This is a genomic window from Olleya sp. YS (assembly GCF_029760915.1).
In the GTDB taxonomy this organism is placed as follows: domain Bacteria; phylum Bacteroidota; class Bacteroidia; order Flavobacteriales; family Flavobacteriaceae; genus Olleya.
The window spans coordinates 585,343-643,013 of the sequence record NZ_CP121685.1; the positions used below are offsets into that span (position 1 = coordinate 585,343).

Annotated in this window: 57 protein-coding genes and 3 tRNA genes (2 of these 60 only partly in view); 30 read left to right on the plus strand and 30 right to left on the minus strand. The window is 32.6% G+C overall.

Annotated features, from left to right (window positions below):
- The 4 genes from Ollyesu_RS02795 to Ollyesu_RS02810 form a co-directional block, all read right to left on the minus strand.
- Positions 1-942: the 5' end (the start) of a M1 family metallopeptidase gene (locus Ollyesu_RS02795; RefSeq protein ID WP_279302282.1), read on the minus strand. The gene continues 1,368 nt to the left of window position 1, outside the view; only the first 942 of its 2,310 coding nucleotides appear in the window; it begins with the start codon at positions 940-942; the stop codon falls past the left edge of the window.
- Between the two features lie 63 nt (positions 943-1,005).
- On the minus strand, positions 1,006-1,506 hold the full coding sequence (locus Ollyesu_RS02800) for a DUF6702 family protein (protein ID WP_279302283.1): 501 nt from the start codon (positions 1,504-1,506) through the stop codon (positions 1,006-1,008).
- Positions 1,507-1,569: 63 nt separating this feature from the next.
- Positions 1,570-2,367 (minus strand): hypothetical protein, encoded by a 798-nt coding sequence (locus Ollyesu_RS02805; RefSeq protein WP_279302284.1) that lies wholly within the window; start codon positions 2,365-2,367, stop codon positions 1,570-1,572.
- Complete coding sequence (locus Ollyesu_RS02810; RefSeq protein WP_279302285.1) at positions 2,354-3,160, minus strand: carboxypeptidase-like regulatory domain-containing protein; 807 nt, start codon at positions 3,158-3,160, stop codon at positions 2,354-2,356. Before Ollyesu_RS02810 ends, Ollyesu_RS02805 begins: the two co-directional genes overlap by 14 nt.
- 109 nt (positions 3,161-3,269) lie before the next feature.
- Here Ollyesu_RS02810 and pepE point away from each other — a divergent pair, with 109 nt between their 5' ends.
- Positions 3,270-3,977, plus strand: a complete 708-nt coding sequence (gene pepE, locus Ollyesu_RS02815) for a dipeptidase PepE (protein WP_279302286.1) — start codon at positions 3,270-3,272, stop codon at positions 3,975-3,977.
- 31 nt (positions 3,978-4,008) lie between these two features.
- On the opposite strand, the gene Ollyesu_RS02820 is transcribed toward pepE, so the two are convergent.
- Positions 4,009-4,081, minus strand: a tRNA-Gly gene (locus Ollyesu_RS02820).
- A 48-nt stretch (positions 4,082-4,129) separates the two neighbouring features.
- Positions 4,130-4,555 carry a GNAT family N-acetyltransferase gene (locus Ollyesu_RS02825; RefSeq protein WP_279302287.1) on the minus strand — a complete coding sequence of 142 codons (426 nt, stop codon included), beginning with the start codon at positions 4,553-4,555 and terminating at the stop codon, positions 4,130-4,132.
- A 53-nt stretch (positions 4,556-4,608) separates the two neighbouring features.
- Here Ollyesu_RS02825 and Ollyesu_RS02830 point away from each other — a divergent pair, with 53 nt between their 5' ends.
- From Ollyesu_RS02830 to Ollyesu_RS02865, 8 genes are all read left to right on the plus strand, one after another.
- A complete protein-coding gene (locus Ollyesu_RS02830) occupies positions 4,609-5,550 on the plus strand; it encodes a GNAT family N-acetyltransferase (protein WP_279302288.1) in 942 nt (313 codons plus the stop codon).
- The gene (locus Ollyesu_RS02835) at positions 5,547-6,275 is read left to right on the plus strand and encodes a M15 family metallopeptidase (RefSeq protein WP_279302289.1); all 729 of its coding nucleotides are present in this window, start codon (positions 5,547-5,549) and stop codon (positions 6,273-6,275) included. The genes Ollyesu_RS02830 and Ollyesu_RS02835 overlap by 4 nt, the downstream gene beginning before the upstream one ends.
- Before the next feature lie 25 nt (positions 6,276-6,300).
- Entirely contained in the window at positions 6,301-7,062 is a 762-nt protein-coding gene (locus tag Ollyesu_RS02840) for a M48 family metalloprotease (protein WP_279302290.1), read from the plus strand.
- Positions 7,063-7,140: 78 nt separating this feature from the next.
- Positions 7,141-8,658 (plus strand): 2,3-bisphosphoglycerate-independent phosphoglycerate mutase, encoded by a 1,518-nt coding sequence (gene gpmI, locus Ollyesu_RS02845; protein WP_279302291.1) that lies wholly within the window; start codon positions 7,141-7,143, stop codon positions 8,656-8,658.
- A 34-nt stretch (positions 8,659-8,692) separates the two neighbouring features.
- Positions 8,693-9,094 (plus strand): hydrolase, encoded by a 402-nt coding sequence (locus tag Ollyesu_RS02850; RefSeq protein WP_279302292.1) that lies wholly within the window; start codon positions 8,693-8,695, stop codon positions 9,092-9,094.
- 3 nt (positions 9,095-9,097) lie between these two features.
- A complete protein-coding gene (gene map, locus Ollyesu_RS02855) occupies positions 9,098-9,916 on the plus strand; it encodes a type I methionyl aminopeptidase (RefSeq protein ID WP_279302293.1) in 819 nt (272 codons plus the stop codon).
- Between the two features lie 77 nt (positions 9,917-9,993).
- Positions 9,994-10,368, plus strand: a complete 375-nt coding sequence (locus Ollyesu_RS02860) for a GxxExxY protein (RefSeq protein ID WP_279302294.1) — start codon at positions 9,994-9,996, stop codon at positions 10,366-10,368.
- Between the two features lie 25 nt (positions 10,369-10,393).
- Positions 10,394-11,161: a class I SAM-dependent methyltransferase gene (locus Ollyesu_RS02865; protein ID WP_279302295.1), complete on the plus strand. Its 768-nt coding sequence runs from the start codon at positions 10,394-10,396 to the stop codon at positions 11,159-11,161.
- Position 11,162: 1 nt separating this feature from the next.
- Here the strand turns inward: Ollyesu_RS02865 and Ollyesu_RS02870 are convergent, their stop codons facing one another.
- The 3 genes from Ollyesu_RS02870 to Ollyesu_RS02880 form a co-directional block, all read right to left on the minus strand.
- Positions 11,163-12,143 carry an FAD:protein FMN transferase gene (locus Ollyesu_RS02870; protein WP_279302296.1) on the minus strand — a complete coding sequence of 327 codons (981 nt, stop codon included), beginning with the start codon at positions 12,141-12,143 and terminating at the stop codon, positions 11,163-11,165.
- Position 12,144: 1 nt separating this feature from the next.
- Positions 12,145-12,522: a Na(+)-translocating NADH-quinone reductase subunit F gene (locus Ollyesu_RS02875; protein ID WP_279302297.1), complete on the minus strand. Its 378-nt coding sequence runs from the start codon at positions 12,520-12,522 to the stop codon at positions 12,145-12,147.
- Between the two features lie 102 nt (positions 12,523-12,624).
- Positions 12,625-13,497, minus strand: coding sequence for a DUF4846 domain-containing protein (locus Ollyesu_RS02880; RefSeq protein WP_279302298.1), 873 nt, complete (start codon positions 13,495-13,497; stop codon positions 12,625-12,627).
- 110 nt (positions 13,498-13,607) lie between these two features.
- Between Ollyesu_RS02880 and Ollyesu_RS02885 the strand changes: the two genes are divergently transcribed.
- Entirely contained in the window at positions 13,608-14,069 is a 462-nt protein-coding gene (locus Ollyesu_RS02885) for a Na(+)-translocating NADH-quinone reductase subunit F (RefSeq protein ID WP_279302299.1), read from the plus strand.
- A 67-nt stretch (positions 14,070-14,136) separates the two neighbouring features.
- On the opposite strand, the gene nqrF is transcribed toward Ollyesu_RS02885, so the two are convergent.
- From nqrF to Ollyesu_RS02915, 6 genes are read right to left on the minus strand one after another with little or no spacing between them, the layout of a single operon-like run.
- Positions 14,137-15,444 carry an NADH:ubiquinone reductase (Na(+)-transporting) subunit F gene (gene nqrF / locus Ollyesu_RS02890; RefSeq protein WP_279302300.1) on the minus strand — a complete coding sequence of 436 codons (1,308 nt, stop codon included), beginning with the start codon at positions 15,442-15,444 and terminating at the stop codon, positions 14,137-14,139.
- A 1-nt stretch (position 15,445) separates the two neighbouring features.
- Positions 15,446-16,156, minus strand: a complete 711-nt coding sequence (nqrE, locus tag Ollyesu_RS02895; protein ID WP_279302301.1) for an NADH:ubiquinone reductase (Na(+)-transporting) subunit E — start codon at positions 16,154-16,156, stop codon at positions 15,446-15,448.
- Positions 16,157-16,163: 7 nt separating this feature from the next.
- Positions 16,164-16,808, minus strand: coding sequence for an NADH:ubiquinone reductase (Na(+)-transporting) subunit D (locus Ollyesu_RS02900; protein WP_279302302.1), 645 nt, complete (start codon positions 16,806-16,808; stop codon positions 16,164-16,166).
- Between the two features lie 2 nt (positions 16,809-16,810).
- Positions 16,811-17,611, minus strand: a complete 801-nt coding sequence (locus Ollyesu_RS02905; RefSeq protein ID WP_279302303.1) for a Na(+)-translocating NADH-quinone reductase subunit C — start codon at positions 17,609-17,611, stop codon at positions 16,811-16,813.
- Between the two features lie 2 nt (positions 17,612-17,613).
- Positions 17,614-18,831: an NADH:ubiquinone reductase (Na(+)-transporting) subunit B gene (locus tag Ollyesu_RS02910; protein WP_279302304.1), complete on the minus strand. Its 1,218-nt coding sequence runs from the start codon at positions 18,829-18,831 to the stop codon at positions 17,614-17,616.
- A complete protein-coding gene (locus Ollyesu_RS02915) occupies positions 18,831-20,186 on the minus strand; it encodes a Na(+)-translocating NADH-quinone reductase subunit A (RefSeq protein ID WP_279302305.1) in 1,356 nt (451 codons plus the stop codon). The genes Ollyesu_RS02910 and Ollyesu_RS02915 overlap by 1 nt, the downstream gene beginning before the upstream one ends.
- Positions 20,187-20,346: 160 nt before the next feature.
- Here Ollyesu_RS02915 and Ollyesu_RS02920 point away from each other — a divergent pair, with 160 nt between their 5' ends.
- The 4 genes from Ollyesu_RS02920 to Ollyesu_RS02935 all read left to right on the plus strand — a co-directional run bounded on the left by Ollyesu_RS02920 (position 20,347) and on the right by Ollyesu_RS02935 (position 25,525).
- Entirely contained in the window at positions 20,347-21,597 is a 1,251-nt protein-coding gene (locus tag Ollyesu_RS02920; protein ID WP_279302306.1) for a type IX secretion system plug protein domain-containing protein, read from the plus strand.
- Positions 21,598-21,683: 86 nt separating this feature from the next.
- Positions 21,684-22,070 (plus strand): Co2+/Mg2+ efflux protein ApaG, encoded by a 387-nt coding sequence (gene apaG / locus Ollyesu_RS02925; RefSeq protein WP_279302307.1) that lies wholly within the window; start codon positions 21,684-21,686, stop codon positions 22,068-22,070.
- Between the two features lie 149 nt (positions 22,071-22,219).
- On the plus strand, positions 22,220-23,848 hold the full coding sequence (gene pruA, locus Ollyesu_RS02930; RefSeq protein ID WP_279302308.1) for an L-glutamate gamma-semialdehyde dehydrogenase: 1,629 nt from the start codon (positions 22,220-22,222) through the stop codon (positions 23,846-23,848).
- 150 nt (positions 23,849-23,998) lie between these two features.
- The gene (locus Ollyesu_RS02935; protein WP_279302309.1) at positions 23,999-25,525 is read left to right on the plus strand and encodes a fibronectin type III domain-containing protein; all 1,527 of its coding nucleotides are present in this window, start codon (positions 23,999-24,001) and stop codon (positions 25,523-25,525) included.
- A gap of 61 nt (positions 25,526-25,586) precedes the next feature.
- On the opposite strand, the gene Ollyesu_RS02940 is transcribed toward Ollyesu_RS02935, so the two are convergent.
- Positions 25,587-26,642, minus strand: a complete 1,056-nt coding sequence (locus Ollyesu_RS02940; protein WP_279302310.1) for an Omp28-related outer membrane protein — start codon at positions 26,640-26,642, stop codon at positions 25,587-25,589.
- Between the two features lie 157 nt (positions 26,643-26,799).
- Here Ollyesu_RS02940 and Ollyesu_RS02945 point away from each other — a divergent pair, with 157 nt between their 5' ends.
- The 3 genes from Ollyesu_RS02945 to Ollyesu_RS02955 all read left to right on the plus strand — a co-directional run bounded on the left by Ollyesu_RS02945 (position 26,800) and on the right by Ollyesu_RS02955 (position 31,548).
- Complete coding sequence (locus Ollyesu_RS02945; protein WP_279302311.1) at positions 26,800-27,279, plus strand: TlpA disulfide reductase family protein; 480 nt, start codon at positions 26,800-26,802, stop codon at positions 27,277-27,279.
- 18 nt (positions 27,280-27,297) lie between these two features.
- Positions 27,298-29,094, plus strand: coding sequence for a DUF6029 family protein (locus Ollyesu_RS02950; protein WP_279302312.1), 1,797 nt, complete (start codon positions 27,298-27,300; stop codon positions 29,092-29,094).
- Positions 29,095-29,190: 96 nt separating this feature from the next.
- Positions 29,191-31,548 (plus strand): T9SS type A sorting domain-containing protein, encoded by a 2,358-nt coding sequence (locus tag Ollyesu_RS02955; protein ID WP_279302313.1) that lies wholly within the window; start codon positions 29,191-29,193, stop codon positions 31,546-31,548.
- A 2-nt stretch (positions 31,549-31,550) separates the two neighbouring features.
- Here Ollyesu_RS02955 and gldC read toward each other — a convergent pair whose 3' ends face one another.
- Together gldC and gldB are read right to left on the minus strand one after the other, a co-directional pair.
- Complete coding sequence (gldC, locus tag Ollyesu_RS02960; protein WP_279302314.1) at positions 31,551-31,883, minus strand: gliding motility protein GldC; 333 nt, start codon at positions 31,881-31,883, stop codon at positions 31,551-31,553.
- On the minus strand, positions 31,883-32,845 hold the full coding sequence (gldB, locus tag Ollyesu_RS02965; RefSeq protein WP_279302315.1) for a gliding motility lipoprotein GldB: 963 nt from the start codon (positions 32,843-32,845) through the stop codon (positions 31,883-31,885). The genes gldC and gldB overlap by 1 nt, the downstream gene beginning before the upstream one ends.
- 91 nt (positions 32,846-32,936) lie before the next feature.
- On the opposite strand from gldB, the gene nadE reads away from it, so the two are divergent.
- Positions 32,937-33,725 carry an NAD(+) synthase gene (gene nadE, locus Ollyesu_RS02970; RefSeq protein ID WP_279302316.1) on the plus strand — a complete coding sequence of 263 codons (789 nt, stop codon included), beginning with the start codon at positions 32,937-32,939 and terminating at the stop codon, positions 33,723-33,725.
- Positions 33,726-33,822: 97 nt separating this feature from the next.
- A complete protein-coding gene (locus tag Ollyesu_RS02975) occupies positions 33,823-34,446 on the plus strand; it encodes a response regulator transcription factor (RefSeq protein WP_279302317.1) in 624 nt (207 codons plus the stop codon).
- Here the strand turns inward: Ollyesu_RS02975 and dnaG are convergent.
- Positions 34,441-36,399 carry a DNA primase gene (gene dnaG, locus Ollyesu_RS02980; RefSeq protein WP_279302318.1) on the minus strand — a complete coding sequence of 653 codons (1,959 nt, stop codon included), beginning with the start codon at positions 36,397-36,399 and terminating at the stop codon, positions 34,441-34,443. The two genes, Ollyesu_RS02975 and dnaG, sit on opposite strands and share 6 nt — an antisense overlap.
- Positions 36,400-36,552: 153 nt before the next feature.
- Here dnaG and Ollyesu_RS02985 point away from each other — a divergent pair, with 153 nt between their 5' ends.
- From Ollyesu_RS02985 to lspA, 3 genes are all read left to right on the plus strand, one after another.
- A complete protein-coding gene (locus tag Ollyesu_RS02985) occupies positions 36,553-38,109 on the plus strand; it encodes an FAD-dependent protein (protein ID WP_279302319.1) in 1,557 nt (518 codons plus the stop codon).
- Positions 38,110-38,198: 89 nt separating this feature from the next.
- The gene (gene fabD / locus Ollyesu_RS02990; RefSeq protein WP_279302320.1) at positions 38,199-39,098 is read left to right on the plus strand and encodes an ACP S-malonyltransferase; all 900 of its coding nucleotides are present in this window, start codon (positions 38,199-38,201) and stop codon (positions 39,096-39,098) included.
- Entirely contained in the window at positions 39,091-39,573 is a 483-nt protein-coding gene (gene lspA / locus Ollyesu_RS02995; RefSeq protein ID WP_347567261.1) for a signal peptidase II, read from the plus strand. Before fabD ends, lspA begins: the two co-directional genes overlap by 8 nt.
- 40 nt (positions 39,574-39,613) lie before the next feature.
- On the opposite strand, the gene Ollyesu_RS03000 is transcribed toward lspA, so the two are convergent.
- The 3 genes from Ollyesu_RS03000 to Ollyesu_RS03010 all read right to left on the minus strand — a co-directional run bounded on the left by Ollyesu_RS03000 (position 39,614) and on the right by Ollyesu_RS03010 (position 43,159).
- The gene (locus Ollyesu_RS03000; RefSeq protein WP_279302321.1) at positions 39,614-40,894 is read right to left on the minus strand and encodes an amidohydrolase family protein; all 1,281 of its coding nucleotides are present in this window, start codon (positions 40,892-40,894) and stop codon (positions 39,614-39,616) included.
- Entirely contained in the window at positions 40,891-41,913 is a 1,023-nt protein-coding gene (gene galE, locus Ollyesu_RS03005) for a UDP-glucose 4-epimerase GalE (protein WP_279302322.1), read from the minus strand. The genes Ollyesu_RS03000 and galE overlap by 4 nt, the downstream gene beginning before the upstream one ends.
- An 88-nt stretch (positions 41,914-42,001) precedes the next feature.
- The gene (locus tag Ollyesu_RS03010) at positions 42,002-43,159 is read right to left on the minus strand and encodes a DegT/DnrJ/EryC1/StrS family aminotransferase (protein WP_279302323.1); all 1,158 of its coding nucleotides are present in this window, start codon (positions 43,157-43,159) and stop codon (positions 42,002-42,004) included.
- A gap of 121 nt (positions 43,160-43,280) precedes the next feature.
- Between Ollyesu_RS03010 and Ollyesu_RS03015 the strand changes: the two genes are divergently transcribed.
- The 3 genes from Ollyesu_RS03015 to Ollyesu_RS03025 all read left to right on the plus strand — a co-directional run bounded on the left by Ollyesu_RS03015 (position 43,281) and on the right by Ollyesu_RS03025 (position 45,866).
- Positions 43,281-44,519, plus strand: coding sequence for a glycosyltransferase N-terminal domain-containing protein (locus Ollyesu_RS03015; protein WP_279302324.1), 1,239 nt, complete (start codon positions 43,281-43,283; stop codon positions 44,517-44,519).
- A gap of 283 nt (positions 44,520-44,802) precedes the next feature.
- Positions 44,803-45,084: a hypothetical protein gene (locus Ollyesu_RS03020; RefSeq protein ID WP_279302325.1), complete on the plus strand. Its 282-nt coding sequence runs from the start codon at positions 44,803-44,805 to the stop codon at positions 45,082-45,084.
- 224 nt (positions 45,085-45,308) lie between these two features.
- Entirely contained in the window at positions 45,309-45,866 is a 558-nt protein-coding gene (locus tag Ollyesu_RS03025; protein ID WP_279302326.1) for a hypothetical protein, read from the plus strand.
- A gap of 130 nt (positions 45,867-45,996) precedes the next feature.
- Here Ollyesu_RS03025 and Ollyesu_RS03030 read toward each other — a convergent pair.
- From Ollyesu_RS03030 to mutS, 3 genes are all read right to left on the minus strand, one after another.
- A tRNA-Leu gene (locus Ollyesu_RS03030) sits at positions 45,997-46,080 on the minus strand.
- Positions 46,081-46,108: 28 nt separating this feature from the next.
- Positions 46,109-46,180, minus strand: a tRNA-Gly gene (locus tag Ollyesu_RS03035).
- Positions 46,181-46,276: 96 nt separating this feature from the next.
- A complete protein-coding gene (gene mutS, locus Ollyesu_RS03040) occupies positions 46,277-48,889 on the minus strand; it encodes a DNA mismatch repair protein MutS (RefSeq protein ID WP_279302327.1) in 2,613 nt (870 codons plus the stop codon).
- A gap of 180 nt (positions 48,890-49,069) precedes the next feature.
- Here mutS and Ollyesu_RS03045 point away from each other — a divergent pair, with 180 nt between their 5' ends.
- On the plus strand, positions 49,070-49,603 hold the full coding sequence (locus tag Ollyesu_RS03045) for an RNA methyltransferase (protein ID WP_279302328.1): 534 nt from the start codon (positions 49,070-49,072) through the stop codon (positions 49,601-49,603).
- Positions 49,604-49,648: 45 nt separating this feature from the next.
- Here the strand turns inward: Ollyesu_RS03045 and Ollyesu_RS03050 are convergent, their stop codons facing one another.
- Positions 49,649-50,128, minus strand: a complete 480-nt coding sequence (locus Ollyesu_RS03050) for a GyrI-like domain-containing protein (RefSeq protein WP_279302329.1) — start codon at positions 50,126-50,128, stop codon at positions 49,649-49,651.
- Positions 50,118-51,254, minus strand: a complete 1,137-nt coding sequence (folK, locus tag Ollyesu_RS03055; RefSeq protein ID WP_279303057.1) for a 2-amino-4-hydroxy-6-hydroxymethyldihydropteridine diphosphokinase — start codon at positions 51,252-51,254, stop codon at positions 50,118-50,120. The genes Ollyesu_RS03050 and folK overlap by 11 nt, the downstream gene beginning before the upstream one ends.
- A 72-nt stretch (positions 51,255-51,326) precedes the next feature.
- Between folK and Ollyesu_RS03060 the strand changes: the two genes are divergently transcribed.
- From Ollyesu_RS03060 to rpsU, 4 genes are all read left to right on the plus strand, one after another.
- Positions 51,327-52,031, plus strand: a complete 705-nt coding sequence (locus tag Ollyesu_RS03060; protein ID WP_279302330.1) for a queuosine precursor transporter — start codon at positions 51,327-51,329, stop codon at positions 52,029-52,031.
- A 113-nt stretch (positions 52,032-52,144) separates the two neighbouring features.
- Positions 52,145-54,817: an AsmA-like C-terminal region-containing protein gene (locus tag Ollyesu_RS03065; protein WP_279302331.1), complete on the plus strand. Its 2,673-nt coding sequence runs from the start codon at positions 52,145-52,147 to the stop codon at positions 54,815-54,817.
- Positions 54,818-54,972: 155 nt separating this feature from the next.
- On the plus strand, positions 54,973-55,836 hold the full coding sequence (locus tag Ollyesu_RS03070) for an RNA polymerase sigma factor RpoD/SigA (protein WP_111660146.1): 864 nt from the start codon (positions 54,973-54,975) through the stop codon (positions 55,834-55,836).
- A gap of 101 nt (positions 55,837-55,937) precedes the next feature.
- A complete protein-coding gene (gene rpsU / locus Ollyesu_RS03075; RefSeq protein WP_111660147.1) occupies positions 55,938-56,132 on the plus strand; it encodes a 30S ribosomal protein S21 in 195 nt (64 codons plus the stop codon).
- A 73-nt stretch (positions 56,133-56,205) separates the two neighbouring features.
- Here the strand turns inward: rpsU and murI are convergent, their stop codons facing one another.
- The 3 genes from murI to Ollyesu_RS03090 form a co-directional block, all read right to left on the minus strand.
- Positions 56,206-56,985, minus strand: a complete 780-nt coding sequence (murI, locus tag Ollyesu_RS03080) for a glutamate racemase (protein ID WP_279302332.1) — start codon at positions 56,983-56,985, stop codon at positions 56,206-56,208.
- 67 nt (positions 56,986-57,052) lie between these two features.
- Positions 57,053-57,562 (minus strand): OmpH family outer membrane protein, encoded by a 510-nt coding sequence (locus Ollyesu_RS03085; protein ID WP_279302333.1) that lies wholly within the window; start codon positions 57,560-57,562, stop codon positions 57,053-57,055.
- Positions 57,563-57,605: 43 nt separating this feature from the next.
- On the minus strand, positions 57,606-57,671 hold the 3' portion of the coding sequence (locus Ollyesu_RS03090) for an OmpH family outer membrane protein (protein ID WP_279302334.1). 945 nt of this gene lie beyond the right edge of the window; only the last 66 of its 1,011 coding nucleotides appear in the window; the start codon falls outside the window, past its right edge — the gene reads right to left on this strand; the stop codon is at positions 57,606-57,608.

The window sequence follows — 57,671 nt, forward strand, 5'->3', positions numbered from 1 at the left end:
AGTCGATCTTTGTTTCTCTGCAGCTTCTGCTTCTGCTTGTGTTACAATTAGAACAGGCTCATCGTACGATTTTTTTGCTTGTTCATAACGCTTCATCATATCTTTAGAAAAAACTTCTTTTCTGTTAGTTAATTTTCCAGTAGCATCCAAAATATGATCAGCAGGTACTGTAATATTAACTTCAAAATTACCAAATGGTAATGCAAACTCGTCACGTCCCCAAAATTGTGAATTCTGCCATCCCTCTACATCATTGTATACTGCCATTCTAGGATAGAATTGTGCAATAACGTAAGCTCTGTTATCATCTTCTGGAAAATACTCGTATCCTGAACGTCCACGTCCATTTACGTGATCATTAATATTGTACCACCATTTAATTGAGAATGTAAATTGCTCTCCAGTTTTTAAAGCAGTAGGCAATTCTACTCGCATCATTGTACGGTTTATCATGTGTGGTAAGGCACGTCCTTTACTATCTTTTACAGCTTCAATATTGAATCCTCCATCAAAACCATCCGTCATATAGCTATTTGTGAAGGTTGATATTTGTTGTGCTGGCGCTACTCCTCCACCTTGAATTAATGGTGTTTTTGAATCTTTAGCACGCATATTTTGATCCAATTGCACCCAAAGATAATTTAGCTTATCTGGTGAATTATTGGTGTACGTTATAGTTTCAAAACCATATAATTTGGCATTAGTATCGTCTAATTCAATATCCATTTTGTAATCAGCTTGTTGCTGATAGTACGCTTGTCCTGGAGCTCCAGACGCAGCTCTATACATATTTGGAGTTGAAAACTCATCGTACAACTGTTTAAACTTATTGTTGTTGGTGTGACCTGGTTGACGTTCTTCTTTTTCTTCAGCTTGGTCTTGTGCAAATGCACTTACAGACACGAATAATACTGAAAGAAATAAATACTTTAGTTTTTTCATTGTGAGTGTTTGTTACTTTAAGGACGTGAATTTAACAAAAATTAACGTTGTAAAAAGCGTTTGTTAAAAGTTTAACAAACCTTTATCGTTCTCTGGAATTAAAACAAAAGTTTTGTGTTTACCATTAATTTTTGTTCTAACAATGTTTTTTTGGTCATCAAATACATCGTAGAGAACTTTATTTTGTATTTGAAAACTTTTAATCGATGCTACGTTTTCAATTTCTAAATAACAATGCATGATATCGTCATCATATTTTTTTCCAATAAACGTTATTGCTTTTGGCTGATTGTTTATAGTTATTACTATTTTATTAAGTAGATATTTTTTTATATAAGTATCTATTGTAGCTTCATCTTCATTATTATTTAATGTAATAGTTTCGTCATATCGTTGACGCAATAACTTTTCAAAATCATCCACAAAAATTCTTGATATAATTTGTAACGATTGTTTGTCTTTTACATATTCTATTTGAGTAATACTGACATAATATTTATGTACATTGGTAAACGAGAATAATGTAAATAAGAATATAAACAGTGAATATTTAAGTGCTTTCATTGAAAATTTTATAGGATTACAAATCTAATGGATTACTGTCAAAAAGCATTCCAATTAATTAGTTTAATCTTGTTCTTGAAGATTTTTATTGTATTGATCTAGTTTCTTTTTAAAAAACGCTAAAGCTTCTAAGTTGCTTTTACTACATACGTTTCTAAAATCTTTATCCTCTTGTACAAAATAAAAAAAATCTGCATGATGCTTTTCATCTAGTGGATTTGATGCGAAAAAGTCTGCAGCTAAATCGTTTTTAAGTCTTGCTAATAAAGCATCATCATTTTCTAGTTTAACAATTTCCTTAAGTTTTTTTGTACGTCCACTAATCGCATTCATGATAGGATTTAAAGGAATATTACCTGATAGCATTCCTAAAAGCACGTCCTTTACATTTAAATCGCCAGCTTCAAACAAGCGTCTTTCTGCTTGTGTTTTAGGTTTGCCTTTATAACCAGGAATACCAACATCATAAAAATTAATATCTGGTTTAGCATCAGAATTTAATATATCATCTTCCAAATTACCAGATAATGGTTCGACTAAAAACACTTCGTCTAACTCATTAGTTAATATCTCTAAAAAAACGTTTAACGTTTTTGAAGTAATCTCATCAGAATTAACAACTTTAACTAAGGTCTTGTATTGCACTGCTGTAAAAATGATAGTATCATTTACTTTAGCCTTTATTGTAAATTCACCGTCTTTGTTAGATGTTGCATTGGTAAGAGATGTTTTATTTAAAACATGTATGTTTTCAACATCGTCATCTCCAGAAATAAAACCAGAGAGTTCAATAGTTTGTGCTTGCAAACTCTGAAAGAGAATTACTAAACCAATAATTAATACAGATTTAATCTTTTTCAACTACTGGCTTTAAAAATTCTTGACTTTGCTTGTGCAGATATTCTATAAGTTGCATTTCTTTTCCGTTTTCTAGCAATTTGGTATCAAAACCATTAGTTTCTACGTGTGCAATAAACGCTTCAACTTTTTCTTCTGGAATTTTAAAATTTACGGTAAAATATTCGTGCGTGTAAGTATCGCCTAAAGAGGAAACCTCTTCAACGTTGGAATCTGTTGATTTTTTCTTGTTTTTCTTTTTAAATATCAAACCTACTAAACCACTAAGAATCGCCATACCATTAGCTTGGTAGCGTATTCTATCGTTTTGACTCATAGCTGCAAGATTTTCGACTTTACTATATTGGTCATTAGAAAATTCATACAGGCTAATATCATCCACTCCAAAATAAATTGCGTCCATATCAGGATTAAAGGTTTCTGCATTAGCAACATCTTCTTTTAAAATACCTGTTAAATCATAGGATAGTATAACCACTTCATCTAACTTATTGACTTGCTCAACAAGAAAAACATTCATTTGTTTAGAGTCTATAACATCTTGTGCCACAGCGACATTAAAATCTTTAAATTGCAAGGCATGTATATTAATTTTATCATTAAGCATTGCACTAATAGTAAATTCTCCATTAGCATCTGTAACGGTTCCTTGGTTAGAAGATGAATTATAAACTGATATTCCCTCAAGATCTGGAGAAGCAACTATAATTTTACCTTTAATCTCTACTCTAGTAGAATCTTGAGCATTAACAAAAGTAAAGGCTAATAAAAAAATGGCAATAAGGTATGTTTTCATGGTGGTTGATTTTAAGTAAATTAATAACTTTTAGTCTTAATTTTTATCTAAAGCCAGTATAATCTTTTGTTAAAAGCTACGATTACTTAAATTTACGAAAACTAAAACTATGAAGCAATTATTAATTGCAAGTACTTCTACCCTTCATTCTGGTGGTTATTTAGAATATATATTGGATGCGTTGACCCTTCATTTTAAAAATGTTGATAATATTATTTTTATACCGTATGCTAGACCAAGTGGAATTTCTCATGACGATTACACTAAAAAAGCAGCTCAAGCCTTTAAAAAGATCAATATTAAAGTAAAAGGGTTGCATGAGTTTGACAACCCTGTAGATGCACTTAAAAATGCGAAAGGTATTTTTACAGGAGGCGGAAACACTTTTGTTTTAGTCAACGCATTATATAAATTTAATCTTATTGAAACTCTTAAAGCCACTATTAATAATGGTACACCATATTTAGGTACAAGTGCAGGAAGTAATATTTGTGGATTAACCATATCCACCACTAATGATATGCCTATAGTGTATCCACCAAGTTTTAAAACTTTAGGATTAGTACCATTTAATATAAATCCGCATTACTTAGATCCAGATTCAAATAGTAAACATATGGGAGAAACTAGAGAAACAAGGATTAAAGAGTTTCATCAATTTAATACCCAACCTGTTGTTGGATTACGTGAAGGAAGTTGGCTAGAAGTAAAAGGGTCTTCTATACAACTTAAAGGGACTTTAAAAGCAAGAATTTTTGAATATGAAAATGAACCTTATGAAATTGAAACAGGTACGTTTTTAAATGAATTAAAATAAAAAAGCCTAATCGTTAAATTAGGCTTTCTAGAGCGAGAGACCAGGTTCGAACTGGCGACATTCAGCTTGGAAGGCTGACGCTCTACCAACTGAGCTACTCTCGCATTTCCGTTGGCAAATATAAAAAGTATTATAGTTTAAACAACAAAAAATCAAAGTGTTTTATAAAAATGATACCCATAAATTTCATACCCTTCATTATAATAAAATTTGTGTGAAGGATAATTTTGCACGTAAGTGTTTAGTTCTGAAGTTGTACACCCTTTACCTTTAGCATAATCATACAGCCATTTAAAAAATTGCTTACCCAAACCTTTACTTTGATAAGCCTCTTCAATATACACATGATCCACTTCCATACTTTTTCCTGCATAGTGTCTGGTTTGAAACCACATCCCACAAATACCAATTAATATATCTCCATCAAACACACCAGCACATTCATAATTTTCTGTAATCATTTTGGCAAAGCGCTCTTTTAAAATCGCATCAGAATTAGCATGGTTAGTTAATTTTTGAACTAATGGTATAATAGAATTTATTTCTGTTTTATCAATTATTTTAAAGCTGAAAGACATTGTGTTTGTTTTCAGTAAAATTAGTTAATTTTGAAATACTTCAAATACTATAAATGAAAATCATTACGGAAACTGATAGGTTATATCTAAGAGAATTTATTCCAGAAGATGCGATTCATTTTTATCAAATGAATTTAGATAAAGAAGTTATTAAATATACAGGTGATGTTGCTTTTAAATCTTTAATTGAAGCTAAAGAATTTCTACAATCCTATAACCAATATCAATTACATAACATGGGTCGTTGGGCTGTTTGCGACAAGAAAACGAATGAGTTTTTAGGTTGGTGTGGATTAAAATACCATCCAAAAGACGATTTAGTTGAAGTGGGTTATCGTTTTTATAAAACCCATTGGAACAAAGGTTATGCAACAGAAAGCGCTAAAGCATCTATACAATATGGTTTTGAAACCTTAAAACTAAAAACCATATTTGCACATGCGCATATTGATAATTTAGCTTCGCATAACGTCATTGAAAAATGTGGGCTACAATTTGTTGATCAGAATAATTACGATGGTATGCCTGCAAAACTTTACAAAATTGATAATCCAGATATAACAATAAAAACTATTTCAGGTTCGCATACAATCCCAATTAGACATTCAGTTCTACGAAAAGGAAAACCAGTAGAAGCCTGTCCTATACCTGAAGATGATTTAGAAAGCACCTATCATTTTGGGCTATTTTATAAAGATAATCTAGTGGGTGTTTGTACGTTTGTAGCAGATCAATCTCCATATTTTAATGATGCAGTTCAGTACAGATTACGAGCAATGGGAGTTTTAGAAGAGTATCAAGGAAATCATTTTGGAAAACATTTGTTAAACCATGGTGTTGCCTTTTTAAAAACCAAAAACATAGATAGGTTGTGGTTTAATGCTAGACTTATCGCACTAAATTTTTATAAAAATAATGGATTTTCAACTATTGGTAATCAATTTGATATCCCTAAAGTAGGACCACATTATGTCATGCATAAAGCTTTACAATGAATAGAAAAAACCTAATAACCTGTTTAATATTAGCATTGGTGACTTTTACTGTCTTTCCACAATTTGCTTTTTATCAATACTCTATCTCTGCAGACGAGCTAATGGGTAAAGGAACGCCTCAACTTTTTGGTGAACAATACAAGCTTAGAGAGGCTGCTCATTTAGCCTTTAAAAAAATGCAAGCTGCAGCTGCAAAAGACGGAATAAGTATTGGCGCAGTATCTAGTTACAGAAATTTTAATCATCAAAAACGAATTTGGGAGCGCAAGTTTAAAAGAAACAAAGCAAAAGGATTATCAGATTCAATTAACATTAGAAAAATTATAGAATATTCAACAATTCTAGGTACGTCACGTCATCATTGGGGAACAGATATAGATATTTATCAAACTAATGTAAAACAACCTAAACAGATATTAGTACCTGAAAATTTTCATGGTAATGGTGCCTATTGCAAACTCAAAGAGTGGATGGATAAAAATGCAAATACCTATGGATTTTATCTAGTTTATACAGACAATGCCAATAGAAAAGGATTTAAATATGAACCTTGGCATTACAGTTACAAACCATTGTCCGTATCTTATTTAAAAACTTACAGAACTCTAAATATTTCTGATATTTTACAAAGTGAAGATTTACTAGGGATAGACGCTTTTACAAAAAGCTTTATAAATCAGTACATCAATCAAAATATTTTGGATATTAATCCAGAACTTTTGTAAATTGTTACATTAAAATTTAATTATAATGAGAAATTTAAAAGGACGTTTATTAATAGGTTTGTGTATCGCTGCATTTTTTGGCTTTAAATATTGTAGCCAACAACAAATCAATCCATATACAGGAAAAAAACAAGCCATTTCTATGACTGTTGATCAGGAAATACAAATGGGCTTGCAAAGTCGTGACCAAATGGCTGCTCAACATGGTGGCTTGTATCCAAACGAAAACTATCAAGCTTTAGTTGATAATGTGGGTAACAAACTAGTAAACAATAGTATTGCTAGAGAAACACCTTATAGATATGAGTTTCATTTATTAGCAGATCCAAACGCTATTAACGCGTTTGCATTACCTGGCGGACAAATATTTATAACGTACGCTTTATTTTCTCAATTAGAAAACGAGGACCAATTAGCAGGTGTTTTAGGACACGAGATTGGTCATGTTTTAGGAAAACATAGTGCAGAGCGTATAGCAAATTCCGAGCTTTGGCAAGGTCTTTCTACAGCTGGATCTGTAGGTGGAGATATGGGTGGATTAATTAGTGGTATTGGACAGAATACGTTATTAAAAAATGGAAGAGGTGACGAGTTAGAGAGTGATGATTTAGGCGTGCGTTTTATGCTAAGAGCAGGTTACAACCCAGAGGAAATGATTAACGTTATGGAGATTTTAAAACGTGCAGCAGGACCAAATAGACAACCAGAATTTCAAAGTACACATCCAGATCCAGACAACCGTATTGAAAAAATCAGAGAGTCTATTAGAAAGTATACGCTTAACTAAAACGATGTAGTAAATAAGCCTTAAAGTCCTGCAATTGCAGGACTTTTGTTTTTATATTTGTAATATAAATTTGACCAAATGAACAAAAAAGTAATCTTAATGATTTTGGATGGTTGGGGAAAATCTCCTGACCCAAAAGTCTCTGCAATAGATAATGCCAATACACCTTTTATTGATAGTTTGTACACCAAATACTCACATGCTCAATTACGCACAGATGGATTGCACGTTGGATTGCCAGAAGGTCAAATGGGTAATAGTGAAGTGGGACACATGAATCTTGGAGCAGGACGAATTGTATATCAAGATTTAGCCAAAATTAATTTAGCAGTAGAAAATAACACATTAGCAAGTGAGCAAGTGTTACAAGACGCTTTTAATTACGCTAAAACAGAACATAAAGCAGTTCATTTTTTAGGATTAGTAAGTGATGGAGGTGTGCATTCACATATCAACCATTTAAAAGGTTTAATCACTGCTGCAGAAGTAGCAGGTGTTAAAAACAGTTATTTACACGCGTTTACAGATGGTCGTGATGTAGATCCAAAATCTGGAAAAGGATTTATAGCAGATGTATTGGATTACACTAAAAACTCAAACACACAAATAGCAAGTATAATAGGTCGTTATTATGCTATGGATAGAGATAAACGTTGGGAACGTGTCAAGTTAGCCTATGATGCTCTGGTTAATGGATTTGGCGAAAAAACACAAGATGTTTTGGCTGCTATTCAAAAAAACTATGATACTGATATTACAGACGAATTTATAAAACCAATCATTAACACATCTGCTGATGGATTGCCTTTAGCAACAATTAAAGAAGATGATGTAGTGATCTTTTTCAATTTTAGAACAGATCGTGGTCGTGAGTTAACTGAAGCTTTATCGCAACAAGATTTTCATGAACAAAACATGCACAAGTTAAATTTACACTATGTAACATTAACAAACTATGACGAAAACTATAAAGGAATCAATGTTGTATTTAATAAAGATAATTTAACCGAAACCTTAGGAGAGGTATTAGAAAAAAATAATAAAACACAGCTTAGAATTGCCGAAACAGAGAAATATCCGCATGTAACATTTTTCTTTTCTGGTGGTCAGGAAGCTCCTTTTAAGGGCGAAAGTCGCATTTTAAAAAACTCGCCTAAAGTAGCTACTTACGATTTAAAACCAGAAATGTCTGCATTTGAATTAACTGAAGCATTAATCCCAGAATTAGAAAAAGAATCTAATGATTTTGTTTGTTTAAACTTTGCAAATGGTGATATGGTTGGCCATACAGGATCCATGGTCGCAGCCATCCAAGCATGCGAAGCTGTAGATAAATGTGTCGAACAAGTCGTAACAACTGCATTAAAACATGGTTACACAACCCTTTTAATTGCAGATCACGGAAACTGTGAAACGATGATGAATCCTGATGGTTCACCACATACTGCACACACAACCAATCCTGTTCCTGTCATTTTAATTGACCAAGATTTAAAAACCATAAACAATGGTGTTTTAGGAGATATAGCACCTACCATATTAAAACTTATGGGAATTGAACAACCAAAAGCAATGACTTGTAAATCTTTAGTTTAAAATCGTACTTTTGTAATCGATTTTAATAGTACAAATGAATATTTCTAAAGGTTTAATTATTGCTGTAGATTTTGATGGTACCATCGTGGAAGATGCTTATCCAGGAATTGGAGAAGCACGCCTCTTTGCGTTTGAAACCCTTAAACGATTACAAGCTGATGGTCACAGACTAATACTTTGGACTTATAGACATGGAAAACGATTAGATGAAGCTGTTACTTTTTGTAAAAATAATGGCATCAACTTCTACGCAGTTAATCAAAGTTTTCCTGAAGAAGTCTTTAAAAATGAAGTGAGTAGAAAAATCCATGCCGATTTATTTATTGACGATCGCAATATTGGTGGGATTTTAGGTTGGGGAGAAATCTATCAAATGTTGACCAATGAAGCACCTCAACTACCAAAACCAAAGAAAAAGGGTTGGTTTAAATTTTAAGGTATGATTATAGTAAAAACGAAAGAAGAAATAGAATTAATGCGCGAAGCAGCTTTAGTTGTTTCTAAAACTTTAGGTGAAGTTGCAAAAGCAGTTAAACCTGGTGTTACTACATTACAATTAGATAAAATTGCTGAAGAACATATTAGAGATTTAGGAGCCATTCCAGGTTTTTTAGGACTTTATGATTTTCCTAATACACTATGCATGAGTCCAAATTCTCAAGTCGTTCATGGTATACCTAATAACACACCTTTAGAAGAAGGCGACATTATATCTGTAGATTGTGGAGCTATATTAAATGGTTTTTATGGAGACCATGCGTATACTTTTGCTATTGGTGATATTGATCCAGAAACCGAAAAATTACTTCAAGTTACAAAAGAATCTTTATACGTTGGAATTAGAGAATTTAAGTTAGGAAATCGCGTAGGAGATGTTGGATATGCTATACAAAAATATTGCGAAGACCATGGTTATGGTGTTGTCCGCGAATTAGTAGGTCATGGTATTGGAAAAAAAATGCATGAAGATCCAGAAATGCCTAATTATGGAAAACGTGGACGTGGTAAAAAGTTTATTGAAGGTATGGTAGTAGCTATAGAGCCTATGATAAATCTTGGTACACAACGCATTAAACAACATCGTGATGGTTGGACTATCACTACTTTAGATGGTAAACCAAGTGCACATTTTGAGCATGATGTAGCAATTGTTGATGGAAAACCAGAATTATTGTCAACGTTTGCTTATATATATGAAGCACTTGGGATTGAAAGTGATGAAGAGAATGAATTTAGACAGAATGCATTGGTGTTGTAATATTAGACACAAATTCCACTAATTATCACTAATTTGCTTACTCAAAACTTCTTACTTTACTATTAAAATTTAATTTAATGTCAAATCTTATTTATAAAGAAGATGCCTACAAAATAATTGGCATTTGCATGGAAGTACATCGAGAATTAGGTAAAGGATTTAGTGAAATGGTTTATGGTGATGCTTTAGAAATTGAATTTATTGATAATAATATTAAGTATTCCAGAGAGACTAAGTATGATATTACATATAAAGGAAACTTACTGCCACATAAGTATAAAGCGGATTTTATTATTGATGATAAAATAGTACTTGAAATAAAAGCTATTAATGCTTTAATCGACTCTCATGTAAAACAAACGCTAAATTATTTAGCAGTATCTAAATTAAAACTTGGGTTGTTGATTAATTTTGGTGAGGACAGCTTAAAATATAAAAGAATCGTACTGTAAAGGTTCGTGAAAATTCGTGAAATTCGTGTTAAAGAAACTCTTCAAATATATTCTAAACATCATCCCTAGACCTCTACTTATAAGGTTAAGTTATGTTGTTCGTCCTATTTTAGCTTTATTTTTGAAAGGGAATAAATTTACTGACCCAATTGATGGTAAAAGCTTTAAAACCTTTTTACCTTATGGTTATGGACAACAACGAAATAATGTACTATCACCTTCCACACTATCTTTAGAACGTCACAGATTATTATGGTTGTATTTACAGAATGAAACCGATTTCTTTTCAGCTGAAAAAAAAGTATTGCATTTTGCTCCAGAGCAATGTTTTTTAAAACGTTTTAGAAAACTTAATAATTTAAACTACACGACCACAGACTTATTATCGCCAATTGCCGATGTTAAGGCAGATATTTGTAACCTTCCTTTTGAAGATAACAGCTATGATATTATTTTGTGTAATCATGTACTAGAGCATATTCCGGATGACACAAAAGCAATGCAAGAATTGTTTCGTGTCATGAAGCCTGGAGGGTTTGGTGTCTTTCAAATCCCACAAGACTTAAATCGAGATAAAACTTTTGAAGACAATTCTATTACAGATAAAAAAGAACGAGCCAAAATCTTTGGTCAATATGACCATGTACGTATTTATGGTCGTGATTATTTTGACAAGCTAAGAAGTATTGGTTTTAAAGTTGAGGAAGTAGATTATACTGCACAGCTTTGCGCAGAAGCGATAGAACAATATTGCTTAGCAAAAGGAGAGATAATTCCTGTAGTTTACAAATAAATTACTTTACAGGAAACTGATTTATGTTAAGTGTTTCTAGTTCTTGCTTATCATTTTCAAAAATTAAATACACTTTTAATTCTGGATGAGTTGATAAAAAATAATCTACTTTTTCTATTCCCATAGCTTGAAAAGCGGTAGCGTAACCATCTGCCATCATACAGGTTTCTGCAATTACTGAGACGCTTAAAATATTGGTTTTGGTTGGATACCCTGTTTTTGTGTTTATGATGTGTGCGTATTTATTTCCGTTTTCATCAATTTTAAACTTACGATAAGTACCTGAAGTCGCCATAGCTTCATCAGTTAGTACCATTACTTGACTAACGCTTTGAGAGCCATCAAAATTAGGGTTCTCAATACCTACAGTCCATCCTTTTTGCTTTTTGAGGTTAATACCTTTAGCACGCAACTCGCCACCAATATCAACGATGTAATTTTTGATATTTTTAGTTTCTAAAAATTCTGCAATCACATCAACTCCATAACCTTTAGCTATGGCATTAAAATCTATAAAGGTTTCTTTTGGCTTTTTAATAGTGTGGTTTACTAATCCAACTCGATTTAAACCAACAAACTTGATTAAGCTATCTACAGTAGCACTATCTAAAGCAGTTTTGTTTTCTTCAGAGCCAAAATTCCATGCGTTGACTAATCGTCCAATAGTTGGATCAAAAACACCTTCGGTTTCTCGGTAAATCTGTTTAGCAGCTTTAAACACAACTTTAAAATGGTTATCTACTGTAATAATTTCATTTCTATTTAGTTTAGAAATGTCGGAATTTGCCTGATAGTTCGACATGGATTTATTAATCACATAAAATAAGCTGTCAAATTGTTTTGCATAACTTTTTCCGTCATTATCATAATATTGGATGCTAAATCCTGTTCCAAAAACAGGTCCAGAAACTTGAACTAATTGTGGATCTTTTTGACACGAAAAAAACAAACATAATATTACAATAATGGATATTCTTTTCATTTTAATTTAAGTTGGTTTCAATGAGTTGTATTCCGTTATATTCAATTAAATATTCTTCATTTAAATAAATAGGTAAATCTTCGCCATTAGGATTACCTAAACCAACACCAGCATACAATACTTTTGAATTGTGTGCTCTAGCATGCTCTTTAAAAGATTCCATCCAAACTATATCATAATTATTTGCGTTTTCTGGAAGCAATACAGCTTTTACAATCACAAAAAAATACTGTTTATTAGCATCCATACAAACAAATTGTGGATGCTTTTTAAGTTTACTGTTTACAGCAATAAACTCGAAGCCGCGTTGCTCTAAATCTTTACCAACATGGTTCATAGCAAGGTTATGTAACTCTTGAGGTGTTAAGGCTTTACTCATATTCATTTCCCATGAAAATGGGAATTTTATTAATTAAATACAAAAATACGATAAAGCTTTTATAATGGAAAGTGGATTCCTGCTTTCGCAGGAATGACAGCATTATTTGAATCTAGCAAATTTAGAATCATAAAACGTATAATTAGACACTGGTATTACAGCATTTAGTTTTAAATCATACCAAGGAGAAATAAGGTTATCCTCTAAATTTTTAACTAAATGCACACTTTGAGCTGGTGTATTACCCTGAAATAACAGGAATAGTTTTTCGCCTTTAGCATTTATAGCTTCATCTGCTAACATCACGATATGACCTGGACTTCCACCTTTAATAAGCATATCTCCTATTTTTAAATCTTCAACTTTAGTTATGGGCTTTAACTCATGATATAAAGATAATGTCCCAGAATACATGTAAATTAAATTGAGGTATTTATAGAAGTTTTCTTTACTATTATTGACTGACGCTGTTTTATGAAATGATACTTTACTACCATTTATTTTTGGTCGATAGCCTGCTGCATATTTTGTCCAAGAGCAATAGTGTCCAGAGGTAAAATTAAAACCTATTTCATCTTTTCTATTAGTATCCCAAAGGTATTCGCTTCTAATTCTAATTAAAGCGTCTGCGCATTGTTGTAATCCATTTTTTGGCACTGGAATATCTAATATCCCAATATGCCCTTTTTGCCAATAGTATTCCGTATTGTCATAATTAATAATTTTACTTCCAAAGGGTTTTAATTCATACTGTCGCAGATACTCTTGAAACGACCCTTTAGGATAATTTACACGAGTGTAACCTTTTGGTAATTTGACACGCGATTGTATGGTTTGACCTTCTTTTAATATTAAATCTTCTGAAGTATTTATAGCATTGACAACGACATCTACATGCTGTTTTACAGGTTTAAACTGGTAAGCGACTAAACCTAAACCAACAATAAGTAACAAAACAATGGTTAGTTTTTTCATAAAATAAATAACGCAATTTATAAGAGAATTGTTGCCATAACCTGTCAAGTTTTAAGAAAAATTTATTCTTTAACCCTAAGATTTTTAATATCTTAGGTAAAAAGAAAACTATGGAACTTCCATCTCGATTAGAAATTGCGCTGAGCAAGTTGTATAATGCGTTTCATGATGGAACGTTACATCCAGAATATTGTACAAAATGTGCAGTAGGTAATATATGCAATAATTTAGAGTTTTGGACACATCTTACAGATGCACATGGCTCTGTAAAACTAAACTATGTTGGATTAGTCAATCAAAACTTCGGGAAGCGTTTTTTTGGCTACACACCCTTAGAGTTATTACATATCGAAGCTGCTTTTTTAAAAGGTTGTGGTTACGAGTTACCGTTAAACGGAACAAACAAAAAACCAGAGAATCCAAAAGACAACTCTGTTTTATTTAATGGTTTAACTGAAGCTGTTAAGGTTTTATGTAAGTTAGATAATATTCCTGACGTGATGAATTATTCAAAACTATTTGAAACTGAAAATCATAAACCACGTTATCAACTAAGCGATATATTAGTATAAAAAAAACCCAATACGTTCGTATTGGGTTTTTAATATCTATTAAGAGATTCCTTTTTACAAAGGAATATTATCCTCCAAAGTCATCAAATCTGATGTGCTCATCTGGGATACCAAAATCTTCTCCCATTTTCTGAACCGCTTGGTTCATTAATGGTGGTCCACAGAAATATAATTCTATATCTTCTGGAGACTCATGATGATTTAAGTAGTTATCAATTACACAGTTATGAATAAATCCTACAAACCCATCTCCTTCATCATTAATATCTTTTTTAACTTTCCAATTGTCTTCTTCTAAAGGCTCTGATAATGCCATATAAAATTTAAAGTTAGGGAAGTCTCTTTCTAACGATTTAAAGTGATCTATATAAAATAACTCACGCTTAGAACGTCCACCATACCAATACGTTACTTTACGACCTGTTTTTAAGGTTTTGAATAAATGGTATAAGTGAGAACGCATAGGTGCCATTCCTGCTCCACCTCCGACATATAACATTTCTGAATCACTCTCGTTAATAAAGAATTCTCCGTAAGGTCCAGAAATAACAACTTTATCACCTGGTTTTTGAGCAAATATATACGACGATGCTACTCCTGGATTTACATCCATCCATCCGTTTTTAGCACGATCCCATGGTGGAGTTGCAATACGTACATTAAGCATAATTTCTCGTCCTTCAGCAGGATAAGAAGCCATTGAGTAAGCACGCTCTACAGTCTCGTTGTTTTTCATTACTAAAGGCCATAACCCAAACTTATCCCACTCGTTTTGAAACTTATCTGGAGTCTCATGCTCTTCTGGGTGGGCTGTAATATCTATGTCTTCGTATTTAATTTCGCATGGCGGAATTTCAATTTGAATATATCCTCCAGCTTTGTAATTCATATCTTCTGGAATTTCTACTACAAACTCTTTAATAAAAGAGGCTACATTGTAGTTACGCACTACTACAGCATCCCATTTTTTAATACCGAATACCTCTTCTGGAATGGTAATTTCCATGTCTTGCTTTACTTTTACTTGGCAAGATAAACGCGCACCATGTGCTAATTCTTTTCTTGAAAAGTGAGGTGTTTCTGTTGGTAAAGCTTCTCCACCACCAGATAAAACGTGACACTCACATTGAATACAAGTTCCACCACCACCACAAGCAGATGGTAAGAATATTTTGTTACTACCTAAGGTAGATAATAATGTACCTCCTGAAGCGACTTCAATTTCTTTTTCACCATTAATCGTAATTTTTACTGGTCCAGATGGTGATAATTTTTGTTTTACAAAAAGTAGTAAGCTCACTAATATTAATGTTATTAGTAAAAACGCTGCTACAGTTGCTAATACTGTTCCTAATGTTCCTGCTGCTAAAATCATATTACTCAATTACTTTAGTATTGTTAGCTAATTCTTTTTTGTCTTCAGCTTTAATAACCTCAGCTGTAGTTTCCTTTTTAGGGGCTTCTTCATCACCTCCAGTTAACATACCTCCAAAACTTAAAAAACCTATTCCCATTAATCCTGTGATAATAAACGTGATTCCCAATCCTCTTAATGGAGCAGGCACATTACTATATCTAATTTTTTCTCTAATTGCTGCTATTGCAAGTATTGCTAAAAACCATCCTATCCCTGAAGATATTCCGTAGTTTAATGCTAAGCCTAAAGTTTCGATTTCTCTAGATTGCATGAATAAACTACCTCCTAAAATCGCACAGTTTACTGCAATAAGTGGTAAGAAAATACCAAGTGAATTATATAATGATGGTGAGAATTTCTCTACCACAATTTCTACTAATTGTACCATAGTTGCAATAGTTGCAATAAACATGATAAATGACAAGAAACTTAAGTCATAATCTATATAGTCTGCACCTAACCATGATAACGCTCCTGGTTGTAATATATATTGATCTAGTAACCAGTTTAAAGGTACTGTGATTGCTAATACAAAGATTACTGCTGCACCAAGTCCAACAGCTGTTGCTACTTTTTTAGATACTGCAAGGTAAGAGCACATTCCTAAGAATACTGCGAATACCATGTTATCTATAAAAATCGATTTGAAAAATAATTCTAAATGCTCCATATTCTTTTTAATCTTCGATTAATGCTTTATTTCTACTACGTTGTACCCAAATTATTAATCCAACAACTATTAAAGCCATAGGAGGCATTAACATAAATCCGTTGTTTTCGTAACCTATTGAGTAAACTCCTGTTTTTTCAATTGGATCTCCAAGTACTGGAATACCAAATAAAGTACCTGCACCTAATAATTCTCTAAAAAATCCAACTATTAATAGGATAACTGCATAACCTAACGCGTTTCCAATTCCGTCTAGAAAAGAACGCCAAGGACCATTACCTAAAGCAAACGCTTCAAAGCGTCCCATGATGATACAGTTGGTTATTATTAAACCTACAAATACTGAAAGTGTTTTACTTAACTCGTAAGCATAAGCTTTTAGCACTTGATCTACAATTATTACTAAAGCAGCGACAACAATAAGTTGTACAATAATTCTAATTTTAGAAGGTATAACGTTTCTCATTAAAGAGATTACTACGTTTCCTACACCCATTACAAATAGTACTGCAATACTCATTACCAGCGACGCTTTTAACTCTGCTGTAATCGCTAAAGCAGAACAAATACCTAATACTTGAATAGTAATTGGATTGTTATCTGCTAAAGGATCGGTTATTAACTTTGCGTCTTTTTTTGAAAGTAGTCCCATAATTATTTGCTAGCTAGTTTTTTTAAATTTTCGAAATACCCTAAGTATAACCTTAAATCGTTTTTAATCATTGCAGAGACGCCATCACCAGTAATAGTGGCTCCTGCCAAAGCATCAACTTCATAATCGTCTTTAATTTCGTTTTTTGGATCATTATTACCTTTAGCGACAGTAATACCTTTGAATACACCTGCTTCGGTTAATAATCTTTCCCCATAAAAGTCATCCATAAAGTATCGTTGTTTGATATTTGCTCCTAAACCTGGTGTTTCTGCTGCATGATCAAAAAACGTACCTCTAACTATCATATCCTCATCTAAAGCAACATAACCCCAAATAGCATCCCAAAGTCCTTTACCTCTTATAGGAGCAACGTAGTATGTTTTACCTTCACTTTCTCCAATGAATAGTGGCAATAATCGAGACTCACCTGCTTTTAATCTTGCTTGTTGTTTTTTAACATCAATCAAATAAGGTTCTTGTTTATATTCATCCATGTACTGTTCTCTGTTCATGGTCTTAACAATATTGCCATCTTTGTATTCTAAAACTAACTGTTCTTTAATGTTAGTTTTAAAAGCTTCAGCAACTTTGTCTGTAGACACAAAAGTGATATCACCAGTACTTTCGTTTCCGTTTACTCCTAAAGCGTACAAAATATTTTGTTGCTTTTCCATTCTTCTGTTTTCAGCAATATTAGGCTTTAATGAAGATGCAGTAAAAGCTAATAAAGATCCAACAACTAATACCATTGCTACTGCAAATATTACGGTATATGAATTTTTGTCTGTATTGATTGCCATAATTATGCTGTTTTAACTTTTAAACGTTTCATTCTGCGTTTTACATTACCTTGCACAACGTAATGATCAATTGTTGGTGCAAAGACATTCATTAAAAGAATTGCTAAAAACACACCTTCTGGATAGGCTGGATTAAATACACGTATCATAATTGATATGAATCCGATTAAAAATCCATAAATCCATTTTCCTTTATTAGTTTGTGAAGCTGTTACAGGATCTGTTGCCATATAGACTGCTCCAAACAAAATACTACCTATTATTAAATGTTGCCAGAATGGGACATTCATTAATCCATAAAACTTACTTGATTCTCCTATCCAACCTGCATCAACTACACCATTGAAAATTAATCCCATGGTTAAAGCTCCAATTAACGTAGAAATAATAATTCTCCAACTTCCAACTTTTGTAAAAATCAAAAATAATGCACCAATTATTATTAATAGTTTTGAGGTTTCTCCAACGGAACCTGGAATAAATCCTAAGAACATATCCATATAATCAATTCCTGCTAGACTACTATTTTGTGCATAAGCTCCAAGGATAGTTTCGCCAGAAATAGCATCTGCTGTACCAGCACGTTCTACTGCTTCATGTACCCATACTTTATCACCTGACATCCATGTTGGATAAGCAAAGAATAAAAAAGCACGAATTGTTAAAGCTGGATTTAGAATATTCATTCCTGTACCTCCAAATACTTCTTTTCCGATAACAACTCCAAAAATTACTGCTACTGCCAACATCCATAATGGTATATCTATAGGAACTATTAATGGCACTAGCATACCTGTTACTAGATACCCTTCTTCTACTTCATGACCTTTAATTACTGCAAAAATAAATTCTACAATAAGTCCAACGCCATAGGATACAATAACTAGTGGTAATACTGTCCAAGCACCAACCACAAAATTGTCCCAAGTTAAAAAATTACCAAATAATGAAACCTCTCTCATTACACCATCCTTAGCTGCTTCTATAGCTGCATAATGTTGGTAACCTGCATTGAAAATACCGAAAATTAAACATGGTACTAGAGCCATGATTACAGTATTCATTGTACGTTTTAAATCGTCTGCTGCCTTAATGTGTGTACCACCATGAGTGGTTTCATTTGGCAAGTATAAAAAAGTATGAATCGCGTTAAACGCAGGAGCCATTTTGGTTCCTTTATACTTTTCTTTTAAGTTATGTAAATTACTTTTTAAGCCCATTATCCTATCTCTTTAAGCATTAAGTCTAATCCTTCTCTTATAATTTTTTGATGCGGTTGCTTAGACACACAAACAAACTCTGTTAACGCAAAGTCTTCTGGTGCAACTTCGTACATTCCCAAAGCTTCCATTTCATCTAAATCCTTGTACATACAAGCTTTTAATATTTGCATTGGATAAATATCTAATGGAAATACTTCTTCATAAGTTCCTGTAACCACAAATGCACGATGCTCTCCGTTAGTATTGGTATTTAAATCAAACTTTTTATTTGGTGTTAACCATGAAAACGTTAAAGCTCTAGACGTTGAAACTTTGTTAAAAACAGGTTTGTTCCATCCGAAAAACTCGTAATCATCACCTTCTGGAATTACAGAAATGGTATTGCTATAATAATCTAAATAACCGTCTGGTTTTACTTGTTTCCCTGTTAGTACATTTCCAGATATAATACGATCATTTCCATCTTTATCCACACCATTATCATATACCATAGTCGCTATCTCGCTTCCTAATTTGGTTTTAAAGTAGCGTGGTTTTTTTACTGAAGACCCAACTAAAGCTACTATACGCTCTGCATTGAATTTTCCAGTTAATAATAATTCTCCAATAACAACCAAGTCTTGTGCATTGACTGTCCAAACAACTTCTCCCTTATTTATTGGATCAATTTTATTGATTTGTGTCCCTACATTTCCCGATGGATGTGGACCAGATACTTTGTGCAAAGTAATATCTGATAAATTTGCTAAAGGCGAGTTTCCGTTTTTACCAACACTAACGTGTACTTGACCTGCTGTTAATTTACTTAGCGCTGTTACTGCAGCCTGAAGCTCTGCTTCTTTACCTTGTAACACGTAATCTAAATCTGCAGCTAAAGGAGCACTTGCGTAAGCCGAAATAAATATCGCTTTGGGTTCACTTTCAGGATTTGCAATTACATCGTAAGGACGTTGCTTTATAAAAGCCCAACATCCGGATTCTAGTAATCGTGCTTTAATGTCTTCAGCTTTCGCTGAATTAACATCTAGCTTACCAAAATCGTGATACGACTGTTCTTTGTCTGCTTGAATTTTTACTGAAAGAATTCTTCTTTTTTCACCACGAGCAATCTCGATAATCTCTCCAGAAACAGGAGATACAAATTTTACAGCTTCGTTAGACTTATCATAAAACACAGGCTGTCCTGCTTTTACTTTTTCGCCTTCTTTTGCTGCTAATTTTGGAGTAACTTGGTGAAAATCTTCAGGTCTAATAGAATAAAAATTGCTAATTATAGCATTTTCGGTCACCTTTTCGGCTTCCCCTACTAATTTTATATCCAGACCTTTTTTTATCTTAATGTCGTTTGACATATTATAAATCTATTGGTTAATAGTTATACTGATTATGATTTTTTAAGGAAATAAAAATCCGTGCAAATTTAAGAATAAATAGATAATAAATTCACAAATAACACAGAAAAACTTTTGGGCACAGATTTTGTTTATCTTTGTTTTATAAATCCGCTTATAAATGCTTAAAAACATTAAACACTTTTTTCTACTTCTTTTAACAACTTCATTGTGTTTCTCTCAAGTTGAAGAAATTACTCCTCCAGATTATATAAAAACTATCTATTTTAATGGTGGTACTTCGGAGAGTCAGTTACCTATAATTCAACTAGGTCAACCTTTTATCTTAGAATTTGATGCTTTAAATGGAGATGAGGAAGATTATTACTACGAAATTAAACATTACAACTTCGACTGGACACCTTCCATTCTGGTAGAATCTGAATATCTTGAGGGATTTGATGAGCAACGTATAAGAAACTATCAAAACTCTTTTAATACTCTACAAACGTTTTCGCATTACAGATTAACTATTCCAAATCAGTTTACACGTTCTATTAAAATAACTGGTAATTATACTATTACCATTTATGACGATTATGATGATATTATTTTTAGTAGAAAATTTATGGTCTACGAGCAACAAGCTAATGTAGGTGTGCAAATAAGACGCTCTAGAGATGTTGAGAAAATTGAAGAAAAACAATCTGTAGATATTACGATTAACTCTGGACAGATTCAGTTTGTAAATCCTAAGGAAACTGTTAAAACAGTAATTATTCAGAATAATAACTTAAAAACTGCTATTACTAACTTAAAGCCTCAATACATATTGGGTAATGAATTAAGTTACAGATACAATGAAGCCTCTAGCTTTTTTGGTGGTAATGAGTTTTTAAGTTTTGAAAATAAAGAAATTAGAGCAGCTAATAACGGAGTCCAATATATAAGATTGGAAGACCTTTACCAGACTTATCTGTACACTAATTTACCACGTTTTGATCGCGAATACACTTACAATCCAGACATTAACGGAAACTTTTTTATTACTGCTCTAAATATTGACAAACCAGAAACCGAAGCAGATTATGCTTGGGTACATTTTGCATTAGACTATCCAAAACTTGAGGATGGAGAATCAATACACGTCTTTGGCAACTTTAATAACTATGATATTGAAGAACAAACCAAATTAGAATATTATGAAGATGAAGGTATTTATAGTACTGCAATATTATTGAAACAAGGATTTTATAATTATAAATATGTGATTGTTGACAAAAACGGTAATATTGATGAGCATAAGATAGGAGGTAGCTTTTGGCAAACAGAAAATAATTATAAAGTATTAGTATATTACAGAGAGTTAGGTGCTAGATATGATAAAATTATCGGTTTAGGTGAAAAAAACTCGGTTGGGATCACTAACTAAACGTTAAAATCTACGTTACAACTTAAAATTTGCACGTAATAAAAAGATATTTTGTTATTTTTACATCAGGCAATACGCTTAATCACATGGTACAACAGGTAACAAGAGGTATAAAAATTTCGGTAGAAACTAATTTTGAAGGGACGTTTTATAAAAATTATAAAATTCACTTCGCTTTTGGTTATAAAGTGACTATCGAGAATCAGAGTAAGGATTCAGTTCAGCTTAATGCTAGACACTGGACCATCTTTGATGCTTTAAACCACAAAGAAATTGTTACAGGTGAAGGTGTAATTGGTAAAAAACCAGTATTAAAACCTGGTGAGTCACATACTTATTCTTCAGGTTGTTTATTAACCTCTCCTTTTGGAGCCATGAAAGGCTTCTACAGTATGGTAAACTTTACAACCACAAAAAAGTTTAATGTTACCATTCCTACATTTAAACTAAGTGCACCTTTTGCACTAAATTAACTCTTAAAACATTATAAATTCTACCTTTCACACAAGCTTTATTTAGTTTATGTTGATATTCTATTTTACAAATTTACAGTAATATAAAACCCAACAAAAATCCGTAACTTTGTGCTTTAAATTTTTAAACTTAAAACACAATAACAATCATGGGAAAAGGATTTTTCAATGTACCAATTGCTGTTAACGAACCCGTAAAAAGTTACGCACCAGGTTCTCCAGAACGCGCAGCAGTTTTGGAAGCATATAAAGCAATGTTTAACAGTAAAATTGATGTACCAATGTACATTAACGGTAAGGATGTAACTACTGGTAACACCAGAACAATGTCACCTCCACATGATCATAAACATGTCGTTGGAACTTACCATTTAGCTGAGAAAAAAAATATTGATGATGCTATTGCAACAGCTTTAGAAGCAAGAACCGCTTGGGCAGATACACCATGGGAACACAGAGCAGGAATATTTTTAAAAGCTGCCGAACTTATTGCAGGACCTTACAGAGCTAAAATAAACGCAGCAACCATGATTGCGCAATCTAAAACTGTACATCAAGCAGAAATTGATGCAGCTTGTGAGTTGATTGATTTTTTACGCTTTAATGTACAGTACATGACAGACATTTATCATGAACAACCAGAAAGTACTAGCGATGCATGGAACCGTTTAGAATACAGACCTTTAGAAGGTTTTGTGTATGCAGTAACCCCTTTTAACTTTACTGCAATTGCAGGAAACTTACCTGCCTGTATGGCATTAATGGGTAACGTTGTGGTATGGAAACCAAGCGACTCGCAAATCTATTCAGCAAAAGTTATTATGGATGTGTTTAAGGAAGCTGGTGTACCAGCAGGAGTTATTAATGTCGTTTTTGGTGATCCAGTAATGATTACAGATACTGTGTTAGCTAGTCCTGACTTTTCAGGGTTACACTTTACTGGTTCTACTTATGTTTTTAAAGAACTATGGAAACAAATAGGAAACAATATCCACAACTATAAGACGTATCCAAAAATTGTTGGAGAAACTGGTGGTAAAGACTTTATTGTTGCACACCAAACTGCTCATCCAAAACAAGTAGCAACTGCAATTGTAAGAGGTGCGTTTGAGTTTCAAGGTCAAAAATGTAGTGCGGCTTCTAGAGCATATGTCTCTAAAAGTATTTGGAACGAGGTTAAACAATACGTTATTGAGGATGTGAAGTCTTTTAAAATGGGATCTCCAGAAGATCTAAGCAACTTTATTACAGCTGTTATCCATGAAGGCTCTTTTGATAAATTAGCCAAATACATCGATGAAGCCAAAGCAGATAAAGGTGTAGAGGTTATTGTTGGTGGAAACTATGACAAGAGTAAAGGCTACTTTATTGAACCAACCGTTTTAGTAGCAGAAGACCCAAAATACACAACCATGTGTGAAGAGTTATTTGGTCCAGTTATTACCATTTATGTGTTTGAAGACAACCAGTATTCTGAAACGTTACAATTAGTAGATCAAACTAGTGATTACGCTTTAACAGGAGCAGTTTTAGCGCAAGATAGATATGCTGTGATTGAAGCCACTAAAGCCTTACAAAATTGTGCTGGAAACTTCTATATTAACGACAAGCCAACTGGAGCTGTTGTTGGACAACAACCGTTTGGAGGTGCTAGAGCATCTGGAACCAATGATAAAGCTGGTAGTGCCTTAAACTTATTACGTTGGGTATCTCCAAGAATGATTAAAGAAACCTTTGTAACACCAACAGATTACAGATATCCTTTTTTAGGAGAATAAGATTTTAAAACTATCTAAATAAAAAAACGCAAACCATTCGGTTTGCGTTTTTTTTATCTAATTCTTTTGTAGAATGTTAAGAAAAATCTTATATTATATATAGTTATTAATTATAAAATTTAAACAATGAAAAAAATTAAACTTTTTACAATGTTCTTTTTATGTGCTTTTATTATGAAAGCGCAAAACAATCAAAATAGAAGATCTAAGACTCAATCAGTCACAGTCCATTTATCTAATATGTCTTACCTAAACGGTCAAAGCATACCTAACAATGGTACAATTGAACTCGAAAGTGGCTCAAGTACTACTTTAGAAGTATTCGTATCAGCTACAACACCAGGTTGGGATGGGCAACTTAAAGTTTTGACAAAAAAAACAGCTTCTAGTACACCGATAGTTCAAGGCACTCCATTTAATGTGTTGTCTTCTATGGGTACTAACCCAGGTGCATGGTTTACCTTTACGCTTAATGCATCAGACTTTAATGCTACAAATGGGATTCTATATGCACAATTTAACAATAGCTCTAACGCTCAATGGGTAAGTCAAGATTATTATCAAATTGTTGTCAATGAAACTTCGCCTGAATGTAACTTACCATCACCTTCTCTTTTGAGTGAATCAAATATTCAAGATTCTAGTGCAACCTTAAGTTGGAACAACGTAAGTAACAATGAAGGCTATGAATTAAAATATAGAAAAGGCAACGGAAATTATACTACTGTCAATATTAATCAAAATGTGACTTATTATAACTTAAGTAATCTCTCATATAACAGTTCTTACAATTGGAAGGTAGCAACCAGGTGTAATGGTGTTACTGGTAATTTTAGTGGATCTTCGAATTTTTCAACTTTAGATCAATGCACTTTATCACCACCCTCTGTGAATATACCAATTAATAGTATTACAGATGATTCTGCTCAGATTGATTGGGATCCTCTTTATCAAAGTGTGAGTTATCAACTTGAATATAAAATTTCATCTGCTTCTCAATGGACGACAATAAATAACATTGTAAATACTAATATTTTAATCGACAACTTAAGCCCTGACACTAATTATGAAGTACGTGTAAGAGGTAGATGTGCCAATGGTTTGTTTAGTATTGCATGGAGCCCAATTAAAACTTTTAATACAGCTCCTACTTGTAATATAAACCCACCTACAACCATTACTCTAACAAACAACAATAATTTACCTCCTAGTTTAGCTGAAGGTCTGGATGTGACTTGGAGTCCTTATGATAATAATACAGAATATGAGTTTCAATACAGAAGTGAAAATTCAAATTCATGGTTACATGGTGGTTACGATTTTACAACTCTCGTTAATTTATCAGCATCAACTACGTATTTTATAAGAGTAAGAACAAGATGTTTAGATGGTGGATATGGACCATGGGGTGAAAATTCTATTTCAGTTACAGCTAGAACAAGTCAAGTTAATATCTATCCTAATCCAGCTAAAGATAGAATTAAGTTTAAAAGCATTGATAATATAAAAAATTTGGAAATAGTTAATCAATTTGGAAGAAGACTATTAGAATATAAAGATATTAAATTCAATACAAGCAAAGAAATTAACATTAATTCTTTACCCGTAGGTCTTTATTTTATTAAAATAGAATTAGAAAACGGTGAGATAAAAACAAAACGATTAATAAAACAGTAAGCTATATGAACAAAAAACGCGAACCAAATGGTTCGCGTTTTTTTATAATATAAACTAAAGCTTAGTCAAAATCTTTATTCTCTCCTAAGTTAGCTTTTTGAGCATTTTGAACTTGATTATTTGATCCAACAACAAAAGCGACAAGTTCTAAATTGTCTGTATTTTGAACGTTTGATGGTAAATCCATTGTTAGGTTAGCAGTATACGTATTATCAGATTTTGTTTGATCTGAAGGTATTACGTTACCCATAACATCTGTAAATACAGCTCTAGCAGTATGGTCATGCACAAAGTTTTGTATTGGATTACCTTGCTGAAACCATGGGCTAGATGGGTCTCCATTATAGTAATTAGTTTGTGGATAAACTAATCCATTCTCCAATAAATACACTACCAAACGTTGTGAGTTATTCTCATCAATATCGTAATGTACTTTAACCTCTGCAGTAATTGTGTTACCAGATAATGACGAATTGATTGCTAATCCCATTTTCTGTCTTGCAGATAGTTCACTATTTAATTCATTATACGATTCGTTCCAAGTAATTGTTCTATTAACTTTTCCACTTGGCCAACCGTTAATACCAAAAGTACTTCTTAATTGAGCATCATAAGTAAATGTCATCTCATCACCATTGTGAATCGCAACAGGAATAACATTCGGATCTTGATTGACAGCATTCTCTAAAGCAGTAGCTAGTCTTGGACAATATCCACACCATCCTCCTGTATAATCTTCAATCATTATTTTAGTAGTATGCGTTGGTAGGATAGCCTCTACCGTTACAGTAGGCGACTCTAAAGTTCCTTTAACAGCACGAATAGAGTAACTACCTGTAGAAGTAAATGTGTACAGATTAGAAGCAATAGCTGTATCATTGACATAGATAGTTGCATCTGCTGTAACATCAACACCATTATTATTTATTACCCATATTGCAACATTTGAGTTTGAAAAAACCTTACTGCCAACATTTTCGATTGTAATGGCTGTTTCTACTCCGCCTGGATCTATTGGACCACCTCCTGATGGTTCGTCTTCTGACTTACTACAAGAGAAAGCAAAAACCACAAAGGTTACTAATACTAATTCTTTTAAAATGTTTTTGATTTTCATTTTGGTATATGTTTTGATTATTAATATTAAAATAGTCAATACCTTGCTATTTTTTTTAACGAGTACGCAATTTATAATTTATTTTTTAAAACATTCGTCAAAAAAATCACTAATTTTAACCAAAATTAACATTTTAACATTTTTTAATTCACTTACAATGAAACACTTCCTTTACCTATTAGTCTTTACTTTAAGTTTTAACTTAACAGCTCAAGACACTTTACCTACTAGCGAAATTAAAACACTTGATGGAGAAACAACAACACTAAAAACTATTGCTAACGATAACGATTTAATTGTTGTCTCGCTATGGGCAACTTGGTGTGTCCCTTGTAAAAATGAATTAGACGCTATTAGCGAAGTCTATAGTGATTGGCAAGATGAAACTAGCGTTAAACTATATGCTATCTCTGTCGACGATTCTAGAACCGTTAGTAGAGTTAAACCATTAGTTAACGGAAAAGATTGGGACTTTACAGTACTTTTAGATACTAATAACGATTTAAAAAGAGAATTAGGTGCTTCTACTGTACCACTTACCTTATTGATTAAGAATGGAAAAATTGTCTACAGACACTCTGGCTACACACCAGGTTCTGAGGATGATTTATATGAAGAGATAAAAAAACATTCTTAAACCACCAACCAACCAAATATGAAAAAAATTGCAATTTTTATTGTGCTAATACTCCCTATAATAAGTTTAGCGCAAGACACAGATAATGACGATTCATCCATAGTAAAAGACTTTTTAAACAATCTATCTGGCAGCCTCGAAACCAATGCACAATGGTACGTCAATGACTCTGAGTTAGGAGAATTTGAGGACCCTCTAGCCGAATTTGATTTAAAAAATGAACACGTTAGAGTCAATAGTTATTTACGTTTAGATTATAGTTTTTTAGATAATTTTACCGTAGGTCTACAGGCCGAAAGTTATGAACCGCTTCCACTAATTAACTACTACCCAGAATATAATGATACTAGAATTGCAACTTACTATGCCAATTTTAGAAATAAAACATTAGATATCACAGCAGGTTATTTCTATGAGCAATTTGGTAATGGCTTATTATTACGTGCTTTTGAAGAAAGACAATTAGGATTAAATACAGCGTTAAGAGGTGGACGTATTAAATACACACCGACTAATTATTTAAACGTCACTGGTCTATACGGACAACAACGTGTTGGTTTTGATGTATCCGAAAGCGATATTTTTGGATTTGACACTAACTTAGATTTAAAACAAGTTTTAAATATTAATAGTCTAAGTAGTCTTAATCTTGGATTAAGCTATGTTGGTAAAAAAGAAGATTTTACTCCACCAGTAGATGAGTTTGATCCTAATAACACCTTTGATACGACAGATTTTCCAGAAATGATTAACTCCTATTCGTTTAGGTTAGATGCAGATTTTGGGAATGTATATTTTAAATCAGAATATGCTTTAAAAGGTGAAGATGTTGCTTTTATACCTCCTGCACTACCTGGAAATGGTGTTATTGAGGGTAAATATTTTACAGGAAACGCACTATTATTCTCTTTAGGATATACCAAAAAAGGATTAGGTGTTATTTCTACATTTAGACGTATGGAAAATATGTTATTTACCGCAGAACGTAATGCAATGGATATTGGATCATTAGAGTTTCAGTTTAACATGCAAAACCTAAATTATCTACCAACATTGACTAAACAACAAGATTATGCATTAGCAAATATTTATATCTACAATGCACAACCTGGACTGTTTTTACAAAATTTTGGTGGTCAAGCTGGTGAAATTGGTAATACTTTAGATGTCTTTTATAAATTTAAAAAAGGAACTGCTTTAGGTGGTGAATACGGAACAAAAGTAACAGCAAATTTTGCATATTGGGCACTTTTAGATGCAGAATTTAATCAATCTGAATCTACTTATACAACTGAATTTTTAAAATTTGGAAATCGATTAAATAGAGATTTTAACTTTGAAATTAGAAAAAAGCATTCTAAAAACTGGTCATCTATATTTACTTATATAAATAGTATTGTAGATAAAGGTGTCGCATTAGGTGGTTCTTTAGGTGTTGATGGAGATATAAAATCTCAAGTTGTAATTGCTGATGTGACCCACAAATTAGGCAACGGTAAGTCTGTTAGAGTTGAAGGGCAACACCTATGGACTAAGCAAGATAGAAAAAACTGGGTAGGTGGAACTGTAGAGTTTATTGCTAACAGGAACTTAGCGTTTTACGTAACTGACATCTATGATTATGGAAATGACAACGAGTTTAGTACTGAAACGAAAGCACATTATTATAACGTTGGAGGAAGCTTTACAAAAGGTGCCACTCGAATTGCTTTAAACTACGGAAGACAACGTGGTGGACTACTTTGTGTTGGTGGTGTTTGTAGAATTGTTCCAGAAAACACAGGATTAACTTTAAATTTAAGTACTGCTTTTTAAAAACTATAAAATCATTTTAAGAAACCTGAAAATATATTTTCAGGTTTTTTTTATTTCTGTTTTTGTATATTTAAAATCTTAAAAACCTACTAATCTATGAAAACCAAGTACTTAATACTAGCCTTCTTGTTTATTTCTGTTGTGGTTAATTCTCAGGATAAAAAGCTTCAACAATTAGATCAGTCGCATATTGACACTTCTATTCTAATTCCTACATCTACAATTTTCAACATTGAAGATTTTCAAGATAATACCAACAGTGTTTATTCTTTCAAACAAGCTTATAACCTACTAAGTCAAAACGATTTTAAACATAGATTAGACAACCCTATTACTATTGATGCTAAAGCGTCTTTGAATCATCAAGAAATTCCCATTGCAATATTGCATGCAGACTACCAAACTATTGTTCCTGAAGCGTTTACAGATGGTCGAATAATTCTAGATGACCATCAAAACCTAATTAATGTTAGTGGCTCTAATTCTGTATACAAAAAAAGCACAATATCTATTAGCGCACCATTAACTGCAAATCATAAAGGATTAACCAACCAATTTATTATTAGAGAGCATGACATTTACAATACTACAAATCAGGTTATTTCTAAAATTGAAATAGATTTTGATGACACTCTTGGATTTAGAGCAGTAAACATCAATACACCAATAACTGTGTCTTATACAGAAGCTGGACATAAACAATTAAAAACTAGAATAACATTGTTCAATCAAGAGGTTTTTAAAAGTAAGTCAACACTAAATATAAATTATTCTGCAGAAGATATAAACGCTAATTTTAACAGAGCTGTAATGACGTTTAACTCTACTATCGCACCAAATTTAACACCTTACGGAGTTGCTAACGATATTGGAACTGGAGAATATGATGTCTTTTTAAGCAGCGATAACATATTAGATAAACCCATTTTTGTAATTGATGGTTTTGATCCTGGAGACACTAGAGACGTGTTAAGCATTTACGACTTACTAAATTTTGACGATAACGGAACTCTCTTAAATCTTGGTGACCAAATGAGAACAGAAGGTTTTGATATTGTAGTTTTAAATTTTCCAGTCTATACTAGAGTGTCAGATAATGTTGTAGTAGATGGAGGTGCAGATTTTATTGAACGAAACGCTATGCTTTTAGTGGAGTTAATCACCATGATTAACGCTCAAAAAATCGGTACAGAACAAAATGTAATTATTGGACCTAGTATGGGAGGATTAATTTCTAGATATGCATTAAATTATATGGAAAATCAAAACTTAGACCATGACACACGCTTGTGGATTAGTTTTGACTCACCACATCAAGGTGCCAATGTACCTATAGGGTTCCAACATTTATTTAACTATATGGCTTTTGGTTTAGACTTAGGTGGATTTGGTGGAGACCAAAGTATTGTGGCTGTGCAGCCATTAATTAATGATTTATTAAAATCTGCAGCAGCAAGACAAATGCTAACCGATCATTTTGAACCGCATTTAGCAAGTGGTAGCAACGTCGATTTTGATACTGCACTTACCTTACCTATTGCACATCCTTATCACGATTTGTTTTTTAACGGTTTAAACGGATTGACCACTTCTGGATACCCAGAAAATGTTAGAAAGGTAAGCATGATTAACGGTAGCGGAATTAACGCCAGATATCCAGATAAACTTAATAATCCGGTGTTACCAGACAGACAAGTACTTGATGTAACTATACCAGATGTCGCATTTCAGACAGATGCTACATTTAGATCCAGATTTACACCTTATGCTGGAAACACTAATCAGATCAGCTATTTATTTATTGATGCTCCATTTTTTTGTTTCTGTGATTTAACTGCAAGTGCCAATGGTGAAGCGTTTAGCTATACAGATGGTATTGATGCAGCTTCTGGAGGTTTATTTGATCTTGGAGCGCTGTCTGGAGGATTTGGAACAGATCCACTAATTAACACCTTTTTTAACGCGTTACAAATAGACTATTTTAATTTTATTCCTAGTGTAAGCAGTATGGCGTTAGAGATTACTAATAATGAAGTAGATTGGTTTCATACACCTACTAATTTAATGACTGCTAGAGCTGTAAACGACCTAACACCTTTTGATAATTGGTACATGCCAGATGCTAATGAGCCACACGTAACATTAACACCTCTAAATGTTGCATTTGCCATTAGCGAAATAATACCATCTACATTAAGTACAAATACTATTGAAAGTAACACGATAAGCATTACAAAAAATCCAGTTAAAACCTATATAGGTATTAACAGTGATGTCACTATAACTGATGCAACATTAAAAATAACTGATGCTACAGGTAAGATGGTTTATAACACTACTAAGACTTTAGATAACAATACACAATTACCAATACAATTAGCCAGTGGATTATATATTTTATCCATTGAAGCTAACAATGATGCACTAACCCAATTTAAAATTGTAGTCGAATAGAATTATTTTTTTAGTTCTAATTTTTCGGCAAAATAGTCGCAAAAATCTTTCATTGTTGCAGTCATTTTTTCGTCTTGAGTAGCTCTATTAAACGTATTACTCATGGCTACTAGGGTTTGATGAAAAAAGACTTTCATCTCATCTACAGGCATGTCCTTGGTCCATAAATCAATACGTAAAGATTCTTGTGCTGCACTATCCCAAACAGATAACATCATAGCTTTAGCTTCTGCATTTTTGATGCCTCCATCTTGAGCTGTCCAGTTTAGTTTTTCTGGTACTCTGTTCTCGTCCAGTTCTACTTTAAGCGTTATTTCTGAGGTTATATTAGCCATTATTCTCTTGGTTTATATTTTGATTTATTAAAAAGGGATTGAGCTGGTGTGTTTAAAAGTTCTGTTAAACTTACATCGTTGTTTTTCATGTAAGCTTTAACAATTTGCCAACCTATAAATTGTCCAATTCGTCCTGGAGATTCGTTATCTATTTCTGCTAAATAAAATTTAGAAAAAGGTGCTGCATTAATAAAACGATTAGGTAATTTAGAATCTGTACTGTACAATAATTCTTTGTCTATAAAGTATTGCCATATTTGTTCTTGATTAGCAAATGCCCAATCTAACTGCTCTGGCGTATAGCCTATTTTTTGAGCGTCTGTTTTAAAAGGAATCACTTTATCTTTTATGTATAATAATTTTCCGAAGTAAATCATCTCATCCAATAAGCTTCTACGTTTGGTATTTAACACCATTTTTTTAGCATAAGCGTCAGCTAAGTCAACCACGATTTGTTCAGGTTTCATATTAGTAACAATGTAAGACTGCAAACCTTCATAAAAAAAATGATCCTTACCTAAGTAAGTATCCAATTCTATTATAGCAATGGTGTCTGTAACAATAACTTTGTTTCTATAATCAACATCTGATGTAGTTGTAATTACACGTGGTGTTTTAAAGGTTGGAAAATAATATTTCAAATGCTGAAATAACTGTTTGATTTCTTGAGTTTCATCTTTTAAATCTGGAAACTTTTTAATGGTTTCTTCGTTAAGCTGAAGTTGTAAAGTATCATTCATCTTACGGATCCAAAAGGCGTCATTAAATTGCTCTGGAAACATAAACGGAAAGGCACTTTTAAGTTTTGGTAAATCATCTGGCTTTGCTTCCGCGAAAGCGATATCAAACCGTTCTACATCTATATTGATATTAATTTTAGCAATATCTTTTTGTGTGGTATTATCGTCTTGACAGGATAACATCAAAAAAAATAAGGATACAATAAAAATAACTAGTCTCATAAAAGTTAAAGTCTCTTAATTTTTATTAATAAAGGGTTTACTTTATTTTTGTTTGGCAAAGGTACTATTCTTTGTTTTAAATTCTTTGATTATGCAAACAGAAAAAGTCGTAAAACACATCGTAAATTGGTTAAAAGAGTATGCTACTAACGCCAAAGTTAATGGTTTTGTTGTTGGAATATCTGGCGGAATTGATAGTGCAGTAACCTCTACCCTTTGTGCCGAAACAGGTTTAAAAGTGCTTTGTATTGAAATGCCAATTCACCAACCAGTTAGTCATGTGTCTAGAGGTCAGGAACACGTTTTACAATTAAAAAAACGATACTCTAACGTTGATAGTATTATTAGCGATTTAACGCCTGTGTTTGAAGAATTTAAAACCGAAGTGTCTTTAGATGGTAAACAAGCTGTTGTTGATATGGCATTAGCTAACACACGTGCACGCTTACGTATGACGACCTTATATTATCATGCAGGATTATTAGGCTTGTTAGTTGCAGGAACAGGTAATAAAGTGGAAGATTTTGGTGTAGGTTTTTATACCAAATATGGTGATGGTGGTGTAGATTTAAGCCCTATTGCAGATTTACTAAAAAGTGAAGTATATACCATTGGAGAGTATTTAAAAGTACCAGAATCTATAATGAAAGCTGCTCCTAGCGATGGGCTTTTTGGCGATGCTAGAAGTGACGAAGACCAAATAGGTGCCTCTTACCCAGAATTGGAGTGGGCTATGAAAATGAAAGACGAAGGTAAGACCGAAGCCGATTTTTCTGGAAGAAAAAAAGAAGTCTTTAAAATTTTTAAACGTTACAATACCAATAATTTACACAAGATGATTCCCATTCCTGTTTGCGAAATTCCTAAAGATTTAATCTAAATGTTAGATATATCATAATTTTATATACCTTTACACTGCTATTATTATTTCTATAACCTGTGTTTTAATTAAAAAACACCTAAAAAACTGATTGACCATGGTTAAACTAATGGTTGCAGATCAACATCCTATAGTAACTAAAGGACTAGAGTTGGTCTTTGCAAATTCCCGAGACATTAAATTTGTCCAAGCTGTTGCAGATGGTGAGGCTATTTTTGACGCACTAAAACAATACACAACTAACATTTTACTTTGCGAAATTGATTTACCAAAACTTAACGGAATAAGTGTGTTACGACGCATGAAAAAAGAACATCCAGAAGTTAAAGTAATTATCTATAGTGCGCAACAAGAAGAAGTTTATGCAGTAAGTGCCATTAAAGCTGGAGCATCTGGATATATTCCAAAATCAACAGATTTACTAACTTTAAAAGATGCCATCATGAAAGTGCATCTTGGTGGTGTGTATATTAGCCCAAGTCTGTCTAGAAAAATTGCGTTAGACAAAACATCTGGAAAAAATAATTATTACAAAAAATTATCTACTAGAGAAGTGGAAGTGTTGAAACTTTTATCTAATGGTAAAAGAAATAAGGAGATTGCTGAAGAGCTTAAAATTAATGAAAAAACAGTAAGTACTTATAGAGCGCGTTTAATGAAAAAATTAAATGTAACCAACTTAATAGACTTGGTTAATCAAGCTAAAAGTTTAGAGTTATAACGCACGATTAAGTTTCCTAGACAATAACATTTTTAGACCAGAATAGTCTTTAACCTCCTCTAAGATATCTTTATTCACTTCAGTTTTATTTTGAAGTGTATTTTGCTGGAAATGTGTGACTTTTTGGTCTATTAAAAAGCAACGTAGTGTCAAAATAGTTTCGCTAACTAATTGAGCAACCGTATCTATTTTTGATTTAGGAAAGATGTTATTACGCTCCCAATCCGCTAATGCGTAACGCTCGTCTTCCATTAAAATAGAAGTAATCTCTGATGCCAAAATAGGGTCTATAGTATTAATTAAACTTTCTATTTTAAAATCAGGATTTTGGTTTAATGCATCTATTATTGAATAATAAATAGCTTTAAACTGCGGATTTAAAAATTCCATTTCATCCTCTTGTAAGTCTAAGAATATTTTTTCGAATACTTTGGCTTGCTGAATGACTGGTTCTAATTCTAATTGTCCTTTGTCGTTTTCTTTTAAAACTAAATCTTCAAAATCTTCAGTCCTATTACCATAAAGCAGTAAAATTTCAATAATTTTTCGCTCCAATTCATATTGCACATCAACCTTTTTAACTGGTTGTTGGTGCTTAATAACATCAAAAGCTTTTTGACTAGTTTGGGTTTGCTTGGAAGCTTCTACTTGCTCTTTTTTTGTTAATTGTGCCAGTGTAGAAAATAAAACTTCTTCACTAATATCCATGATTCTAGCACATTCTTGGATATAGATTTCGGTTTTAATCCTATCCGGAATTTTAGCAATACTATTAACAATATCTCTAATAGTTTCCGCTTTTTTTATTGGATCGTCTTTAGCACTTTCATATAATATTGAAGCTTTAAACTGAATAAAATCTTTTGCATTTTGTTCTAAATACAAAGACAATTCTTCAAGTGTGTTAGATTTAGCAAAACTATCTGGATCTTCGCCTTCTGGAAACGTACAAACTTTAACATTCATCCCTTGCTCCAAGATTAAATCTATACCACGCAAAGAGGCACGCATACCTGCAGCATCACCATCAAATAGTACTGTAATATTTTTTGTTAAACGGTTAATTAATCTAATTTGATCACTGGTTAACGCAGTTCCAGAACTGGAGACCACATTTTTAATTCCGGTTTGATAAAACTGAATAACATCTGTATAGCCTTCTACCAAATAACAATTATCTTCTTTTGCAATACTTTGTTTAGCATGGAAAATACCATACAACACTTTACTTTTATGGTAGATATCACTTTCTGGACTGTTTAAGTATTTGGCAGCTTTTTTATCGTTAGTCAAGATACGTCCACCAAAACCTAAAACACGTCCACTCATACTTTGTATTGGGAACATGACACGACCTTTAAAACGGTCAAATTGCTTGGTATCCTTTACAATGGTCAAACCTGTCTCTTCTAAAAAATCAAGGTTATACCCTTTTTTTAAAGCTTCGTCAGTAAAGGCGCTCCATTGATCCAAACTGTATCCTAAATTAAATTTTTTGATAGTTTCTGTAGTAAATCCACGCTCTTTAAAATAACTTAAGCCTATAGCTTTACCTTGGTCAGTGTTATGTAACGTATTCTGAAAATATTTACTAGCAAACTCACTCACTAAATACAAACTTTCACGTTTGTTTTGTTGTTCTTTTTGCTCGTTAGACTGCTCGGTTTCTTCAATTTCAATATTGTACTTTTTAGCTAAATATTTTATAGCTTCAGGATATGTAAAATGCTCGTGCTCCATTAAAAAAGCAACCACATTACCGCCTTTTCCACTAGAAAAATCTTTCCAAATTTGCTTTACTGGAGAGACCATAAAACTTGGCGAACGCTCGTCAGAAAAAGGACTTAACCCTTTAAAATTGCTCCCTGCTTTTTTTAATTGAACAAAATCACCAATAACCTCCTCCAATCTGGCGGTTTCGTAAACTTGATCTATGGTTGATTTTGAAATCAATGCTATTAATATTGAAGAATTAGACTGTAAAAGTAATACAAAATTATGCCTTTTTCAATTCTGATAATTTTAGTTTGAAAGTTCTAAAAAAATAAATGATGTATAAGTATGACTTAAAATGACTTTTAACCCATTTTTACCTAATTTTGCGACATGGTAAAAGACATCCAACTTCGTGTAACTTTAAAAGAAGAAGACATTCCAGATATTTTATTAAAAAAATCTGCGGAATGGTTGTCTATTTCTCGTGATGATATTTCTGGAATTAAAATATTACGAAAGTCGATTGATGCTAGAAAACCAAAGATTATTTTCAACTACAAAGTCTCGGTTTTTATTAACGAACCTGTTCCAGAAACATCAGATTATACTTTTAATTACAAAGATGTAACCAAAGCAAAACCTATCCATATCATAGGATTTGGTCCAGCAGGAATGTGGGCAGCGTTGCGATGTATTGAGTTAGGTTTTAAACCCATTGTGTTGGAACGTGGTGCCAATGTTAAAGACAGACGTCGCGATTTAAAAGCCATAAACCAAGACCATTTTGTAAACGAAGACTCTAATTATTGTTTTGGTGAAGGTGGAGCTGGAACCTACAGTGACGGAAAATTATACACACGAAGTTTAAAACGAGGTGATGTCAGACGCATTTTTGAAAATCTAGTCTATCATGGAGCAACAGACCAAATATTAGTGGATGCGCATCCACATATTGGAACCAATAAATTACCTAAAGTGGTTCAGAATATTCGTGAGACTATTTTAAAATATGGTGGTGAAGTTCACTTTAATACAAGAGTTATAGACTTTACTTTAAAAAATAATACAATTGAAGCCATTCAGCTTCAAAATGGTGATGAATTATTTACTGAAAAAGTTATTTTGGCTACAGGTCATTCTGCAAGAGATATTTTCTATTTGTTAGATCAAAAACAGATTGCTATTCAAGCAAAATCTTTTGCAATGGGTGTAAGAGCAGAACACCCTCAACATATCATCGACTCTATTCAATATCATTGCGAAGGTCCTAGACCAGAATTATTACCTGCAGCTTCTTACAGTTTAGTACAACAAGTTAATGGACGTGGTGTGTATAGCTTTTGCATGTGTCCAGGCGGATTTATAGTGCCTGCAGCTACAGCAAATGGTGAAGTAGTGGTTAACGGAATGTCACCTTCTAGACGAAACAACAAATTTGCAAATTCTGGAATTGTTGTAGAAATCAATGCAGACAAAGACCTGTATAAATATGAGCAATTTGGCGCTTTAAAAGCTTTAGAATTTCAAAAGGATTTAGAAAAATTAGCCTTTACCTCTGGTGGTCGCAGTCAAACAGCTCCTGCACAACGATTAACCGATTTTGTAGAAGGTAAATTGTCTAACAGTTTAAATGACACATCGTATCAGCCAGGTTTAAAAAGTGCTCCTTTACACAGTTTATTACCAAAGTTAATTGGTGGGTCTTTAAGAAAAGGGTTCAAAGCTTTTGGAGACAAAATGAAAGGCTACTATACCGAAGAAGCCAATATTATTGGTGTAGAATCACGTACCTCATCTCCTGTAAGTATACCTAGAAACGACAATTTGGCGCATCCAGAAATTACTAATTTATACCCTTGTGGAGAAGGTGGTGGTTATGCTGGAGGAATTGTTAGTGCTGCAATGGATGGCGAACGTTGTGCAGAAGCAGCTACTGGGAATTTGTAAATATAAAAGTTAGACCGCTTTGTTGTTAGAATCAAGACTACTATTAACTAAAAAAATATCCCTATTTTTGCGACTTAAATAAAACAAAAATGAAAGCATATATATTTCCAGGTCAAGGTGCTCAATTTTCAGGAATGGGTTTAGACTTATATGAAAACTCTGCAGAAGCACAACATTTATTTGAAGATGCTAACGACATTTTAGGATTCAATATCACAGACATTATGTTTGAAGGTACTGCTGAACAATTAAAAGAGACTAAAGTTACTCAACCAGCCATTTTTTTACATTCTGTAATTTTAGCAAAGACTTTAGGTGATAGCTTTAAACCAGAAATGGTTGCTGGACATAGTTTAGGAGAGTTTTCAGCATTAGTAGCAGCAGGAGCTTTAAGCTTTGAAGATGGATTAAAACTAGTATCGCAACGTGCTCAAGCCATGCAAAAGGCTTGCGAGTTACAACCTAGTACTATGGCTGCAGTATTAGGCTTAGAAGATCAAGTTGTTGAAGATATTTGTGCAAAAACTGAAGGTGTTGTTGTTGCAGCAAATTATAATTGTCCAGGACAATTAGTAATTTCTGGAGAAGTTGATGCTATAGAACGTGCTTGTGAAGCCATGAAAGAGGCTGGTGCACGTCGCGCTTTAGTTTTACCAGTTGGAGGAGCATTCCACTCTCCAATGATGGAGCCTGCTAGAGAAGAATTAGCAGCAGCTATTGAAAACACAACATTTAGCAAACCAAATTGTCCTATTTATCAAAACGTAACTGCTACAGCAATTACAGATGAAAATGAAATAAAAGCTAATTTAATATCGCAATTAACTGCTCCTGTACGTTGGACACAGTCTGTACAGCAAATGATTAAAGATGGTGCCACTTTATTTACTGAAGTTGGTCCAGGAAAAGTATTACAAGGACTAGTAAAAAAAATAGATAGAGAAGCACAAACTGCATCTGCAACCTTTGAAACTAAAGGTGATGAGTAGCAGAAACATTTTAATTCTTGGATTAATCGTCTTAAATATAATTTTAGACCAAGTCTCTAAATTTATAGTAAGAGCAGATGTGATTAAGCATAGTACTACTGAAATTTTTGGTGATTACTTTACTTTACACAACGTAGAAAATGAAGGTGCATTTTTAGGTATGGGAAGTGATTTTAGTCCGACACTTCGTATTTTACTTTTAATTGTATTACCAATAGTTGTTTTATTGTTGGTACTAAGACATATTATAAAAGACAAAACTATGAATACTATGACCTTAGTTGGGTTTTGCTGCATTATAGGTGGTGGAATAGCTAATTTGTATGACAGAATAGTTTATGGTTCTGTTACCGATTTTTTACATATCGATTTAGGAGGTATTTTTAGAACAGGAATTTTTAACTTAGCTGATGTATCTGTAATGGTTGGTATGGGCTGCTTAATTGTAGGTAGCTTTAAAAAACAAAAATCATAAAAAAAGCCTCGATACATATCGAGGCTTTTTTTATGATTATTTATTCATTTTTATAGACCTTTCCTTCTTTCATAACAAAAACGATATTTTCCATTGTCTTAATATTTGTAGTTGGATCTTCGTTTGTTGCAACAATATCTGCTATAAATCCGACCTTTAATTGACCTAATTTGTCTTCCATGCCTAACAACATTGCATTAGTCACAGTAGCTGCTTGAATAGTTTCTATAGCTGGCATACCAGCTTCTACCATGTAAAAAAACTCTTTTCCGTTATCACCATGTTTAAAAACTCCAGCATCTGTACCAAAAGCAATACCTACGCCTCTTTTATACGCTTTACCAAAAGTACCTTGTATCTGAGGTCCAACAGCTAATGCTTTAGGAACCACGATATCTGGATAGTAACCATCAATTTGTGCTTTTTCTTCTACTTCTTTTCCAGCAGTAATTGTTGGTACTAAATAAGCATCATATTTTTTCATTAAATCCATGGTCTCAGTACTCATGTAAGTACCATGTTCGATGGTTTTTACACCTCCAATAATAGCACGCTGCATACCTTCATCTCCATGTGCATGAGCAGCGACGTGCATCCCGTAATCTTTTGCGGTTTTACATATTTCTTTAATTTCTTCTATAGTAAATTGAGGGTTACTACCACTTTTCGCTACACTTAACACACCACCTGTTGCTGTAATTTTTATACAGTCTGCACCATTTTTATAACGCTGTCTAACTGCTTTTCTGGCATCTTCTAAACTATTCACGACACCTTCTTTAGGTCCTGGATCACCTTGAAGTTTTTTGTTGTTTCCGTTAGTTGGGTCTGCATGACCTCCTGTAGTCGCTAAAGATTTTCCAGCAGTAAAAATTCTTGGACCATCTATTTTTCCTGTGTTTATAGCATTTCTAAGTGCAATGTTTATTCCGCTACCACCTAAATCTCTTACTGTAGTAAAACCAGCCATTAGAGTTTCTTCTGCAAATCCAACCGAATTTAAAGCGACATCTGCATCATTTAATACAAATTTTTCGCTGTAAGATTTGGGATTACTTTCATGCTCGATATGTACATGCATATCAATTAAACCTGGCATAACGGTTTTATTTTTTAAATCGATAATAACGTCATTTGTGTTTTTTGCTGATGTGTAACCGTCTTCAATAGATACTATTTTATTGTCTTTTACTATAATGGTTTTGTTAGTTAATATTTTTCCTGATTTGGTATCTATTAACTTTCCACAATGCAAGTACGTATCCTGTGCTAATGTCGAAAAGGATATAATAAATGTTAGAATTAAAATTAATTTTTTCATGATGATTGGTTTAAGGTTTGTTGCCATTTCCATGCAGATGCTATTGCTTCTTCTAAAGAATATTGTGCCTTCCAACCTAATTCTTTGTTAGCTTTAGTTGTGTCTGCATATGCAGAAATAACATCGCCTGGACGTCTATTTACTATCTTATAATTCAGTTTTTTGTTGGTCACTTTTTCAAAAGCTTTAATGACTTGCAACACAGAACTACCAGTTCCAGTCCCTAAATTAAAAATTTCAAAATTGGATGTGTTTTTTTTATCTAGTAAATGTTTTAAAGCAACTACATGCGCTTTTGCAATATCCACTACATGAATATAATCTCTAATACAGGTTCCATCTGTTGTTGGGTAATCGTCTCCAAAAACGGATAACTGCTCTCTTATTCCTGCTCCTGTTTGTGTAATGTAAGGGACTAAGTTTTGTGGTACACCTATTGGTAACTCGCCTATTTTAGCTGAGCTATGCGCACCAATAGGGTTAAAATATCTTAAAGCAACACTATTTAAATTAGTATTTACTTTACAGGTGTCTTTTATAATGTCTTCGCCTATTTGTTTGGTGTTTCCGTAGGGTGATTCTGCTGGTTTTATTGGAGCCGATTCTGAAATAGGCATTGCATCTGCTTGTCCATACACTGTACAAGACGAGCTGAATATAAAATTTGATACGTCTAATTTTATTAACTCTTGTAGTACGTATACTAAAGTATTGATATTATTCTCATAGTACAATAAAGGGTTGTCAACACTTTCTCCGACTGCTTTGCTTGCTGCAAAATGTATAACACCTTTTATGTCTTGATTAGCTCTAAAAAAAGTTTGTACTGCTAATTTGTCTTTTAAATCTAGTTTTTCAAATATTGGTGCTTTTGCAGTTATAGAAACGATACCCTCTAAAACGTCTATTGATGCATTGGATAGGTTATCTATAATAACTACTTGATAACCTTCCTTTTGAAGCTCGACAACCGTGTGTGACCCTATAAACCCTAAACCTCCTGTAACTAGTATCTTCATTGGCTGATGTGTGCGTTAAGGATTGAATGGTTTGTTTGAGCTCCTCGCAGAGAGCGAGCCATGAAAGCCTGACCCTTGTGGTAACGCCCTAATTATTTGCTATAAAATCTTTTACTGTTTTTGTTATAAAATTGATTTGCTCGTCATCCAACTCGGTATGCATAGGTAACGAGATGACTTGTTTTACCAATTGGTTAGTGACCGTAAAATCGGCTTCGTTGTACCTTGCATCTTGATATGCTTTTTGCGCGTGCAAAGGGATTGGGTAATAGACACCACAAGGTATTCCGTTATCATTTAGGTGCTTAACTAAGGCGTCTCTGTCTACATTTTCAACCTTTAATGTGTATTGGTGGAACACGTGACAATCACAGGTATCACAAATACTGTCACAACCATTTACTGTTTTGGGAGTAGTTATTTTTTCTATGCCTTTAAAGGCTGCATTATACTGTCTAGCTGCATTGCGTCTAGCATTGTTGTAACTATCTAATTTAGGTAATTTGGCATCTAATACTGCTGCCTGTATAGAGTCTAAACGTGAATTTACACCAACAACATCATGGTGGTAACGTTGATACATACCATGATTTACTATACCTCTAATGGTGTGTGCTAAATCATCATCATTAGTAAAAATAGCTCCTCCATCTCCATAACATCCTAAATTTTTTGATGGAAAAAATGAGGTTGATGCGACATGACCAATGGTTCCTGATTTTGCTTTTTTACCATCTGAATAGGTGTAATTTGCACCAATACCTTGAGCGTTGTCCTCTATAATATACAAATTATGCTCCTTTGCAATTTGCATTAAAGCTTCCATATTGGCACACTGACCAAATAAATGGACAGGTACTATAGCTTTGGTTTTTTGCGTTATTGCTTTTTTTACAGCATCTAGGTCTATATTAAATGTTTCTGGATCAACATCCACCAAAACTGGTGTTAACTTAAGCAGTGCGATAACCTCTACGGTTGCTGCAAACGTGAAGTCTGCAGTAATGACCTCATCACCTTGTTCTAAGCCTAATCCCATCATGGCTATTTGTAAAGCATCTGTGCCATTAGCACATGGAATGACATGCTTTACACCTAAATAATTTTCGAGATTTTTTTGAAACTCATGGACTTTTGGCCCATTTACAAAACTGGTATTATCAATAATCTCTTGAATTGAAGCATCTACAACATTTTTGATAGCTGCATATTGACCTTTAAGGTCAACCATTTGTATTTTTTTCATCTACAATTGTGTGGTAAACTAATTTTAGAAACTTAGTTTTACGTTAAATTTATAATTATCGAATTTACAAAATTCCCAAACGCTAAACAATGAATTGTTTATTTTAGCAAAAATTGCATTTGTGAAACTACTTTACAACATAGCTGTACATCTAGCCAAATTAGTTTTAAAAGTATTAAGCTTATTTAATAACAAGCTTAAACAAGGTGAAGTGGGTAGAGCTGAAACTTTTGAAAAACTTAAAAAAGCTATAAAAAAAAGCGATTATACTTTATGGTTTCATTGTGCGTCTTTAGGCGAGTATGAGCAAGGTTTACCCGTGTTTACTGAGTTAAGAAAATTATACCCTAAACATAAAACAGTACTTTCGTTTTTTTCTCCTTCAGGTTATGAGATTAGAAAAAATGCACCTTTTGCAGATGTTGTTGTGTATTTGCCTTTAGACACGAAACGTAATGCAAAACGATTTATTGATGTTGTACATCCTGAATTGACTGTATTTGTTAAATATGAGATTTGGCCAAATTATTTAAATGAAATACAAACTAGAGGATTAAAAGCGATATTAATTTCGGCAGTATTTAGAAAAGACCAATCGTTTTTTAAATGGTACGGAAGCCAAACTAAAAATGCATTATTTGCTTTTGACCATATTTTTACGCAAAATGAAGCCTCTAAAAAATTACTAGAAAGCATAAACTATAAAGCTATTACTGTATCTGGTGATACAAGGTTTGACCGTGTTTTAAACCAGTTGCAAATAGACAACAATTTACCTTTTGTTACCGATTTTAAAGCTGATAAATTATGTGTTGTTATTGGTAGTTCATGGCCAGAAGATGACTCTATTTTAGTAGATTTTATAAATAATTATAATGGAAAACCTGTAATATTTATTATCGCTCCACATAATATTAAATCCAAACAGATTGAGTATTTAAAAGCGAGTTTAGATAAGAAAACAATTCTTTTTACAGAAAAAGAAACTAAAGATTTTAAAGACTACGATGTACTTATACTCAATACTATTGGACTACTAAGCAAAGTGTATAGCTATGCAGATATTGCTTATGTTGGTGGTGCAATGGGTACTACTGGCTTGCATAACATCTTAGAACCAGCAGTTTTTGGTGTTCCAATTATTATTGGTAATAACTATGATAAATTTCCTGAAGCTTTTGAAATGATTGCTAATAAAGGCGTGTTTTCTATTAAAAATAATGAAGACCTCTCCGTAATTTTAAATAAACTTATAGAAGATCAAACTTTTAGAGAAAATAGTGGACAAAATAACTTTGAGTACATCAAGCAAAACGAAGGTGCAATTAATAAGGTTTTACAATATTTGAAGTGTAATTAGTTTACTGTTTTCTTTTTACTACAATTACATTTAGTACCAAACTGGTAATAATTAAAATCATATCCAAAGTAATAATTGATAGGATACTTCTGCAAATCAATTAACTCAGTAAATAATTAGAAAAATATAGAAGTCGTAGTCTTGATTATACGTTTTTACGTATTTAAACTATAAAATGTGCGCTTTACAGCGAAAATGTTAAAATTTTTAGCTTTGAAAGCTATTATTTTGTAATTAACTTATTAAGTTTGAAAATATTATTGAACACTAAAATTAAAAACCAATGAAAAAACTATTATTAAGTGCTGTATTAGTATCAGCAATCGCATTCACGTCTTGTAGAGATGTAAAAGACAACGCAGATAAAGCAGGTGATGCAGTAGAGAATACTGTAGAGGAAACAGGAGAAGCAATAAACAATGCTGCTCAAGAAACTGAAGAAGCTGCAAAAGATGGATTTGAAGCAACTGGAAAAGCAATTGATGATGCAGTAGAAGAAACTAAAGAAGCTGGTAATGCTGTCAAAGATGCTGTTAAAGAAGCAACAGACGACGACAAAAAATAATTTATTTTTAAAATAAATCAAAAAAACCACCTTTCGGGTGGTTTTTTTATATGCATTATTCTCATGTATTTAACATTTATTTAAATAAAAATTCATATAATTGTTAATTTTTAGGTTTAAATTGTTAATATGTCAATAAATTTTAATAATTGTTTATAATAATATAATTGCATACAGGTCTCTAATATTTTAATTTTGTATCGAACCAAAAATTATATATAACTATGAAAAATTTAAAACTGTATACTGCAGTATTCGCTTTAGGATTTGCATCTTATACAACACAAGCACAAGATTTAGGAGATACCGATAATGCAACAATTAGTATTGAAGCAGAAGTTGTTGGATTAAGCAATTGGTCTTCTTATAATACCATTGCTAAACAAATGGAAACTTTTGAAAAAGCTACAGCAACCGATCAAATGACAATGTTAAGATCGTGGAAGCCTGTTGTTCAAACTCTTGACGACACTAGACCAAATTGGATTAACACAGAAGAAATCAACGAAGATATCGCAGATTTCCAGAAAGAGTATTTTGAGGCTATAGAAAACATGAGTGCTACGTCAAATGATTTTAATGAAGATGTAGAGGAATTAGTTGAAGCTTACAACGATATGACAGAAGAAGCAAACGAAATTTTTGATGAATATGTCAAAATCAATAGAGAAGCTTATAATAATTATAAGAAAGAAGTTAAAGATGGAAATTACAAAGAAGCTCAAAAGCAATATAAAGAAGATGTGAAAGAGCTTACTGAGGTAAGAGAAGTTGAAAAATAATATTACATTATTTTATTAATTTATTAAGACTACCAATAGGTAGTCTTTTTTTTGTCTATTAATATACCCACTAACTACATTATAAAACAAAAAAACCTCTTGAAAATCAAACGATTAACAAGAGGTTTAGTACTGAAGACGGGACTTGAACCCGTACGTCCTAATGGACATTGGATTTTAAGTCCAACGTGTCTACCAATTCCACCACTTCAGCATTGGAATATGTTTAGGAAAAATCTCAGAGCGAAAGACGGGATTTGAACCCGCGACCCTCACCTTGGCAAGGTGATGCTCTACCCCTGAGCTACTTTCGCAGTCTTTAAATGAACGAGCAATACGATGATTGCGGATGCAAATTTAAGATATTTATAGAAATTGCAAAGCCTTTTTTAAAAAATAATTAAATTAATTTATACTGGCTTCTTTTTCACTAACATACGCTTAATTTCATTAAGTTTCATTAAAGCTTCAACTGGTGTTAATGTGTCTATATCTGTATGTAAAATCTCTTCTTTAATATTTTCTAATAACGGATCGTCTAAATTAAAGAAACTTAATTGCATCTCATCTTGCATCGATTTTACTTTATCAGTCAATTCTTCACTAGAATGACTTTTTTCCAATTTTTTTAATATTTGGTTTGCACGACGCAATACTTGTTGTGGCATTCCAGCCATTTTAGCTACGTGTATTCCAAAACTGTGTTCGCTTCCACCTTCAACCAATTTACGTAAGAACAAGACATTGTCTTTTAATTCTTTTACAGACACATTAAAGTTTTTAATACGCTCAAAGGTTTCGGTCATTTCATTTAACTCGTGGTAATGCGTTGCAAATAGGGTTTTTGGTTTTGCTGGATGCTCATGCAAATACTCACTTATAGCCCAAGCAATAGAGATTCCGTCATAGGTACTTGTTCCTCGACCAATTTCATCTAACAAGACTAAACTTCTGTCTGAAATATTATTTAATATGGATGCAGTTTCATTCATCTCTACCATAAATGTCGATTCTCCCATTGAGATATTATCACTAGCACCTACACGAGTAAAAATCTTATCCACCACACCTATTCTAGCTGCTTTAGCAGGCACAAAGCTTCCTATTTGTGCTAGTAAAACAATTAACGCTGTTTGGCGTAATATTGCGGACTTACCAGACATATTTGGTCCAGTAATCATAATAATTTGCTGTGTGTCTCTGTCTAAAAATAAATTATTAGCAATGTAAGGTTCTCCTATTGGTAATTGTTTTTCTATAACTGGATGACGACCATCTGTAATCTCTAAATCAAATGATTCATCTATTGTTGGATAAATATAATTATTGTCTGAAGCCAATTGTGCAAAACCGCATAAGCAATCTATTTTACCAATTAAATAGGCATTTTGCTGTACTGGTTTTATATATTGATTCATCCACAATACCAAATCCATAAACAGTTTTTGTTCGATAGCCATGATGCGCTCTTCTGCACCTAAAATTTTGGCTTCGTATTCTTTTAATTCTTCTGTAATGTAACGCTCTGCATTGACTAATGTTTGTTTTCTAATCCATTCTTCTGGCACTTTATCTTTATGAGTATTACGGACTTCTATGTAGTAACCAAACACGTTATTTGATGCTATTTTTAGTGACGTAATACCTGTGCGCTCACTCTCACGCTCTAACATTTTATCTAAATAGTCTTTACCAGAAGTAGATAGTGCTCTTAACTCATCCAACTCGGTTGAAAAACCTGGTGCAATTGTTTTTCCTTTAAGAATATTTACTGGTGCCTCCTCATTTAGAGTTTCTTTAATTTTTTCACGTAAGACATCGCAACTTTGTAAATTATCACCAATAACTTTTAGCGACTCGTTATTACATTGACTAGCTAAAGATTTTATAGGAATAATAGCTTCTAAAGAATTTTTCAGCTGAATAACCTCTCGAGGACTTACCTTTTGTGTTGCTATTTTAGAAATGAGTCGTTCTAAATCACCTATTAATTTAATGTGATGTTGAATCTTTTGCAACACCACATGATCTTGTTTTAAATAAGAAACGACTTCGTGACGCTCCTTTATTTTTTCAATATGCTTAAGCGGTAAAGCCAACCAACGTTTTAATAAACGTCCTCCCATTGGAGAAATGGTTTTATCTATAACATTTAGTAAGGTAACTGCATTATTATTAGTAGAATTGTATAGCTCTAAGTTTCGGATTGTAAAACGATCCATCCAGACATAATCATCTTCTGCAATTCTAGAAATAGACGAAATATGCTCTAATTTGTTATGCTGAGTTTCGCCTAAATAATGTAAGATAGATCCTGAAGCAATTATCCCTTCGTTTAAATCTGCAACTCCAAATCCTTTTAATGACCTGGTATCAAAATGCTTCAACAAGATTTCATTAGCATAATCTGGTTGGTAGACCCAATCTTCTAAATTAAACGTATGAAAATCGCTACCAAAAACTTCTGCAAATCTGTTACGTTTAGGTTTAGCTACTAATACTTCACTTGGGTTAAAATTCTGTAATAATTTATCAATATATTCTTGGTTTCCTTGAGAGGTTAAAAACTCGCCAGTTGAGATATCTAAAAATGAAATCCCAATATGTACTTTTCCGAAGTAAACCGAGCACAAAAAATTGTTAGTTTTGGACTGCAACACCTCATCATTTAAAGCTACTCCTGGCGTTACCAATTCGGTCACACCACGTTTTACGATAGTTTTTGTTTGCTTTGGATCTTCTAATTGATCGCAAATCGCGACACGCTCTCCTGCTTTTACTAGCTTAGGCAAATAGGTGTTTATAGAATGATGTGGGAAACCAGCAAGTTCGGTTTCGGTTTCGCTGCCTGCACCTCTTTTGGTTAAAATAATACCTAATATACCTGCTGCTTTAATAGCGTCTTCTCCAAACGTTTCGTAAAAATCACCGACTCTAAAAAGCAATAACGCATCAGGATACTTTGCTTTAATCGCATTGTATTGCTTCATTAATGGAGTGACTTTTTTACTTTTTGTTGCCAAAGGTTTTTTGTTTATTAGTAAGTTTGCTAATGTAACTAAATATTGATTTTTACAGAAGTCAATTGAGTTTAAGTTATTGATAATTATTCACAATTTAAACGAGTGGATTCCTGCTTTCGCAGGAATGACAAAAAGGAAGAAAGATTTCCGCTTTCGCGGAAATGAAAATTAAAATTTTCAATGAGAAAACTAAAAAACAGCGAACTAGACAGACTAAGTATTGATGATTTTAAAACCGCTAAAAAAACACCAATAATTGTTGTTTTAGACAACATTAGAAGTTTAAATAATATTGGAAGCGTGTTTAGAACTAGTGATGCGTTTTTAGTTGAAAAAATTTACCTCTGCGGAATTACAGCAACGCCTCCACATAAAGACATCCATAAAACCGCTTTAGGAAGCACAGATACGGTTGCATGGGAATATGTTGAAAATACTTTGGATTTAGTTAAAAAGTTGAAATCTAACAACATAACTGTTTGTTCTATTGAGCAAGCTGAAAACGCTACGATGCTAGATGACTTTAAAGTTGAAGCTAATCAAAAATACGCTTTAGTTTTTGGTAACGAAGTTAAAGGTGTCGCACAAGATGTGGTTACTGAAAGTGATGTTGTGATTGAAATCCCTCAGTTTGGAACTAAGCACTCACTTAATATTAGTGTGAGTTGTGGTGTAGTGGTTTGGGATGTGTTTAGTAAGTTGAAAAACTTTTAAAATGCACCTCAACTATGCTCAATGTGACATCATTATAGCATAAACTTATTTAATAGGCACCCAAATCTCCTCTTCAGTTATTGGGTTTGAAGGATAATAGTCTTCAGGTAATTTTTCAAAATGCGGTCTGTTATCTAACACATATTCTGAATTTGGCAACCAATTAGTATGAATAAATTGCCAAGCTTCTAAAAACCCTTCTGGCTTTCCTTTGTAATTAAATACTGCGTAATTCCCTTCTTTAATCGTTAGCGTTTCCAAACCTTCAGGAATAGTTTCAAAACTTGACACTTCTACTCCAACCCATTTTACGTATTCTGTATGTGGTGTCATGTCTTTTAAATTAAACTCATCATACATTTGAATAGAGAATTTTTGTGTACCAACACGATTTAAAACCTCATGACGTCTAGGCATAAATTGTCTTGCTAGATTAGCTGTGCCTTGAGCATTGGTCATAAAAGTCAAGTTGTCTTTTAAACCAACTATTAAAATAGCTTTTGATTGTATAATTTTAGGCGTCATTTGTACAAATTTGATTTAATAACCATAAATAATCTGATCGATTTTTGACAAAATCTCTATCCGAAATATCTATAATCTTAACATTAAACTCGGTTTGGCTTTTTAAAAAGTCCAAATAACCAGCGTTAATTTTTTCAAGATAATCGTCTTCAATTTCGCTTTCGTATTTACGTCCACGCTTTTTTATATTGGCCTGCAAACGCTCTGTATTTTGATATAAATACACGTACAAATCTGGCTTTGCAATGTCTTTATACATTAAATAGAATAGCTTTCTGTACAATTTAAACTCGTCTGGTTGTAATGTGATTTTAGAAAAAATCAACGATTTAAACACATCATAATCACTAACAATAAAATCTTTAAATAAATCTAGTTGCCCTAAATCGTCTGTGATTTGCTGATAACGATCTGCCAAAAAAGACATCTCTAAAGTAAACGCATAGCGTTGAGGCTCTTTATAAAATTTTGGCAAAAATGGGTTGTCTGCAAAACGCTCTAGCACCAATTTGGCATTAAAATCTTCAGCTATTTGAGTCGCTAAACTTGTTTTTCCTGCACCAATATTACCTTCAATAGCAATGTAATTATGTTTTGAAAAATCAAATTGTTTACTCGGGTTTTTCAACCAAATTTTAACCGGTTCTAAAACACTTTTGTCTTCACACTCCTCTAAAAGGGTTTCTACTGTTTTATTAAATGTGGGATGCTCAAATTTACTTGCAATTAAATTTAGAGGCTCTAATACAAATCGACGTTTGTGTGCTTCAGGATGCGGGATAATTAGATTTTTTTCGTCTAGCTGTTCTTCATCATAAAAAATAATATCTAAATCTATTATTCTGGATTCATAACCATCTGCTTGCTTGGGTGAACGTCCTAAGTCTTTTTCAATTTGCAATAATTTAGTCAACACTTTTTTTGGTTTAAGTGTTGTTTTTATAGCAATACAAGTATTTAAAAAGTCGTCACCTTCAAACCCAAATGCTGGGCTTTGATAGACTTTTGCAATGCTTATAACATTACCAATGTGTTTAAAAACAGCATCTACAGCGTGTTGTAAGTTTTTAAACTTATCACCTTTATTACTTCCTAATGCTATGTAAACGGTTTTTTGGTCAATCATATATTCTTTAGCAAAATAACTAAAAGAAATCCACTTAGTTCTTATCTTTATCAAATCTGTTAATAAGTTTTTATGACACTAAAAGACAAACTAGCTGCACAAAAAATTTACTTGTTTTTAGGCGCACTTTTTATAACTGCATTGGTGGTTTCTAATCTTATTTTTCAGAAATTCTTTTATTGGCACCCTTTTGACATTGAGATTTTTAATACTAAATTATTTGAAATTTCAGTAGGTATTCTACCCTATCCAATTACCTTTTTAATCACCGATTTAATTAGTGAAATTTATGGTAAAAAACGTGCTAATCAAATTGTTGTTGCTGGAATTTTCGCTTCTGTATTTTCACTTTTAATTATTTATACTGCTAATACAGTTTCTGCAACATCGTGGTCGCCTGTTGACGATAGTTTGTTTACTACCGTATTTGGCAACACCATTATTGCAGTTTTTGCTAGTATGATGGCCTATTTGTTAGCACAATTGGTAGATATTCAAATTTATCATTTCTGGAAAAGCTTAACCAAAGGAAAACACTTATGGCTACGTAATAATTTCTCAACATTCTTGTCTCAATTTGTAGATACATTTTCTGTGCTATTTTTATTATGTTCTTTTGGAGAAATCCCATGGGATAAGTTTACAGGTTTACTCATTAGCGGGTTTATTTTTAAAGTTTTAATTGCCATTTTAGACACCCCCTTTTTATATTTAGGCGTCTATCTTTTTAGACAACGTTTTAATCTGAAAGTCAACGAAGAATTGCAATTACTATAGCATAAGAAGTAAATGCTAAACTTTTATTAAATACTTTTATATAAACATCTATTTAATTAGTTTGAGCGTAAGTAACTATAACAGATTTATTACCGTTTTACGGAACATTCAATATGAAAAAGAAACTAAAAATTATTGGAATTTCATTATTAATATTACTAACCTTATTGATTGCTAGTCCATTTATATTTCAGAGTCAAATCAAGGACATGGTTAGACGATATATCAATGACAATGTTAACGCTAAAGTCACCTTTGACGATGTAAATTTAAGCTTTATAAGAAGCTTTCCTCAAGCCAATGTTACGCTTGATAACTTTATGATTACTAATGTTGCACCTTTTGAAAAAGACACGCTTGCAATAGCAAAATTAGTATCATTAGATATGTCTGTAAAAGAACTGTTTAAAAATGCAGACGAAGATCCAATAATAGTCAATAGTGTGAATATTGATCAGGCATTAGTCAGTTTAAAAACCAATATTAATGGAGACGTAAATTGGAATATTGCAAAAGAAAATGACAGTTCGTCCTCAGAAGACAATACGCAAAGCGAAGGTTTTACCTTTGACATTGAAGATTATACCATCAATAATAGTGCTTTTAACTATTTAGACGAAAGTGCAAATACTAAATTTAAAATAACAAATTTAAATCATCAAGGTAATGGTCGATTCTCTGGAGCAGTATCGGAGTTGGATACAAAAACAGAAGCTAATGTTACATTTAGTATGGATGACATAGAATATTTAAGCGACAACAGTATAAAACTAGATGCCTTAATAGATTTGGATTTACCAAATAACACTTATACGTTTAAAGAAAACAAAGGTTTTGTTAACGATTTACCATTAGAGTTTAAAGGGTATATAAAATTGATTGAAGCAGGCCAAGAGATTGATGTTTCTTTTGAAAATCCAGGATCTTCTTTTAAAGACTTTTTAGCGTTAATCCCAAAAACTTATGCTAAAAATCTAGACAATGTTAATACAACTGGTAACTTTAAGGTTAGCGGTTTAATTAAAGGAGAGGTAACTGAAACTAAAATACCAACCTTAGACATCAACATTTTGTCTAATAATGCCTCTTTTAAGTTTGATAATTTACCTAAACGCGTAGAAAACATCATTATTAATGCAGAGGTGAAAAACGAAACTGGAATTGCAGATGATACTTATATCAAGCTTAACACACTAAATTTTAAGATTGATCAAGACGAATTTAAGAGCTCTGCAACCCTTAAAAACTTGACTAAAAACATTTTAGTTAACGCTAATTTAGATGGTATCTTAAATTTAGGAAACTTAACCAAAGCTTATCCAGTAGAATTAAATAACGAATTAAAAGGTATTTTAAAAGCAAAACTCAACACTAGCTTTGATATGAATGCGCTAGAAACTAATGCTTATGAGCGTATCAAAAATAACGGAACCATGAGTGTATCTGACTTTGTATTCTCTTCAGCAGACATTGTCAACCCTATTAATATTTCAAACGCCTCCATTAACTTTAATCCAGGTACAATAACCTTAGATAATTTTGTAGCAACAACTGGAAAAACAGATCTAAATGCAACTGGAACTATTAACAATTTACTTGGTTTTTTATTAAGTGACCAGAAATTAAAAGGTGATTTTAAAGTCATTTCCAACATCTTTGTGATTAGTGATTTTATGATTGAAGGTGGAAGCAATGCACCAGTTAATCAAAGTACAGAACCTGCAACCTCACTTAAAATTCCAGCATTTTTAGATTGTAATATCACTGCAAATGTCAAAACAGTACATTACGATAATTTAATTTTAAGAGATGTAAACGGAAATCTTAAAATTGCAGATGAAAAAGCACAGCTTAACAATGTTACCTCTAGTATTTTTGATGGTAATTTAAATCTTGAAGGTGTTGTAGATACAAAAACTGCAAAGCCTACATTTAGCATGAATTTAGGTGCAAAAGACTTTAACATAGCACAATCGTTTGAGGATTTAAATCTATTAAAAGCCTTGGCTCCAATCACAAAAGCATTACAAGGAAAACTAAACAGTAGTATTACTTTATCAGGCACATTGGGTGATGATTTTACACCGCTTTTAAATACTATTTCTGGTGACGCTTTTGCGGAATTACTAACAACAACATTTCAACCTAAAAATGAACAACTGTTCTCTTTATTAGAAAGTAAACTAGACTTTTTGGATTTTAGTAAACTAGATTTAAAAGACTTAAAAACAAAGCTTTCCTTTACTAATGGGCAAGTAACAGTAAAACCATTTGATATTAAATATAAAGATATAATAATGACAATTAATGGCTCTCATACGTTTAGCAATACTATGAATTATCAAGTAGTTTTTGATGTTCCAGCTAAGTATTTAGGAAGCGATGTCAATAAATTAATAAACAAAATTAATGATCCAGCTGTAAATAATATTACCATTCCAGTTACTGCAACTATTTCTGGTAACACTACGCAACCAAAAGTGCAAACCGATTTAACTAGTGGAGTTAAAAACTTAACCAATCAACTCATTGAAATTGAAAAACAAAAACTTATCAATAAAGGAAAAGACAAACTTACCGATGTTGTTGGTGATATTTTAGGAGGTAATAAACCAAAAGATTCTACTAGCACACAAAACAATAATACTGTTAAAGATGTCATTGGTGGTATTTTAAGCGGTAATAATAAACCTAAAGATTCTACTAAAACAGATAGTGTAAAACCAAAAAATCAAGTCAAAGACGTTATTAATGGTTTGTTTGGTAAAAAAAATAAAAAAGAATAGATTTTTGAAAATTTAACAAAAATTAGTCGTTTTTGTGTCTTTTTTTACTCAATTTTAATGGTTTATGTCTTTTTTAAAAAAGAAAGTGCAAATAATTAGGAATTGTCAATTAAATTGTTAGATTGTAGTAATAACATTAAAACAATCTAGACTGAATGAGGCAATTAAAAATTACTAAGCAAGTTACCAACCGCGAATCTAAATCCCTAGATAAATACTTACAAGACATTAGCAAACTTCCAATGATTACTGCAGAAGAGGAAGTTGAATTAGCTCAAAAAATTAGAGAAGGCTGTCAAAAATCTTTAGATTTATTGACGACTGCTAACTTACGTTTTGTTGTATCTGTCGCCAAACAATATCAAAATCAAGGTTTAACTTTACCAGATTTGATCAACGAAGGTAATGCAGGATTAGTAAAAGCTGCTAAACGATTTGATGAGACTAGAGGATTTAAATTTATATCCTATGCAGTTTGGTGGATCAGGCAAGCTATTTTATCTGCTTTAGCAGAGCAATCTAGGATTGTTAGATTACCATTAAACAAGATTGGGTCTATTAACAAAATTAGAAAAGTAACGTCGCATTTAGAGCAAATTAATCAAAGACCTCCAAGTGCTTCAGAAATTGCTAAAGAATTAGACTTGACTATTAGTGATGTTAAACAATCTATGAAAATTTCTAGTAGACATGTCTCCATGGATGCACCTTTAAAAGAAGGTGAGGATTATAGTTTATACGATTTAGTAAGTTCAAACGAGTCACCTAATCCAGACATGAATTTAATGCGTGAGTCATTAAACACAGAGATTGATCGTGCTTTGGAAACCTTAACACCAAGAGAAAGCGATGTGATTAGACTTAATTTTGGATTAAGTAATCAACCAGCAATGACTTTAGATGAGATTGGTAGAACCTTTGATTTAACTCGTGAACGTGTAAGACAAATTAGAGAAAAAGGTATAAGACGCTTACGTCAAACTTCAAAAAGTAAAATATTAAAAACGTATTTAGGGTAAACTTAATTACCAAAACAAGTAAATATGTATAAAATATTGCGATATTAATTTGAAAATATCCTTTATTTAACAGATATTTGCACTCTATTTAAAATTAAGATATGTTAAGAATTGAAATAAAAGAAGGTGAAAACATAGAACGTGCTCTAAAACGTTACAAGCGTAAGCACAGAAACGTTAAAGTAATGCAGAACTTAAGAGAGAAGCAATACTTTACTAAGCCATCAGTAAGTAGAAGAAGACAAATACAAAAAGCTGAATATATTCAAGGTCTAAGAGACGCAGAAAATATATAAACAGCCTTTTATAGTATATAAAAAAACCACGCATTTTTAAAATGACGTGGTTTTTTTGTTAGATTTATTTTAATTAAAACTTTAAATAGTCTACATTATATTTATTATCTAATAAGTCCTGCATGACTTTTGGATTTGCATTTGAGAAAAACTTTAAACTAGGTTTAACCTTCAACGTATTTAATAAATCATGTTGTTCTAAGATAGTTTTGGTTTGTTTGGCAACTGCTTCACCAGAATCGATAATCTTAACTTGTTTGGGTAGCAGTTCTATTAACTGAGGAATTAAGTAAGGATAATGCGTGCATCCTAATACCAAATAATCAATATTGGCTTCTAACATTGGTTTTAAATAAGTGGTTAATAACTCTTTCATTTTAAAAGAATTAATTTGACCATTTTCAATTAACTGAACAATGCCTTCTCCTTCTTGTTCTACCACTGTAATATCATTGCTATATAGTTGTGAGGTATTATGAAACAACTCACTACTTAACGTTCCTTTAGTTGCTAAAATTCCTATAGTTTTTGTTTTAGTTTGTAATGCAGCAGGTTTTATTGCAGGTTCAATACCAATAAAAGGTACATCATAGGTTTCTCTTAAATGTGCTATTGCATTAGTTGTTGCAGTATTACAAGCCACAACAATAAGCTTACAATTTTGATTAAGTAAATACTCAGTATTTTTTTCAGAAAGTGCGATTATGGCGTCTTTACCTTTAGGTCCATAAGGCGCATTAATACTATCTGCAAGATAAATAGTGTTCTCGTTGGGTAACAAAGCGTGTATGGCTTTCCAAATAGATGTACCACCTACTCCTGAATCGAAAATCCCAATGGGTTGTTTACTCATGTTTTTTAAATATAAAAAAAGCTGTCTAAAGTTAGACAGCTTAATTGTAATCTGAAAGGGATTTTAATTAAAATCCTAATTCTTTTTGTACATCAGTTAATAGGTCTTTACCTTCTGCCATGATAACACCAGATCCTTGAGACGAATCTAATACATAGTTGTAACCTTGTGCTTTACCAACTTTTAAAATAGCTGCTTTAGCTTTATCTGTAATAGGCTTAAGTAAGTCTAATTCTTTTTGCTGAAGTTTTTGTTGAGCATCTGCTTGAAACTGACGGATACTTTGTTGCATTTGTGCTAACTCCTCACCACGTTGTTGGTTTTGCTCGTTAGTTTTAGTTGCAGCTTCCGCTTCGTATTGCTTTGCTTTAGCTTGATATTCGTTTACCATCTCTTCTATATCAGCTTGGTAGGTTTTACCCATTTGATCCATTTCTGCTTGTGCAGCTTTCATTTCTGGCATAGATGCTACAAGTTCTGTAGTATTAATGTGGGCTACTTTTGTTTGAGCATGAGTTAAACTTGTCGCTCCAATAAATAATGCTGCAGCAAATAAAAGTGTTTTGAATTGTTTCATTTTTAAAATAGTATTTGTGTGTTATAAATTATTTGTATTTGTCTTAGTTATCTTCGTCTTCTGTGCTCTCTTTTTCTTCTTTAGCTTTCTTACGGTCTTCTAAGATTTT

Coding starts and splice junctions, on each gene's coding strand:
- Ollyesu_RS02800 (WP_279302283.1), bottom strand. CDS start 1,506: ATGAAAGCACTTAAATATTCACTGTTTATATTCTTATTTACATTATTC.
- Ollyesu_RS02810 (WP_279302285.1), bottom strand. CDS start 3,160: ATGAAAACATACCTTATTGCCATTTTTTTATTAGCCTTTACTTTTGTT.
- pepE (WP_279302286.1), top strand. CDS start 3,270: ATGAAGCAATTATTAATTGCAAGTACTTCTACCCTTCATTCTGGTGGT.
- Ollyesu_RS02825 (WP_279302287.1), bottom strand. CDS start 4,555: ATGTCTTTCAGCTTTAAAATAATTGATAAAACAGAAATAAATTCTATT.
- Ollyesu_RS02830 (WP_279302288.1), top strand. CDS start 4,609: ATGAAAATCATTACGGAAACTGATAGGTTATATCTAAGAGAATTTATT.
- Ollyesu_RS02835 (WP_279302289.1), top strand. CDS start 5,547: ATGAATAGAAAAAACCTAATAACCTGTTTAATATTAGCATTGGTGACT.
- Ollyesu_RS02840 (WP_279302290.1), top strand. CDS start 6,301: ATGAGAAATTTAAAAGGACGTTTATTAATAGGTTTGTGTATCGCTGCA.
- gpmI (WP_279302291.1), top strand. CDS start 7,141: ATGAACAAAAAAGTAATCTTAATGATTTTGGATGGTTGGGGAAAATCT.
- Ollyesu_RS02850 (WP_279302292.1), top strand. CDS start 8,693: ATGAATATTTCTAAAGGTTTAATTATTGCTGTAGATTTTGATGGTACC.
- map (WP_279302293.1), top strand. CDS start 9,098: ATGATTATAGTAAAAACGAAAGAAGAAATAGAATTAATGCGCGAAGCA.
- Ollyesu_RS02860 (WP_279302294.1), top strand. CDS start 9,994: ATGTCAAATCTTATTTATAAAGAAGATGCCTACAAAATAATTGGCATT.
- Ollyesu_RS02870 (WP_279302296.1), bottom strand. CDS start 12,143: ATGAAAAGAATATCCATTATTGTAATATTATGTTTGTTTTTTTCGTGT.
- Ollyesu_RS02875 (WP_279302297.1), bottom strand. CDS start 12,522: ATGAGTAAAGCCTTAACACCTCAAGAGTTACATAACCTTGCTATGAAC.
- Ollyesu_RS02880 (WP_279302298.1), bottom strand. CDS start 13,497: ATGAAAAAACTAACCATTGTTTTGTTACTTATTGTTGGTTTAGGTTTA.
- Ollyesu_RS02885 (WP_279302299.1), top strand. CDS start 13,608: ATGGAACTTCCATCTCGATTAGAAATTGCGCTGAGCAAGTTGTATAAT.
- nqrF (WP_279302300.1), bottom strand. CDS start 15,444: ATGATTTTAGCAGCAGGAACATTAGGAACAGTATTAGCAACTGTAGCA.
- nqrE (WP_279302301.1), bottom strand. CDS start 16,156: ATGGAGCATTTAGAATTATTTTTCAAATCGATTTTTATAGATAACATG.
- Ollyesu_RS02900 (WP_279302302.1), bottom strand. CDS start 16,808: ATGGGACTACTTTCAAAAAAAGACGCAAAGTTAATAACCGATCCTTTA.
- Ollyesu_RS02905 (WP_279302303.1), bottom strand. CDS start 17,611: ATGGCAATCAATACAGACAAAAATTCATATACCGTAATATTTGCAGTA.
- Ollyesu_RS02910 (WP_279302304.1), bottom strand. CDS start 18,831: ATGGGCTTAAAAAGTAATTTACATAACTTAAAAGAAAAGTATAAAGGA.
- Ollyesu_RS02915 (WP_279302305.1), bottom strand. CDS start 20,186: ATGTCAAACGACATTAAGATAAAAAAAGGTCTGGATATAAAATTAGTA.
- Ollyesu_RS02920 (WP_279302306.1), top strand. CDS start 20,347: ATGCTTAAAAACATTAAACACTTTTTTCTACTTCTTTTAACAACTTCA.
- apaG (WP_279302307.1), top strand. CDS start 21,684: ATGGTACAACAGGTAACAAGAGGTATAAAAATTTCGGTAGAAACTAAT.
- pruA (WP_279302308.1), top strand. CDS start 22,220: ATGGGAAAAGGATTTTTCAATGTACCAATTGCTGTTAACGAACCCGTA.
- Ollyesu_RS02935 (WP_279302309.1), top strand. CDS start 23,999: ATGTTCTTTTTATGTGCTTTTATTATGAAAGCGCAAAACAATCAAAAT.
- Ollyesu_RS02940 (WP_279302310.1), bottom strand. CDS start 26,642: ATGAAAATCAAAAACATTTTAAAAGAATTAGTATTAGTAACCTTTGTG.
- Ollyesu_RS02945 (WP_279302311.1), top strand. CDS start 26,800: ATGAAACACTTCCTTTACCTATTAGTCTTTACTTTAAGTTTTAACTTA.
- Ollyesu_RS02950 (WP_279302312.1), top strand. CDS start 27,298: ATGAAAAAAATTGCAATTTTTATTGTGCTAATACTCCCTATAATAAGT.
- Ollyesu_RS02955 (WP_279302313.1), top strand. CDS start 29,191: ATGAAAACCAAGTACTTAATACTAGCCTTCTTGTTTATTTCTGTTGTG.
- gldC (WP_279302314.1), bottom strand. CDS start 31,883: ATGGCTAATATAACCTCAGAAATAACGCTTAAAGTAGAACTGGACGAG.
- gldB (WP_279302315.1), bottom strand. CDS start 32,845: ATGAGACTAGTTATTTTTATTGTATCCTTATTTTTTTTGATGTTATCC.
- nadE (WP_279302316.1), top strand. CDS start 32,937: ATGCAAACAGAAAAAGTCGTAAAACACATCGTAAATTGGTTAAAAGAG.
- Ollyesu_RS02975 (WP_279302317.1), top strand. CDS start 33,823: ATGGTTAAACTAATGGTTGCAGATCAACATCCTATAGTAACTAAAGGA.
- Ollyesu_RS02985 (WP_279302319.1), top strand. CDS start 36,553: ATGGTAAAAGACATCCAACTTCGTGTAACTTTAAAAGAAGAAGACATT.
- fabD (WP_279302320.1), top strand. CDS start 38,199: ATGAAAGCATATATATTTCCAGGTCAAGGTGCTCAATTTTCAGGAATG.
- lspA (WP_347567261.1), top strand. CDS start 39,091: ATGAGTAGCAGAAACATTTTAATTCTTGGATTAATCGTCTTAAATATA.
- Ollyesu_RS03000 (WP_279302321.1), bottom strand. CDS start 40,894: ATGAAAAAATTAATTTTAATTCTAACATTTATTATATCCTTTTCGACA.
- galE (WP_279302322.1), bottom strand. CDS start 41,913: ATGAAGATACTAGTTACAGGAGGTTTAGGGTTTATAGGGTCACACACG.
- Ollyesu_RS03010 (WP_279302323.1), bottom strand. CDS start 43,159: ATGAAAAAAATACAAATGGTTGACCTTAAAGGTCAATATGCAGCTATC.
- Ollyesu_RS03020 (WP_279302325.1), top strand. CDS start 44,803: ATGAAAAAACTATTATTAAGTGCTGTATTAGTATCAGCAATCGCATTC.
- Ollyesu_RS03025 (WP_279302326.1), top strand. CDS start 45,309: ATGAAAAATTTAAAACTGTATACTGCAGTATTCGCTTTAGGATTTGCA.
- Ollyesu_RS03045 (WP_279302328.1), top strand. CDS start 49,070: ATGAGAAAACTAAAAAACAGCGAACTAGACAGACTAAGTATTGATGAT.
- Ollyesu_RS03050 (WP_279302329.1), bottom strand. CDS start 50,128: ATGACGCCTAAAATTATACAATCAAAAGCTATTTTAATAGTTGGTTTA.
- folK (WP_279303057.1), bottom strand. CDS start 51,254: ATGATTGACCAAAAAACCGTTTACATAGCATTAGGAAGTAATAAAGGT.
- Ollyesu_RS03060 (WP_279302330.1), top strand. CDS start 51,327: ATGACACTAAAAGACAAACTAGCTGCACAAAAAATTTACTTGTTTTTA.
- Ollyesu_RS03065 (WP_279302331.1), top strand. CDS start 52,145: ATGAAAAAGAAACTAAAAATTATTGGAATTTCATTATTAATATTACTA.
- Ollyesu_RS03070 (WP_111660146.1), top strand. CDS start 54,973: ATGAGGCAATTAAAAATTACTAAGCAAGTTACCAACCGCGAATCTAAA.
- rpsU (WP_111660147.1), top strand. CDS start 55,938: ATGTTAAGAATTGAAATAAAAGAAGGTGAAAACATAGAACGTGCTCTA.
- murI (WP_279302332.1), bottom strand. CDS start 56,985: ATGAGTAAACAACCCATTGGGATTTTCGATTCAGGAGTAGGTGGTACA.
- Ollyesu_RS03085 (WP_279302333.1), bottom strand. CDS start 57,562: ATGAAACAATTCAAAACACTTTTATTTGCTGCAGCATTATTTATTGGA.